This window comes from Natrinema pallidum DSM 3751 (assembly GCF_000337615.1).
Lineage (GTDB): Archaea > Halobacteriota > Halobacteria > Halobacteriales > Natrialbaceae > Natrinema > Natrinema pallidum.
Window position 1 is genome coordinate 1 of the sequence record NZ_AOII01000074.1, and the last position, 56,776, is coordinate 56,776.

The 56,776-nt window shown below is 63.3% G+C and carries 53 protein-coding genes (1 of these 53 cut by a window edge); 30 read left to right on the plus strand and 23 right to left on the minus strand.

All coding sequences use genetic code 11. The features are described 5' to 3' along the window. Window positions 1-293: 293 nt before the first annotated feature. From C487_RS12155 to C487_RS12195, 9 genes are all read left to right on the plus strand, one after another. A complete protein-coding gene (locus C487_RS12155; protein WP_006186069.1) occupies window positions 294-1,424 on the plus strand; it encodes a FecCD family ABC transporter permease in 1,131 nt (376 codons plus the stop codon). Window positions 1,425-1,682: 258 nt separating this feature from the next. Further along, window positions 1,683-2,873: an ABC transporter substrate-binding protein gene (locus tag C487_RS12160; RefSeq protein ID WP_049908122.1), complete on the plus strand. Its 1,191-nt coding sequence runs from the start codon at window positions 1,683-1,685 to the stop codon at window positions 2,871-2,873. Then, window positions 2,870-4,036: an ABC transporter substrate-binding protein gene (locus C487_RS12165; protein ID WP_006186071.1), complete on the plus strand. Its 1,167-nt coding sequence runs from the start codon at window positions 2,870-2,872 to the stop codon at window positions 4,034-4,036. Before C487_RS12160 ends, C487_RS12165 begins: the two co-directional genes overlap by 4 nt. Window positions 4,037-4,221: 185 nt before the next feature. Next, on the plus strand, window positions 4,222-5,355 hold the full coding sequence (locus C487_RS12170; RefSeq protein WP_006186072.1) for an ABC transporter substrate-binding protein: 1,134 nt from the start codon (window positions 4,222-4,224) through the stop codon (window positions 5,353-5,355). Continuing rightward, on the plus strand, window positions 5,352-6,260 hold the full coding sequence (locus tag C487_RS12175) for an FAD-dependent oxidoreductase (RefSeq protein ID WP_006186073.1): 909 nt from the start codon (window positions 5,352-5,354) through the stop codon (window positions 6,258-6,260). The genes C487_RS12170 and C487_RS12175 overlap by 4 nt, the downstream gene beginning before the upstream one ends. A 73-nt stretch (window positions 6,261-6,333) precedes the next feature. After that, the gene (locus C487_RS12180) at window positions 6,334-6,798 is read left to right on the plus strand and encodes a Rieske (2Fe-2S) protein (RefSeq protein ID WP_006186074.1); all 465 of its coding nucleotides are present in this window, start codon (window positions 6,334-6,336) and stop codon (window positions 6,796-6,798) included. 78 nt (window positions 6,799-6,876) lie between these two features. Beyond that, window positions 6,877-7,278, plus strand: coding sequence for a RidA family protein (locus C487_RS12185; RefSeq protein ID WP_006186075.1), 402 nt, complete (start codon window positions 6,877-6,879; stop codon window positions 7,276-7,278). Window positions 7,279-7,340: 62 nt separating this feature from the next. After that, window positions 7,341-8,114 (plus strand): diphthine synthase, encoded by a 774-nt coding sequence (gene dph5, locus C487_RS12190; protein WP_006186076.1) that lies wholly within the window; start codon window positions 7,341-7,343, stop codon window positions 8,112-8,114. A gap of 79 nt (window positions 8,115-8,193) precedes the next feature. Continuing rightward, window positions 8,194-9,018, plus strand: a complete 825-nt coding sequence (locus C487_RS12195) for a hypothetical protein (RefSeq protein ID WP_006186077.1) — start codon at window positions 8,194-8,196, stop codon at window positions 9,016-9,018. Between the two features lie 42 nt (window positions 9,019-9,060). Here C487_RS12195 and C487_RS12200 read toward each other — a convergent pair whose 3' ends face one another. The 3 genes from C487_RS12200 to leuB form a co-directional block, all read right to left on the minus strand. After that, a complete protein-coding gene (locus C487_RS12200) occupies window positions 9,061-10,146 on the minus strand; it encodes an alpha/beta fold hydrolase (RefSeq protein ID WP_006186078.1) in 1,086 nt (361 codons plus the stop codon). An 83-nt stretch (window positions 10,147-10,229) separates the two neighbouring features. After that, window positions 10,230-11,486 (minus strand): MFS transporter, encoded by a 1,257-nt coding sequence (locus C487_RS12205; protein WP_049908123.1) that lies wholly within the window; start codon window positions 11,484-11,486, stop codon window positions 10,230-10,232. 50 nt (window positions 11,487-11,536) lie between these two features. Then, on the minus strand, window positions 11,537-12,517 hold the full coding sequence (leuB, locus tag C487_RS12210; protein WP_006186082.1) for a 3-isopropylmalate dehydrogenase: 981 nt from the start codon (window positions 12,515-12,517) through the stop codon (window positions 11,537-11,539). A gap of 478 nt (window positions 12,518-12,995) precedes the next feature. Here leuB and C487_RS12215 point away from each other — a divergent pair, with 478 nt between their 5' ends. After that, a complete protein-coding gene (locus tag C487_RS12215; RefSeq protein WP_152422509.1) occupies window positions 12,996-13,763 on the plus strand; it encodes a hypothetical protein in 768 nt (255 codons plus the stop codon). Window positions 13,764-13,900: 137 nt separating this feature from the next. On the opposite strand, the gene leuD is transcribed toward C487_RS12215, so the two are convergent. The 7 genes from leuD to C487_RS12250 form a co-directional block, all read right to left on the minus strand. Beyond that, window positions 13,901-14,536, minus strand: coding sequence for a 3-isopropylmalate dehydratase small subunit (gene leuD / locus C487_RS12220; RefSeq protein WP_006186084.1), 636 nt, complete (start codon window positions 14,534-14,536; stop codon window positions 13,901-13,903). Beyond that, window positions 14,533-15,954 carry a 3-isopropylmalate dehydratase large subunit gene (leuC, locus tag C487_RS12225; RefSeq protein ID WP_006186085.1) on the minus strand — a complete coding sequence of 474 codons (1,422 nt, stop codon included), beginning with the start codon at window positions 15,952-15,954 and terminating at the stop codon, window positions 14,533-14,535. Before leuC ends, leuD begins: the two co-directional genes overlap by 4 nt. Further along, entirely contained in the window at window positions 15,951-16,235 is a 285-nt protein-coding gene (locus C487_RS12230; RefSeq protein WP_006186086.1) for a hypothetical protein, read from the minus strand. The genes leuC and C487_RS12230 overlap by 4 nt, the downstream gene beginning before the upstream one ends. Before the next feature lie 19 nt (window positions 16,236-16,254). Further along, on the minus strand, window positions 16,255-17,310 hold the full coding sequence (gene ilvC / locus C487_RS12235; RefSeq protein WP_006186087.1) for a ketol-acid reductoisomerase: 1,056 nt from the start codon (window positions 17,308-17,310) through the stop codon (window positions 16,255-16,257). Next, window positions 17,303-17,965 (minus strand): acetolactate synthase small subunit, encoded by a 663-nt coding sequence (gene ilvN, locus C487_RS12240; protein ID WP_006186088.1) that lies wholly within the window; start codon window positions 17,963-17,965, stop codon window positions 17,303-17,305. Before ilvN ends, ilvC begins: the two co-directional genes overlap by 8 nt. After that, window positions 17,962-19,770: a biosynthetic-type acetolactate synthase large subunit gene (ilvB, locus tag C487_RS12245; RefSeq protein ID WP_006186089.1), complete on the minus strand. Its 1,809-nt coding sequence runs from the start codon at window positions 19,768-19,770 to the stop codon at window positions 17,962-17,964. Before ilvB ends, ilvN begins: the two co-directional genes overlap by 4 nt. A 326-nt stretch (window positions 19,771-20,096) precedes the next feature. Beyond that, window positions 20,097-21,302, minus strand: coding sequence for a LeuA family protein (locus C487_RS12250; RefSeq protein WP_241431088.1), 1,206 nt, complete (start codon window positions 21,300-21,302; stop codon window positions 20,097-20,099). Between the two features lie 517 nt (window positions 21,303-21,819). Between C487_RS12250 and C487_RS12255 the strand changes: the two genes are divergently transcribed. Then, window positions 21,820-22,275: a ferritin-like domain-containing protein gene (locus C487_RS12255; RefSeq protein ID WP_006186091.1), complete on the plus strand. Its 456-nt coding sequence runs from the start codon at window positions 21,820-21,822 to the stop codon at window positions 22,273-22,275. 101 nt (window positions 22,276-22,376) lie between these two features. Beyond that, window positions 22,377-22,667 carry a DUF5779 family protein gene (locus C487_RS12260; protein ID WP_006186092.1) on the plus strand — a complete coding sequence of 97 codons (291 nt, stop codon included), beginning with the start codon at window positions 22,377-22,379 and terminating at the stop codon, window positions 22,665-22,667. Here the strand turns inward: C487_RS12260 and C487_RS12265 are convergent. Both C487_RS12265 and C487_RS12270 read right to left on the minus strand, forming a co-directional pair. Beyond that, entirely contained in the window at window positions 22,664-23,119 is a 456-nt protein-coding gene (locus tag C487_RS12265) for a hypothetical protein (protein ID WP_006186093.1), read from the minus strand. The two genes, C487_RS12260 and C487_RS12265, sit on opposite strands and share 4 nt — an antisense overlap. A gap of 93 nt (window positions 23,120-23,212) precedes the next feature. Next, window positions 23,213-23,899: a VOC family protein gene (locus C487_RS12270; protein ID WP_049908124.1), complete on the minus strand. Its 687-nt coding sequence runs from the start codon at window positions 23,897-23,899 to the stop codon at window positions 23,213-23,215. 156 nt (window positions 23,900-24,055) lie between these two features. Here C487_RS12270 and C487_RS12275 point away from each other — a divergent pair, with 156 nt between their 5' ends. After that, a complete protein-coding gene (locus C487_RS12275; RefSeq protein WP_006186095.1) occupies window positions 24,056-24,739 on the plus strand; it encodes a hypothetical protein in 684 nt (227 codons plus the stop codon). A gap of 77 nt (window positions 24,740-24,816) precedes the next feature. After that, the gene (locus tag C487_RS12280) at window positions 24,817-25,239 is read left to right on the plus strand and encodes an MPN domain-containing protein (protein WP_006186096.1); all 423 of its coding nucleotides are present in this window, start codon (window positions 24,817-24,819) and stop codon (window positions 25,237-25,239) included. 125 nt (window positions 25,240-25,364) lie between these two features. Here the strand turns inward: C487_RS12280 and C487_RS12285 are convergent, their stop codons facing one another. Further along, the gene (locus tag C487_RS12285; protein WP_006186097.1) at window positions 25,365-25,574 is read right to left on the minus strand and encodes a ribbon-helix-helix domain-containing protein; all 210 of its coding nucleotides are present in this window, start codon (window positions 25,572-25,574) and stop codon (window positions 25,365-25,367) included. A 155-nt stretch (window positions 25,575-25,729) separates the two neighbouring features. Between C487_RS12285 and C487_RS12290 the strand changes: the two genes are divergently transcribed. Then, window positions 25,730-26,059, plus strand: a complete 330-nt coding sequence (locus tag C487_RS12290) for a DUF5789 family protein (RefSeq protein ID WP_006186098.1) — start codon at window positions 25,730-25,732, stop codon at window positions 26,057-26,059. Window positions 26,060-26,129: 70 nt separating this feature from the next. Here C487_RS12290 and aglJ read toward each other — a convergent pair whose 3' ends face one another. From aglJ to aglF, 3 genes are all read right to left on the minus strand, one after another. Then, window positions 26,130-27,137, minus strand: a complete 1,008-nt coding sequence (aglJ, locus tag C487_RS12295) for an S-layer glycoprotein N-glycosyltransferase AglJ (RefSeq protein WP_006186099.1) — start codon at window positions 27,135-27,137, stop codon at window positions 26,130-26,132. A 105-nt stretch (window positions 27,138-27,242) separates the two neighbouring features. Further along, window positions 27,243-28,532 (minus strand): UDP-glucose 6-dehydrogenase AglM, encoded by a 1,290-nt coding sequence (gene aglM / locus C487_RS12300; protein WP_006186100.1) that lies wholly within the window; start codon window positions 28,530-28,532, stop codon window positions 27,243-27,245. A gap of 98 nt (window positions 28,533-28,630) precedes the next feature. Continuing rightward, window positions 28,631-29,365, minus strand: a complete 735-nt coding sequence (gene aglF / locus C487_RS12305) for a UTP--glucose-1-phosphate uridylyltransferase AglF (protein WP_006186101.1) — start codon at window positions 29,363-29,365, stop codon at window positions 28,631-28,633. Between the two features lie 263 nt (window positions 29,366-29,628). Here aglF and C487_RS12310 point away from each other — a divergent pair, with 263 nt between their 5' ends. The 7 genes from C487_RS12310 to C487_RS12335 all read left to right on the plus strand — a co-directional run bounded on the left by C487_RS12310 (window position 29,629) and on the right by C487_RS12335 (window position 36,643). Beyond that, the gene (locus C487_RS12310) at window positions 29,629-31,056 is read left to right on the plus strand and encodes an oligosaccharide flippase family protein (RefSeq protein ID WP_049908125.1); all 1,428 of its coding nucleotides are present in this window, start codon (window positions 29,629-29,631) and stop codon (window positions 31,054-31,056) included. Between the two features lie 74 nt (window positions 31,057-31,130). After that, complete coding sequence (locus C487_RS12315) at window positions 31,131-32,078, plus strand: alkaline phosphatase family protein (RefSeq protein WP_241431084.1); 948 nt, start codon at window positions 31,131-31,133, stop codon at window positions 32,076-32,078. A 116-nt stretch (window positions 32,079-32,194) separates the two neighbouring features. Then, window positions 32,195-32,764 (plus strand): hypothetical protein, encoded by a 570-nt coding sequence (locus C487_RS12320; RefSeq protein ID WP_241431085.1) that lies wholly within the window; start codon window positions 32,195-32,197, stop codon window positions 32,762-32,764. A gap of 245 nt (window positions 32,765-33,009) precedes the next feature. Next, on the plus strand, window positions 33,010-33,417 hold the full coding sequence (locus tag C487_RS12325; RefSeq protein ID WP_241431086.1) for a hypothetical protein: 408 nt from the start codon (window positions 33,010-33,012) through the stop codon (window positions 33,415-33,417). Window positions 33,418-33,674: 257 nt separating this feature from the next. After that, window positions 33,675-34,805: a hypothetical protein gene (locus tag C487_RS19630; protein ID WP_006186104.1), complete on the plus strand. Its 1,131-nt coding sequence runs from the start codon at window positions 33,675-33,677 to the stop codon at window positions 34,803-34,805. A gap of 45 nt (window positions 34,806-34,850) precedes the next feature. After that, complete coding sequence (locus C487_RS19635; RefSeq protein WP_006186105.1) at window positions 34,851-35,759, plus strand: glycosyltransferase; 909 nt, start codon at window positions 34,851-34,853, stop codon at window positions 35,757-35,759. Further along, window positions 35,759-36,643 carry a glycosyltransferase gene (locus tag C487_RS12335; RefSeq protein WP_006186106.1) on the plus strand — a complete coding sequence of 295 codons (885 nt, stop codon included), beginning with the start codon at window positions 35,759-35,761 and terminating at the stop codon, window positions 36,641-36,643. Before C487_RS19635 ends, C487_RS12335 begins: the two co-directional genes overlap by 1 nt. A gap of 75 nt (window positions 36,644-36,718) precedes the next feature. On the opposite strand, the gene aglG is transcribed toward C487_RS12335, so the two are convergent. Then, a complete protein-coding gene (gene aglG / locus C487_RS12340) occupies window positions 36,719-37,678 on the minus strand; it encodes a glucosyl-dolichyl phosphate glucuronosyltransferase (protein WP_049908131.1) in 960 nt (319 codons plus the stop codon). Between the two features lie 166 nt (window positions 37,679-37,844). Between aglG and C487_RS12345 the strand changes: the two genes are divergently transcribed. Continuing rightward, on the plus strand, window positions 37,845-40,757 hold the full coding sequence (locus C487_RS12345) for an oligosaccharyl transferase, archaeosortase A system-associated (RefSeq protein WP_006186108.1): 2,913 nt from the start codon (window positions 37,845-37,847) through the stop codon (window positions 40,755-40,757). A 576-nt stretch (window positions 40,758-41,333) separates the two neighbouring features. Next, window positions 41,334-41,468, plus strand: a complete 135-nt coding sequence (locus C487_RS21715; RefSeq protein WP_006186110.1) for a DUF7503 family protein — start codon at window positions 41,334-41,336, stop codon at window positions 41,466-41,468. A gap of 71 nt (window positions 41,469-41,539) precedes the next feature. Here C487_RS21715 and C487_RS12355 read toward each other — a convergent pair whose 3' ends face one another. The 5 genes from C487_RS12355 to glpA form a co-directional block, all read right to left on the minus strand. Further along, on the minus strand, window positions 41,540-43,615 hold the full coding sequence (locus tag C487_RS12355; RefSeq protein ID WP_006186111.1) for a hypothetical protein: 2,076 nt from the start codon (window positions 43,613-43,615) through the stop codon (window positions 41,540-41,542). 88 nt (window positions 43,616-43,703) lie between these two features. Beyond that, entirely contained in the window at window positions 43,704-44,870 is a 1,167-nt protein-coding gene (locus C487_RS12360; RefSeq protein WP_006186112.1) for a Cdc6/Cdc18 family protein, read from the minus strand. Further along, window positions 44,870-46,201, minus strand: coding sequence for an anaerobic glycerol-3-phosphate dehydrogenase subunit C (locus C487_RS12365; RefSeq protein WP_006186113.1), 1,332 nt, complete (start codon window positions 46,199-46,201; stop codon window positions 44,870-44,872). Before C487_RS12365 ends, C487_RS12360 begins: the two co-directional genes overlap by 1 nt. Before the next feature lie 84 nt (window positions 46,202-46,285). Next, window positions 46,286-47,590, minus strand: coding sequence for a glycerol-3-phosphate dehydrogenase subunit GlpB (glpB, locus tag C487_RS12370; protein ID WP_006186114.1), 1,305 nt, complete (start codon window positions 47,588-47,590; stop codon window positions 46,286-46,288). After that, a complete protein-coding gene (gene glpA, locus C487_RS12375; protein ID WP_006186115.1) occupies window positions 47,591-49,300 on the minus strand; it encodes an anaerobic glycerol-3-phosphate dehydrogenase subunit GlpA in 1,710 nt (569 codons plus the stop codon). A 304-nt stretch (window positions 49,301-49,604) separates the two neighbouring features. Here glpA and glpK point away from each other — a divergent pair, with 304 nt between their 5' ends. Next, window positions 49,605-51,146 (plus strand): glycerol kinase GlpK, encoded by a 1,542-nt coding sequence (glpK, locus tag C487_RS12380; RefSeq protein WP_006186116.1) that lies wholly within the window; start codon window positions 49,605-49,607, stop codon window positions 51,144-51,146. A 2-nt stretch (window positions 51,147-51,148) separates the two neighbouring features. Then, a complete protein-coding gene (locus C487_RS12385) occupies window positions 51,149-52,225 on the plus strand; it encodes a hypothetical protein (protein WP_006186118.1) in 1,077 nt (358 codons plus the stop codon). 845 nt (window positions 52,226-53,070) lie between these two features. Here the strand turns inward: C487_RS12385 and C487_RS12390 are convergent. Further along, entirely contained in the window at window positions 53,071-53,532 is a 462-nt protein-coding gene (locus C487_RS12390; protein WP_006186119.1) for a pyridoxamine 5'-phosphate oxidase family protein, read from the minus strand. Between the two features lie 207 nt (window positions 53,533-53,739). Here C487_RS12390 and C487_RS12395 point away from each other — a divergent pair, with 207 nt between their 5' ends. The 4 genes from C487_RS12395 to C487_RS12410 all read left to right on the plus strand — a co-directional run. Further along, on the plus strand, window positions 53,740-54,405 hold the full coding sequence (locus C487_RS12395) for an AIM24 family protein (protein ID WP_049908132.1): 666 nt from the start codon (window positions 53,740-53,742) through the stop codon (window positions 54,403-54,405). 69 nt (window positions 54,406-54,474) lie between these two features. After that, window positions 54,475-55,860: a sodium/calcium exchanger membrane region gene (locus C487_RS12400; RefSeq protein WP_006186121.1), complete on the plus strand. Its 1,386-nt coding sequence runs from the start codon at window positions 54,475-54,477 to the stop codon at window positions 55,858-55,860. 49 nt (window positions 55,861-55,909) lie between these two features. After that, a complete protein-coding gene (locus tag C487_RS12405) occupies window positions 55,910-56,641 on the plus strand; it encodes a hypothetical protein (RefSeq protein WP_006186122.1) in 732 nt (243 codons plus the stop codon). A gap of 68 nt (window positions 56,642-56,709) precedes the next feature. Then, window positions 56,710-56,776 carry the beginning of a DUF2391 family protein gene (locus tag C487_RS12410; RefSeq protein WP_006186123.1) on the plus strand. 440 nt of this gene lie beyond the right edge of the window, so only the first 67 of its 507 coding nucleotides appear in the window; it begins with the start codon at window positions 56,710-56,712; its stop codon lies beyond the right edge, outside the window.

Here is a 56,776-nt window from a genome sequence, read left to right on the forward strand (position 1 = left end):
TCCTCCTGCGATTTCTGGGGGTAAACACATACAATTCCCCGATTTTGAACCTACTGTCCTCCTGCGATTTCTGGGGGTAAACACATACGGTTGGCCTAAAGCAATACGATGAACGAAATCGGGGACATCGACACACCGACTGGTCGACACCACCGACAATACGACACGCCGATCGTCCGCAGCGTGTCGCTCTCGAGATGTTTGGCGTCCCCCGGAGACCATGGGGCGATAAACGGAAGACGGGACCGGGTTTCGCACACGATCCCAGTCGAACCGCTCGATGAGGGTCCGCGATGAGCGGGGAACGCTCACGAATCGAGACGGATCGGACCGCGACATCGACGCGAAACGAGACACGGGTCGGTTGGCTCTTCGATCCGGCACTCCTCACGGTGGTACTCGGTAGCCTCGCTATCGTCGTCGCTGGCGGACTGATCCAGGTGAGCTTCGGTGCGTACTCGATGACGTTCCTCGAGGCGTGGCGTGCGGTATTCAACCCGAATGTCGTGTTCAATCCGCAGGCTTGGGACGCCTTCTTGCTGGGAGAGGCGATGCCAGAGATGAGTCAGGAAAGCCTCATCGTCTGGAACATTCGGCTTCCCCGGGTCTTGGTTGGGGCCCTCGTCGGAATGAACCTCGGCGTTTCCGGGGCAATTTTCCAGGCCGTAACTCGGAACGAACTCGCGAGCCCGTTCATTCTCGGTGTCTCTTCCGGTGCGGGATTGATGATCTTGCTAACGCTTGTCGTATTCGGGAGTCTGACGGCGTTTCTTCCGTTGATCGCCGCTCTGGGAGGTGCCGGTGCCTTTCTCATCGTCTACGTGATCGCCTGGAAGAACGGAACGTCCCCGGTTCGGCTGGTCCTCGCAGGGGTGATCGTCGGGACGGTCTTCGGCTCGCTTCAGACGGCGCTGTTTTTCTTCGCGGACGATATCGGCATCGTCCAGTCGGCCATCGCGTGGACCACGGGTTCGCTCACTGGGTCGGACTGGGAACAGGTCCGACTCGTGCTTCCGTGGACGGTCGTGGTCGTCTTGCTCTCCATCGCGGGGTCGCGCCAGATGAACGTCCTCCTCCTCGGCGAACGGACGGCGAAATCGCTGGGGATGTCGATCGAGAAGGTCCGGTTCGCGCTGTCCGGCGTCGCGGTCCTCGCGGCGGCGGCGAGCATCGCGGTCGCCGGCATCGTCGGATTCGTCGGTCTTATCGTCCCGCACATGGTCCGAAACCTCGTCGGGAGCGACTCGAAGAAGCTGATCGTCGGCTGTCTGTTCGTCGGGCCGGCGCTGATGGTCGGTGCCGACGTGGGCGCGCGACTCGCGCTGAGTCCGACCCAGGTCCCCGTCGGCATCGTCACCGGCCTCCTCGGTGGTCCGTACTTCCTCTATCTGATGCGAAAACAGGAAAACATGGGTGAAATCTGACGGTGAACGGATGTCGGGCGAGCAGCACCAACGGATCGCCTGGCCGAGGCTTCCCTTCGAACCCCGCCGGCCGGACGACGCTGGTACGTGCCCAAAACGTGCGAACTGTCCGGAAAGTCGACACGGTCGTTTCGCTGGCAGACGGACGGGTCATCGAGCGAAACACCACGCTGCTCGCGGCGTAGCCGATTGCGAACCACTGGTTTAGGACATCCTAAAACAGAGAGCTTATTAGTTTTTAGGTGAGCCTAAACCCTAATGGGAGACGAAACGAGACGCGGGCCACCGACGCGCAGAGATACACTAAAATACGGCATGACGCTCACAGCCGGTGTCACCCTCTCGGGATGTTCGGACCTAGCCGGTCAGGGCAAGGGGGACGGGACCGCGGGACCGTCCAGCAGCGGTTCGTATTCGGTCACGATGGCTCCGATGGGAGCCGTCGAGTTCGACTCGCCGCCAGTGAGCATATTCACGCGACTGACCCATCTGGCGGGAATGGCGTTCGCCCTCGGACGTGGGGACGACGTGAACGCGATGCACGCGCCCGAGTACTACGATCAGTTGTGGGCCCAATTCACTGACCGACTACCCGGTGTGACGGTGGATTGGAGCGGGTTGTACTCGTCCTGGGACCCGGACAAGGAGACTCTCTACCAGCTCGACAGCGATGTTCACCTCGCCGACCCGGCGAGCGTGGACGCCCTCGATAGCTGGGACACCGAGGACATCGCTGAGGTACGAGACCGCATTTCACCGTGGTTCGGTAACAAATTCAGCGATAGACGTGACCAGCCGCCAGCCGACTGGGTCGACCGCTACCAGTATTACACCCTCTGGGAGATGTTCGAGAAGGTCGCAACAGTATTCCGGGAGGAGTCGCGGTACGAGGCGCTCTCGACGATCCACACGAACCTGCTGGAGACGATCGAAGAAAACCTTCCCCCGGAACGCGACCGGCCGACCGCGGTGCTGGCTGGGTTCAGCGATATCGAGAGTCCGTACGTTTACACTGTTGATACGCCCGGCTTCCTGACCGCACATGTCCGTCCGCTCGCGCCGACCGATGGCTTCGGTGACGAGGTTTCCTCCGGTGACGCAGTCGACATGGAGATGCTACTCGAGGCGGATCCGGACGTCATCTTCGTACTGGGCGGGATGCACCCAGAAACGGAGATGCCCAGGATTCGAGCAGGGTTACGGACCCACGCTGTCGGACAGCAACTCTCCGCGGTCGACGCCGGTCGAGTCTACGCCCAGGGGGCGCGGTATCAAGGGCCGATCCTGAACCTGTTCCAACTCGAGATGACGGCCAAACAGCTCTATCCAGAGCACTTCGGCGAGTGGCCGGCCTATACTGAGGGGCCGTATCCAGAGATTCCCGCGGACGAACAGTTGTTCGATCGACAAGCGGTTGCCGATATCATCACTGGAGGCAGCAACGCATGACCGACGAAAACGAGAGCACGACCGCGGCACCGACGCGCAGAGACGCACTACAATACGGCGGGGCGCTCGTGACCGGCGTTTCCCTTGCGGGCTGTTCGGACCTCGTTGGCCAGAGCGAACAGCCTGACCCATCCACGAACGGCTTACACTCGGTGACGATGGAACCGATGGGCGAGGTGACGTTCGAATCCGTCCCGACGAAATGGGTTCCGTACGGCGGGGATTACGCCGATATGGGCGTTGCGCTGGGGCAGGCGGACGGAATGACCGGGATCGGTCAGGCCGGTGAGTACGATACAGATATCTATGACGAACTCCCGGGTGTGAGCGTCGATCGCGAGCGGATCGGGACGAACGACTTGGTCGAGGCGGGGATGGACAAAGAACTGTTCTACGAGATGGACAACGATGTCCACGTCATCGACACTGGAATGCTACGCAACTGGTTCGACTGGGAGCAATCCGATATCGACGAAGTCAGCGAAGCCGTCGGCCCGTTCGTCGGGAACATGATTTTCAGACAGTCCGACAGTTGGCACGAATACCGATACTACACGCTGTACCAGGCGTTCGAAAAGATGGCGACACTGTTCCAGGAAAGAGAGCGGTTCGAGGCTCTCAAACGACTCCACGACGAGTTTATCGCCGACGTTCAGTCGCGACTTCCGCCCGCGGACGAGCGCCCGACCGTTCTTCTGACGTACGAAGGAACGGACGAACCCGAAACGTTCTCGCCCTACCGACTCGATGATACGGGAACGAGCAAAAAGCAGTGGAACGACCTCGGCGTTACGGACGCGCTCACCGGGACCGGCATCGAGAATCTTAGCACCGAGAACCGCAGCGAGCTCGATTACGAGATCCTTCTCGAGATCGATCCCGATGTCCTCCTCGTTCGCGGGCACGAACAAAAGTCGGCGTCGGCGTTCCGCGAAACGGTCCTCGAGTACATGCGAGACCACCCCATCGCTACTGAACTGACAGCCGTCAGGAACGGCCGTGTCTATCGGGGCGGGTATCTCCGTCAGGGACCGATCCACAATCTCTTCCTGACCGAACGCGGGGCGAAACAACTCTACCCGGACACGTTCGGCGACATCACCAGTGGGAACGACCTGTTCGACCGCCAGGCGGTCGCGGATATCATCACGGGGGCACAGTGAATGCGCGCTCGAGAGTGGGCGATTACAGGGGCCGTCTGCGAGCCGAAAGAGTCGTCTCGAGCCCGCACGCGTTCGGAATCGCGGGTCCTCTCGGACGGAAAGAGCGGCAACCGTTCCGCCTCCGTGGGGCCACACGGGGGTTCGAGTACCAGCGGGACGGACATCGGTAATGGAGAGAGCGATCTATGAGAGAGACCGACGATACGACTGCGGGGCCGACGCGCAGAGATGCACTGGAATACGGCGGCACCGTCCTCGGCGGCGGACTGCTTGCCGGCTGTACGGGCGATCCGGGAACGGAGTCACCCGCGGACACGGACGGATCGTATTCGGTGACGATGGAGCCCGTCGGTACCGTCGAGTTCGACGCGGTTCCCGAAACGTGGGTCCCCTACACGGGTGATTACGCGGACATGGGCGTCGCACTCGGCCAGGGCGATGGACTGGCAGCCGTCGGCGTCCACGCTCGGTTCGCATCACACGTCTACGAAGAGCTACCGGGCGTCTCCGTCGACGAGAACGACCTCATCGAACTCTATCGGGACGGCACTGGCAAGGAAATCTTCTACGAACTCGGGGCCGACGTCCACCTCATCGACCCGAACTTCATGGTAAACCGCCTCCAGTGGAGTCAAACCGACATTGACGAGATCCGAGAGACAGTCGCGCCGTTCGTCGGTAACACGATCTTCTCTCGCGCCTACGACTGGCACGACTACACGGCGTACACGATGTACGAGGCGTTCGAAACGGTCGCAGACGTGTTCCAAGAGCAGGCACGGTACGAGGCCTTCAAGCAGTATCACGACGACGTGCTCGCGGCCGTTCGAGCACGGATTCCGGATGAAACGCCGAACATCGCGGTTCTCTACCCGGCCGAGGTGCCGCCGGAATCGTTCTACCCGTACCTGATCGGCTCCGGGACGCAGTCCAAACACTGGAACGACCTGAACGTCGGAGACAGTCTCGCTCGGAACGGCATCACGGACGCGCAGGCTGGCGGGGGCATCATCGACTACGAAACGCTGTTGGAGATCGATCCGGACGCCATCGCGATCAGGATGCAAGGCGAAATTACGCAGGCGTACTTCGACGACGAGATCGTCTCACACCTCCGGAACCACGACGTCGCGAGCGAGTTGCGGGCGGTCCAAAACGACCGCGTCATTTACGGCGGCCTGACCTACCAGGGGCCGATCATCCACCTCTTCCAGCTCGAGCGAGCGGCTCGTGACCTCTACCCCGAGGAGTTCGGGAACGAACGGCTGTTCGACCGCCAACGGGTCGCGGATATCGTCACCGGAGCGTTCGAACGATGAGGTCGTCGGAGACGGGCCACCGCGAGGAGGCGTTCGATCACGATGTCGTCGTGGTCGGCGGCGGTCCCGCGGGCTGTGCAGCCGGCGTCTTCACCGCCCGATACGGCCTGGACACGGTCGTCTTCGACCGCGGGCGGTCCTCGATTCGGCGCTGCGCCTACCTCGAGAACTATCTCGGCTTCCCGGCGGGGATCGACATCGAGACGCTGTCCGGACTGATACACGACCACGCCGAGCAAGCGGGATGTGAGATCGTCGCCGACCTCGTCGAGTCACTCGAGCGCGCCGAGGATCAGCAGGGGTTCCGCGTTCGCACGCAGGACGGGGACCGGGTCACCGCTCGGCGGGTGATCGCGGCGACGCGCTACGACGGCGAGTACATGCGCGGGCTCGACGACGAGACGGCGATGTTCGAGACGTTCGAGTACGACGGCGAGGAACGCGAGCACTTCGACAAGAGCTACGCCGAGCGCGACGGGACCACGCCGGTCGACGGGCTCTTCGTCGCATCACCGTACGGAGAGACCGGCTACCAGGCGAGTATGGCCGCCGGTCGCGGCACGCGCGTGGGCATCACCGTCGTCGAGGCCGTTCGACGAGAGCGGGGCTACCCCGACCCGATAGCGAACCACTACGATTGGATGCGTCGAGCGGCGGAACTCGACGACGAGCGGAGCGACCGCGAGCAGTTGGGCGAGCGCTTCGACGAGCGATTGCCCGACGATCACGACCTCGAGGCGGCGCGACTCGCCGAACTCCGTGATCGGGAGGTCGATCGCAGGCTCGCGACGCATCTCTCGGCGGACGAGATCGAGCGCCGGACTGAACGCGGGCAGAAACGACTGCTCGAGCACATCGACGACGACCTGATCCGGCAGGCGGCACGGGAAATCGAGGGCGAGTGAGCGACCGAAGCCGGGTCGTCGTGGTGTGTCGCCGGGACCGTTTTCTGTTGGACGCCCGTACTGTTCGCTCGAGATGAACGACCGGACGCGACTCACGACCGTCGAGACGGTCTACGAGAACCGATCGTGGCTGTTTACGGTTCGGGATCAGTACGGCGAACCCGACGAAGCGATCCTCGTCCCCTGCGAGGGCAGCGACGGGCGCGGCTCCACGAGTAGTCAATCAGGGGCTGATGACGGTGTCAAAGCGTGGATCAACCGCTGTACGCACGAGGCGCAGCGGTTCGATACGGGTCGCGGGGTCGCAATGCGCGACGGCCAGCTCATCTGTCCGAAACACGGCTCGATGTTTGACTCCTGCTCGGGCTACTGCGACAACGGCGAGGCGGCCGACACGACGCTGCCGTCGATCGAGATCACTGTCGACGACGGGATCGTCTATCTGACCGACGGCGACGTGAGCTTCGCTCATGAGGGTGGCATCGACGGCGGAGACGATGACGACGATCCCGCGTCGACATCGCATATCGGGTTCTGATCGGATCGATACCAACGGCTCGAGCGGTACCGTCGGCGTCAAACAGGGCTTTTCACTCACCGCGGGCTGGTTCGACGTATGGACAAACGAACTGTCTCGAGCGGTACCGAGTGGGAACCACAGGTCGGATACTCCCGTGCCGTCCGCGCCGGCTCGCAGGTCCACGTCTCAGGGACGACGGCGACCGACAAGGACGGAGCCGTCGTCGCACCCGGCGATCCGTACGCCCAGACCGTCCGAGCGCTCGAGATCGTCGAGGATGCGCTCGAAGAGGCGGGCGCGACGCTCGAGGACGTGGTCCGCACGCGGCTCTTCGTGACGGACATCGACGACTGGGAAGCGATCGGCGAGGCCCACGGCGAGTTCTTCGCCGACGGTCGTCCCGCCTGCAGCATGGTCGAGGTCCAGCGGTTGATCGAGCCGGAGCACGTGGTCGAGATCGAGGCGGTAGCAGTCGTCGACGAGCAACGAGACGGGTAGGTCGGCACCGGTTCGGCCGTCGTCTCGAAAGGGTATTCCGGGCGCTGGCAGTACGACCGCCTATGCTCACCTTCATCGGTCTCGGACTCTACGACGAGCGCTCGATCACCGTCGAGGGCCGAGAGGCGCTTCAGGCGGCCGACCGCGTCTACGCCGAGTTCTACACGAGTAAACTGATCGGGACGACGATCGACGACCTCGAGTCCCATCACGACATCGAGATCGAGGTCCGGGACCGCGCTGGGGTCGAACAACACCCGGACGACATGCTCGAGGCGGCCGAGGGAGAGGACATCGCGTTCCTCACCGCGGGCGACACGATGATCTCGACGACTCACGTCGACCTCCGCCTGCGGGCTCACGACCGCGGCATCGAGACCCGCGTGATCCACGGCGTCACCGCCCAGACGGCCACCAGCGCGCTGACTGGCCTGCAGAACTACCGCTTTGGAAAAGCGACGACGCTGCCCTTCCCCTACGCCCACGGGGCCGAGGGTCTCCCCGCGAGCGTGACGGAGACGATCGACGACAACCGGGCCGACGGCCTGCACACGGTCGTCTATCTGGATATCAAGACGGAACGGGAGGAGTACATGACCGCCGACACGGGTGCAACACTGCTCGCCGAGGAGTATCCCGACCTCGTGGGCGTCGTCGTCGCCCGTGCTGGCAGCCCCGATCCGCTCGTCGAGGCCGGGACGATGTCCGAGCTGGCGGCTCGGGAGTTCGGCGAGCCGCTGCATTTACTCGTCGTGCCAGGCGAGTGTCACCTGCTCGAGGCCGACGCACTGGTCGAACTGGCGGGGGCCGACCGGGACGCCCTCGAGATCGCCTGAAACCGACTCCGTCCGGACGGCGGTGGTTCGATCGGGATCGGAGGCGGTTATTTACCATCGGAGTGAAAAACGATGACCGATGAATAGTCGGGACGACGGGGAGCCCGATCCCAACGGATCGACGATGGCGGGGGATGACCTCGACCGAGAGACGCTCGAGTTGGCCCGCGAGGAACTGCGAATCACGTTCGACTATCAGGTCGAGCGCATCCAAGAGATCGACGAGAAGGCGATCGAGATCCTGAAGGCGAACCTCCTGTTGATCGGGCTGGTCGTCACGGGCGGTTCGATCGTGGTCCAGACACAACTCGACGTCGATCCCTTCATCAACCCCTTTACGATCGCCAGCGCGCTCCTCCTGCTGGCGTCGACGGGACTCGCCGGCGTGACGTACACCGCCTCGAACCTCCGGGGCGGCATCGACGGCGATGCGGTCGACGTCGCGCTCGCGACGGCTCGAGCCGATCCCGCGGCCGACGCGGATCGGTTCGAAGTGCGACTGCTCCGCAGCTACGGGCGCTGGATCGAGTACAACGCCCGGGTGACGGCCGTCAACGACATGTTCGCGACGATCACCGTCCTCATGGTGATCGCCGCGTTCGTCTACGTCGTCGCCGGCATCGCGGTCGGCGCGGTCGGACCGTCCCCGATCGTCTCGGGGATCGCCTTCCTCGTACTCACGGCCGTCCTCCTGTGGCTCGGTGCGTTCGCGTACTACATGGACCATCTCGGCGCGAGCGACAGCCGCTGGGAGGGGACGTTCGACGGCGTCAGAATCTCGAAAGGGGTGACCCGAAAAGGCGGCCTGTCGACGCTGCGATCGATGCGCAGTGAGGGAGCGACCGACGAAGCGGAAGCGGAAACGGAACGGGACGCGACTGCGGCGCGAAACGCCCGACCGTAGCGCCGGACGGCACGTCCGAACGCGGGCGGGTCCATGTCCCCCTCAGCCGTGTAGGACGGCCTCGAGCCGATCCATGAAGTCGCCGGGGACCTCGAGCTGCGGCGTGTGCCCCGTGTTGCCGAAGACGACCTCCTCGAACTCGCCGCCGCGATCCGCGTAGGTCTCGAGGACGGCGCGGGTCTGGTCGACCATGGGCTGGGGCGGGAAGACGTCCTCGCCGGGCCAGTCCGGGAGCTCCCCCATTCGGCCGAGCGTCCCGAGATCGAACAGGGAGGCGTTCGAGACGATTTGGTCGGAATCGCCGCGGATCCACAGCACGGACGGTTTCTCGTCGGGATCGATCTCGGTAATCGCCTCGAGATCGCAGTATTTGGGCGAGATGGCATTGTTCACGCCGATCTCGCCCGGTGCGATGCCGGGCCAGTTGTCGCTTGGCTCCCACGAGCCCGGATAGTGCCCGTCACCGGTCGCCGTGTCGAGCATCCCCGTCAGATACGATTCCTCCCGGTCGTCGTCGAACTCGTGGGTCGGATCGACGTAGTAGGTTCGTAGTACTTTCCGCGGCACGGTCCGCCCCTCCTCGCTCCGGTCGCGGTTCGCCAGCCCCGCGACGAATCCGTCGTTCGCGAGTCCACCGCCGGAGCCGGCGTAATCGTCGAAACACGGTGTTCCCTCGGTCCCCTTCGTCCCGCCGAAACCGTACGGCGAGAGCGGATTGACGAGTACGAGTTCGGCGACGTCATCGGGGTGGTCGATCGCGTACCGCATGGCGGCCCCGCCGCCGTTGGACCAGCCGACGAGGACGAGGGGGCTCTCGAGGCCGAGTTCGACGACCAGCGCACGAACGTCGGCCTCGAAGTCGCCGAGCCCGTTCGTCGCGTCGATCGGTTTCGGCTCCGAATTACCGAACCCTCGTAGATCGGGCGCGATCGCGCGGTGACGCCCCGGGAGCGCCGCCAGTACGTCCTCGAAGAACCGCGAGGACGAGACGTTGCCGTGGAGAAAGACGATCGTCCGGCCGCCGTCGGTGGCTCGATCGGTCCCACCCGACGCAAGGAAATGAGTGTCAAGGCGGCCGGTGTCGACGGTTCGCGAGTCGACCCCGGCGAGGGTGTCGTCTCGAGGCATGGCCGCCGGTACTACGGCTCCCCTGATAACTCCCGGGCCGAGACTCGATCGCTGAGCCGTTCGATCGACCCGACTGCGCCGGCTCAATCGTCCGCGGTGACGCCGTCTCGAGGCCGCCGAGGGGAGCGGCGACGGAGCGTCCCGCCGATAACGGCGGCGATCACGGCGCAGGCGGCGACGACGACGAACAGCGCCGTCGGCGTCGACCGCGTCAGAATCAGACCCGCGAGCGACGACCCGAGCGCACCGACCCCAAAGATCGCGGTGTACGTGTAGCCGAAGGAGAGACCCCTCGCATCGGCCGGCGTGTACGTCGAGATCGCTTCCTGGTTGATCGGTGCGATCATGAACGTGAGGAATCCGAGGACGCCCACGACGACCAACAGCGGGGCCAGCCCCGCCTTCGTCGACGGCACGAACGCGAGCGCGACGGCGGCCAGGGCGACGTAGCCGCCCACGAGGACGGTCTCGAGTCGCGCGCGGTCGACGAGTTTGCCACCGACGTACTGGCCGAACCCGCCGACGAGCAAGAGCCCCGAGTAGACGTACTGGCTGGGTTCGAACGAGCGGCCGACGAACGTGATCGGGTCGAGCAGCGGCAGGGTCGCCAGGATGTCCGGCAGGAAGGTAAACGTCGCCCGGTAGGAGACGCCGTAGAGGATACCGATCGCGAAGACGAGGCCGAAGCCGACGGTAAACAGCCGCCGCGAACCCGCGAGGAAGGCCGCGAGGCCGTGCGGCCCCTCGCCAGCCGTGGCATCGTCCGCGCCGCGAGCCGAGGTACCGGCGGTCTCGTCGAACTCCAGTCGCGCCCCGACGACCGCCGCGAGGAGGACCGGCACCAGGAGCAGGGCAGCGACGGTCCGCCAGCCGACGAACGCCAGCAGAACCGCCGCGAGCAACGGCCCGGTCGCGACGCCGACGTTGCCCGCAACGCCGTGGTACGCGAATGCGGTGCCCCGTTCTTTCGTTCCGCGGCTGAGCAGCGCCAGGCCCGCCGGATGATAGAGGCTCGCCGCCGCGCCCCACACCAGCAATCCGACCGTCAGAACGCCGATAGTCGGGGCGGCGGCAACGAGCCCGAAGGCACCGCCCATCCCGAGCAGACAGGCGAGGATGAGCCGCTTGGAACGAACCCGATCTGCCAGCAGCCCCGTCGGGAGCGCGCCGACGCCGATCAGAGCGTAGCTCGCGCCGACTATGACGCCGAGAAACGCCGGCGTCGTCGAGAACGCCTCGAGCCAGCTGACGACGAAGATCGGGATCACCAGCTCGTAGGTGTGGAAGACGGCGTGGCCGAGCATGGCAAAGGCGGTTACCGCCCTGTCGTTCCGATCCATACTCGCTTCGGCGGTGGCGGGCCACTAAAAAACGGCGAGCGAGCCGTCGCTTACAGCCGGTCGATGATCGCTGCAGTCACGTCCGCGGTCGAGGCGTCGCCGCCCAGATCCGGCGTCCGCGGTCCGTTCTCGAGCGTCGCCTCGACGGCCTCGTGGACGGCCGCGCTCTTCTCGTCGTAGCCGAGGTACTCGAGCAGCATGGCGGCGGAAACGATCGTCGCGGCAGGGTTCGCGATCCCCTGTCCGGCGATGTCGGGGGCGGTGCCGTGGACGGGTTCGAACAGAGCGCGATCGGGGCCGACGTTGGCACTGGGCAGGAGGCCGAGGCCGCCGACGAGGCCGGCCGCGAGGTCCGAAAGGACATCACCCGCGAGGTTCGGGCAGACGACCACGTCGAACTGGTCGGGATCGAGACAGACCCGTGTTGCGAAGGCGTCCATCAGGACCTGATCGGTCTCGACGCCGTGCTCATCGGCGACCGAGACGACGGTATCGCGGAAGAGGCCGTCCGTTTCGCGCATGACGTTCGCCTTGTGAACGATCGAGAAGCCGTCGTGGTCGTCGCCGTCGACGTACTCGCAGGCGAACTCGGCGAGCCGTTCCGAGGCCGACTCCGTGACGACGCGGGTGAGCGTCGAGACGTCCTGCGTCAGGCGGTCCTCGTGGCCCGCGTAGACGCCCTCGGTGTTCTCTCGGAGGAAGACCAGGTCCGTCTCGGGACGCACCGCGTCGATACCGGGATAGGCCTTTGCGGGGCGGATGTTGACGAACGAGTCGACCGCCGTGCGGAGCGGCAGGATGACGTCCGCCGCGGTGTCACCGGCCGCGCCGAACAGCGTCGCGTCCGCCGACGCCGCGAGGTCGTAGGTCTCCTGGGGCAGCGCCTCGCCGGTCTCCTCCCGTACCGCGTCGCCCGCGTCGGCCTCGACGAACTCGAAGTCGATCTCGAGGGCCTCGAGTACGTCGACCGCGGCGGGTGTCACTTCCCGTCCGATCCCGTCGCCCGGAATGACGGCGATTTCGTGAGTCATACTCACTCATCGATGGGGAGCCGAAAAGAGGGTATCGATACCGACGGCGAGACGTGTACGTCGCTCGCGTCCGCAGTCTCGTTCACAGCAAATCACGTAACGAATCGAGCCCGATCGAATGCGAACTCTATGGTGAGACCCCCGTCACGGATGGTTTCGATCACTCTTGACTATTTCTGCCGGTTGGGGTATAGTAAGTCGTCACATCTGTTTGTACAAGTAATGTATTATATTTTTATTTATATATTAGAAAAACATAAGTGACCGAGACCATGATGTAGTGTCGAAAATGATTAATACCTCACAGAAAGGGCGACGGCGATTCCTTAAATCGGCCTCACTTGGAGCTGCTGCGATTCTTGGTGGTTCCACCGCAATCAGCACCGTTACCGCATACTCCGATCAATCATGGCCACTCCGAGATCGTGAGTCCACATGGGAGGACGGATACGACGAACGATATCGGAGTATCTCGAATTTGAATCTCGACTACTACATCAGCTGGAGTTCCGACGGGCATTTCGAGCACAATCCGGTTATAACGACCGCACATGAAGCAAACCGCCAGACAGGCAGGGATTCACGCGGAGATCCAGTCTATACAACGGAAGGCTGGATCACAGAGTCCGAATTGAACGTGAAAACGATTTCTGATGGCTGGTTGCTTTCGGATCGGGAAAATGAGTATCTCGAGTGTTGTCCTGGGGTCGCAAGCGACGCAAACGAGAGCCCGAATGAATTTTTCACGTGGGGCGTCGACTTCCTGGTAGGCAACACTCCCGGTGTCGGAACCCTCAAAGATCTATTCGACGGCGGAAGCGCGCTCGTTCAGACGTTATACGATCAAAAGGATCCCGGATACACGACGACGTACAAGTGGGACTACGATAACGACAACTCCGGAAATCTCCGTGACGGCGAGTCGTACCCCTATACGGATTCACAGACGTTCAAACCACTCGAGAAGGTAAACCACGACGGACACAATAATCGGTCCGCCGAAGCTGTCTTCCGAACGACATGGAGACATAAGGGGGGTGGTGGTGCTCCGGACGCACCTGTCGCCGGTTTCGAGATCGAAGTCCCCACCCCGGATACTCGGTTTGATGAGATGAGTTCGTCGGAAAAGGACGACTGGGGAGTTAAGACGGCGGACGACTCGAGGTTTCCGCTATCCGGTACGACTGACGACGACCTCGTTGCCACTGATCCACCAGCAGAAATCACATTCCTGAGTAACTCATAAGTCGCGCTTTCGGCGATCTCCTGTCGGCGCAGGTGTGTCATCGCGACTGCACGCCGCCGATCGCGGGGGACACGACAGCCGAACGAAACGGCTGATGGCGGTTACCGGCGACCACGGCGTCGGAAAACACCCCGCTCCTACTCGGCGTCGGGGATCGCCGCGTCGTCGACGTAGGGCAGTTCGCGAGCCGTCTCACGAACGGCCGCCGCGTTGGACTTCATCAGCGCCGTCGTGTCCCAGACGCCCTCGACGAGGGCCTTCCGCTGGGCGTCGTCGACGGTGACGGCGATCGTCTCGTCCCCGTAGGTCACTTCCTCGGCCTCGATGTCGATCTCGAGTTCGCCGTCGGGGTTCGCGTCGACCCAGTCCTGGAGGTCCGCGATGGTCTCGCTGTCGGCCGTGACGGTCGGAATCCCGAGGGCCAGACAGTTGCCCGCGAAGATTTCGGCGAAGCTCTCGCCGATGATCGCGTCGATCCCCCAGCGCAGCAGCGCCTGCGGGGCGTGCTCGCGCGAGGAACCACAGCCGAAGTTGCTGTTGACGACCAGCACCGAGGAGTCCTGATAGCGGGCCTCGTTGAACGGGTGGTCCTTCCGGTTATCGTCGTCGTCGAATCGCAGATCGAAGAACGCGAACTCGCCCAGCCCGTCGAAGGTGACGACCTTCATGAACCGGGCGGGAATGATCTGGTCGGTGTCGATGTCGTTGCCCCGAATCGGGACACCCGAACCGGACACGTGGTTGACTTCCGGAATCTCGACGTCATCCGTCATGCGAGGTTCACCTCCTTCAGATCGCGCACGTCAGAGACTTCGCCGGTAATCGCTGCGGCCGCGACCATTCTGGGGCTCATCAGCACGGTCCGCCCATCCTTCGATCCCTGCCGGCCGACGAAGTTCCGGTTCGAGGAGGAGGCGCAAGCCTCGTCGCCCTCGAGTTGGTCCTCGTTCATGCCCAGACACATCGAACAGCCGGCGTTGCGCCACTCGAAGCCGGCCTCCTCGAAGGTGTCCTTGAGGCCTTCCTCCTCGGCGGCCTCCTGGACGCGCTGGCTGCCGGGGACGACCATCGCGCGGACGTCGTCGGCGACCTCGCGGCCCTCGACGATCCGGGCCGCGCGTCGCAGGTCCGGCAGGCGGGCGTTCGTACAGGAACCGAGGAAGGCCACGTCGATGTCGTAGCCTTCCATCGTGTCGCCGGGTTCGACGCGCATGTGCTCTTGGGCGCGTCGAGCGGTGTCTTGCTTCTCCGCTGGCAGCGACTCCGGTTCCGGAATCGGATCGGAGATGCCGATCCCCTGCCCGGGCGTGGTTCCCCAGGTGACGACCGGCTCGAGTTCGTTCGCGTCGATATGGACGACGTCGTCGTACTCGGCGTCCGCGTCGGAGCGAATGGACTCCCAGTATGGCTTGAGTTCCTCGAACCGCTCGGGGTTTTCCTGGAAGTAATCGGTCCGTTTCAGCCACTCGTAGGTGGTCTCGTCGGGGTTGACGTAGCCCGCGCGAGCGCCGCCCTCGATAGACATGTTACAGATCGACATCCGCCCTTCCATGCCCAGGCTCTCGATGGCCTCGCCGGCGTACTCGTAGACGTAGCCGACGCCGCCCTCGGTGCCCAAGCGACGGATGATCTCGAGGATGATGTCCTTGGCTTCGACACCCTCACCGAGTTCGCCGTCGACCTGGATCTTGCGGACCTTCTGTTTCTCCATGGCGACGGTCCCCGTTGCGAGGACGTCGCGGATCTGGGAGGTCCCGATGCCGAACGCGAGCGCGCCGAAGGCACCGTGGGTCGAGGTGTGGCTGTCACCGCAGACGATCGTCTTGCCGGGCTGGGTCAGTCCCTGCTCCGGGCCGATGACGTGGACGATCCCCTGATCGCCCGTCGTCGGGTCGGAAAAGTCGATGCCCGCGTCGCGGACGTTGTCCTCGAGTTCGGCCATCATCTCCTCGGCCGCGTCCTCCTCGTAGGGGCGGGACTGGTCCGCCGTCGGCACGATGTGGTCGACCGTCGCGTGGGTCAGGTCCGGAAACGCGACCTCGAGGTCGCGCTCGCGGAGCATGCCGAAGGCCTGCGGGCTCGTGACCTCGTGGATGAGGTGGAGGCCGACGAACAGTTGGTCCTGACCGGTCGGGAGGGTAGTGACCTTGTGGCGATCCCAGACCTTGTCGTACAGCGTCTCCGCGCTCATTCCTCGTCCTCTACGGTGTCGCCGTGCTCGACGCCGCGCTCGAAGACGCGGTTCGCGTCGTCGGCACTGTTCGGCGGCGTGTGGTCGACGTCGCGCATTTTCGTTCGTTGCTCCGCCCGTTCGTCCTCCTCGTCAGTCTCGGTCGGGGTCGATTCGGGCTCGCCACCGTCCGCTGCGACGGTCGGTCCGCGGCTGAACAGCTGGCCGGCCGTCCGCCCAGTGTAGGGGTTCGTGTGGCTGACAGTAGCCATCGTCTCTGTCGTGTCGTCTGTTTCGTTCATGGTCGTTCGGGGATCGTTGTTAGTCGTCCGCCTGCACCGGGACGGACTCGTCGTCGGTTTCGGTCGGTTCGTCCTCGGCCCACGCGAACAGATCGCGCAGGCGCTCGCCCACCGCCTCGATCTCGTGGTTCTTCTCCGACTCCCGAAGCTGGTTGTAGCTCGGGCGGCCGGCCTGGTTCTCGAGGATCCACTCGCGGGTGAACTCGCCGTTTTGAATCTCCTCGAGGGTCTCCTCCATGTTCTCACGAACGTTCTCGTCGACGATCCGGTCGCCGCGGGAGAGGCCGCCGTACTCAGCGGTGTCGGAGACGGAATCCCACATCTCGGCGTGGCCACCCTCGTACATCAGATCGACGATCAGTTTGAGTTCGTTGAGACACTCGAAGTAGGCGATCTCCGGCGAGTAACCGGCGTCGACCAGCGTCTCGTAGCCGTGTTTGACCAGCGAGGTGACGCCGCCACAGAGGACGGCCTGCTCGCCGAAGAGGTCGGATTCGACTTCCTCCCGGAACGTCGTCTCGATGACGCCCGCTCGCGTACAGCCGATGCCTTTCGCGTACGCCAGCGCGCGCTCATCGGCGTCGCCGGTCGTGTCCTGATAGACCGCGAGCAGACCGGGCGTCCCCTCGTCGTTCTCGTAGTTGCGCCGGACGAGGTGGCCCGGGCTCTTGGGCGCGACCATCGTCACGTCGACGTCTTCCGGCGGCTCGATCTGGTTGTAGTGGATGTTCAGCCCGTGGGCGAACTGGAGCGTGTCACCCGCCTCGAGGTTCGGCGCGATGGCGTTCTCGTACACGTCCGCCTGCACAGTGTCGGGCACCAGCACGGAGACGTAGGACGCCTGAGAGACCGCCTCGGCAGGCGTCTCGACCGGCAGCCCGTCCGCTTCGGCGGCCGATCGCGAGGACGAGCCCTCGCGCAGCCCGACGACCACGTCGACCCCGCTCTCGTGGAGGTTCAGCGCGTGGGCGTGGCCCTGGCTACCGTAGCCGAGCACGGCCACGGTGTCGTCGTCGAGAGTCGATACGGCTGCGTCATCGTCGTAGTACATGTCGGTGGTGAATTCGTCAGTCATCGTCTGCTGTCTGGTATGTCTCGTTGTGGGTCGCCTCGTCGGCGGGCTGTGCTGTCGTTTCGGGGGCCGCGGTCCGGTCCGTGCCGCGTGCCAGCGCCGTCGTCCCCGTTCGGGAAATCTCTCGAATCCCGAACTGGCTGAACGTCTCGACCGCGGCCTCGATCTTCTGTCGCGAGCCCGTGATCTCGAAGGTGGCAGTCTCGGGACTCGAGTCGACGGCCGTCGCGTCGTACATGTCCGCGACGGCGCTGACCGCCGCGGGGTCCGCGGCGGCGACTTTCACGAGCGCCAGTTCGCGCCGCATCGCGTCGGGCTCGAGTTCGCGCACGGCGATGACCGGCACGAGCTTGCGCAGTTGTTTCTCGACCTGATCGATTCCCGGGTCGGGCTCCTCGACGACGATCGTGATTCGCGCGCGATCCTCGTCTTCGGTCGGGCCGACGGTCAGGCTCTCGATGTTGAACTGCCGCCTCGAGAACAGTCCCGAGACGTCCGAGAGCACGCCGGGCTCGTGTTCGACCAGCGCGGAGATGACGGTGCGTCGGGGCTCGTGGGTCGCTTCGACCTCGGGGTCGATACGAATGCCCTGTTTGTTGCGCCGTCCCGCGGGGGTTGGCCGTTCCTCCGGCGGCGGCCCCTCGAGTCCGCGCTTCATAGCTGCTCCTCCGCCAGTGCGAACTGGCCGTTGTCGCCGCCGCTCGGAACCATCGGGTAGACGTTCGCGTCGGGATCGATGTGGACGTCGATCACTGAGGGGCCGTCGTAGGCGATCGCGGCGTCGATCGTGTCGGCGACGTCGTCGTAGTCGTCGATCCGGAACCCTTCAGCGCCGAACGCCTCGGCGAGTTTATCGAACTCGGGCATCCAGCCGTAGTCCGACGCGGAGTGGCGGCCGTCGAAGAAGGCGTCCTGCCACTGTCGAACCATGCCGATGTACTCGTTGTTGAGCACGGCGACGGTGATGTCGAGGTCCTCGCGGACGGCGACGGACAGACCCTGCAGCGTCATCAGGAACGAGCCGTCGCCGTCGATGCAGACGACCTCCTGATCGTCGTCGGCCGCGAGTCGCGCGCCGATCGCCGAGGGGAGTCCGTACCCCATCGCGCCCAGCCCGTGACTCGAGACCCAGGTTCGTGGCTCGGTGTAGGTCCAGTACTGGCAGGCCCACATCTGGTGTTGGCCGACGCCGGTGGTGACGATCGCGCGGTCGCCCGTGGCCTCGTCTAAGGCCTCGACGACGAACTCCGGCTGGACCGGCTTGTCCTCCGGCGCGTCGTAGGCCATCGAGTAGTCGGATTGCCACTGTTGGCACTGGGCGCGCCACTTCGTGGCTTCGGGCGACTCGTCGACGGCTGCGGCCAACTGCTCGACGACCGTTTCGGCGTCGCCGACCAGCGGATAGTCGGCGTAGATGTTCTTCGAGATTTCGGCGGGGTCGATGTCGACGTGGATGACCTCCGCGTCGGGCGCGAAGGTCTCGATGCCGCCGGTCAGGCGGTCGTCGAACCGGGTGCCGATCCCGAGCAGCGTGTCACAGTGGGTGATCGCCATGTTGGCGTAGCCGGTGCCGTGCATGCCCGCCATCTCGAGGGAGAGTTCGTGATCCTCCGGGAACGCGCCGATGCCGGGCATCGTGGTGATGACCGGGATCTCGTGTTCGATGGCGAACTCGCGGCAGGCATCGGTGGCTTCACCTTTGATGACGCCGCCGCCGAGCAGCATGACCGGACGGGACGCGTTTTCGATGCGTTCGGCCGCCGCGGCGACGAGGTCCGACTCCGCCCGCTCCTGGACCTGATAGGTATCCGGAACGGTCGGGGCGTCGGGCTCGCGGTCGGTCTCGCCGTTCGTGACGTCTTTCGGCAGGTCGACCAAGGTCGGTCCCGGGCGTCCCTCGCGGGCGAGGGCGAACGCCTCGCTGACGTCGCTGCCGACGCGGTCCGAATCGCTCGCGAAGGTGTTGTCCTTCGTGACCGGGGTCGTGACGCCGGTAGTATCGGTCTCCTGAAAGGCGTCGTTGCCGACGAATTCCGTCGGGACCTGGCCCGTCAGCGCGAGCATCGGGTCCGAGTCCATGTCGGCGTCGGCGATGCCGGTCACGAGGTTGGTCGCGCCGGGTCCAGACGTCGCGAGACAGACGCCCGGCTCGCCCGAGACGATGCCGTAGGCGTCGGCCGCGTGGGCCGCGCCCTGTTCGTGGGCCATCGTCACGTGGTAGATGTCCGAATCGTACAGCGCGTCGTAGACGGGCATGATCGCCCCGCCCTGCACGCCGAAGGCGTACTCGACGCCCGCGTTCTCCAACGCGCGGACGACGGCCTCGGCACCCGAGGTGACGGGGTCGGTCGTCGTCTCGGCGTCGTCGGTCTCGGCGACCGCGTCGGGCGCGGCGCTGTCGGTGATCGGGTCGTCGTCCTGTTCCTCTTCCGCTGGCGGCACCTTTGCTGCGCGTTCGCTCATCGGTTGCCTCCCGCCGTTGGCCGGCGATCGGGTGGTGTACGGTAGTGTGTCATCTGGGGGATTGCTGGTCGCTCGGAGAACGATGCGGCGAATTCGGGTCTGAAGCGACGAAGTACTAGATGAGGGGCTATAGTGCCCCTACAATACGAATCGGGGCGAACGCGCTGCTGTCGACCGCGTGGGCGGACGCCGACAGGGAAGCGCGGACCGTCATTACTGTCTACGTAGCTTCCTCGAGGGATATAACCCTTACGAGTCTCCCGGCACCGATCGCTCGAACGCGAGAGCCAGGGCTCGTGGACGGTGGCAAACGGGGGGGACATCGCTCAGACGCGCACCTCCTCCTGGGACTGACGGTCGATGCCAGCCTCCTCGGCGAAGCGCTCGAGGTCGTCGACGGTGACGCGGCGCTTCTCGGCCCCGTAATCCTTGACGCGACGAGTGACCGCTCGGACCTGGTCGTCGGTGGGCTCGAAGCCGCGCTCGACGAGTCGTTCGCGGACCGAGTGGGTCCCCGTGTGTTTCCCCATGACCAGTCGGCGCTCGGCACCGACCATCTCGGGGGTCATGACGCCGGGTTCGAACGTATCGGAGTTTTCGATGACGCCAGCGGCGTGGATGCCGCTCTCGTGGGAGAAGGCGTTATCGCCGACGACCGGCTTGTTGCCGGGCGTATCCATGCCGCTTTTCTCCTCGACGATCTCCGAGAGTTCGGCGATGCGCGTCGTGTCGATCCCGGTATCACACTGGTAGAGCGACTCGACGGCCATCACGTACTCCTCGTAGGCGGCGTTGCCGGCCCGCTCGCCGATCGAGTTGACCGAGACCTGCGCCTGCGCCGCGCCCGCTTCGATGCCGGCCAGGGCGTTTGCGGTGGCCAGCCCGAAGTCGTCGTGGGCGTGAACGTCGACCCGCGCGTCGGTGTGGGCACAGATCTTTTCGATCATGGCCCGGAACCGTCCCGGCGTGGCGACGCCGCAGGTGTCGGGAACGTTGATCCAGTCGGTACCCGCCTCGGTGACCGCTTCGATCACCTCGAGCAGGTACTCCTCGTCGGTTCGAGTCGCATCCATCGGCGAGAACATACAGGTTGCGCCCGCCTCGGTGATGCGTTCGACCGACTCGACTGCGCGCTGTACGACTTCCTCCCGGGTGGCGTGCATCGAATCCTCGATCTGGACGTCGCTGGTGCTGACGAACGTGTGTACCATCTCGACGCCGGAATCGAGTGCCGCTTCGATGTCACCGTCGACGACGCGGGCTAACCCGCAGGTCGTCGAACTCGTTGCCGAAGCGATATCACGAACGGCTTCGAACTCCGCGTCGGAGTTGACGGGAAACCCGGCCTCGATGACGTGGGTCCCCATCTCGTCCAGAACGGACGCGATCTGCCGTTTATCGTCGTATGAGAACGAAGTGCCGGGCGACTGTTCGCCGTCCCGGAGGGTCGTATCGAAGACACGTGCTGACTCTATTTCGTCAGTTGAATCTAACGTGCCCTGGAAGAACTCGACCCCCCTGATTGGTATCAGAGGATGGGCTGTCTTGTGAAGACATTGTGTCTCAACCCGAGGTGCGACGATGTATATAAAACTACCGCTGCGACCAACGATGCTCGGCGGGCGGATAACGCATAATCAACCGTGATGGTTTCAAAACCGCACGACTGCGTCGGCCTATTATCTGACCGTATCTCCTAGTACTGTTTAGATGGACTCCGCCGTTCGGCTCGATTCCCACGGATTCACCGCGAATTATACTCCGCTCCGCCGCGACCGGCACCCGAAAGCGCTGGCGCGCGGCCGTCGATAGACGTTCGGTCATCCTCACCCCCACCCCAGCTTGATGAATGGACCTCTCCGTGAGTTGTAGGCCATATAACTGGTCATTCGTCCAGCCACTGGTATCGATCCGATCCGCACCGGAACGAACGGTAGTGGTCCCGTCACCTCGAGTGACGACAGAACCCGTAAACGCCCTCCGTCGGCGGGGCGGACGAACCGGCCCGCGTGTGAGTGTTTTATAACTGGTCGTGGTAGGACGGCGTCCATGACGACCGACGAGATCACCGACCTGCTGACGGGGGCGTACATCGACGAGTTCGAGACCGTGATGAACTACCAGACCAACGCGATCGTCCTCGACGGCATCCACGCCGAGGAGGTCAAGACGAGCTTAGAGGAGGACATTCGGGAGGAACTCGACCACGCACGGCTGCTCGGCGACCGGCTGAAACAACTCGACGAGTCGCCGCCCGGTTCGGAATCGTTCGCAGCCGACCAACACAGCCTCCAGCCGCCCGCGGATACGACCGACGTGCAGTCGGTCATCGAGGGCGTCCTTGCGGCCGAGGAGTCCGCCATCGAGACCTACCGGTCGCTGATCGAGGCCGCGACCGAGGCGAACGACCCCGTCACGGAGGACGTGGCGGTGACGATCCTGGCCGACGAGGAGGCCCACCGCACCGAGTTCCGCGGCTTCCAGAAGGAGTTCCCCATGGACTGATCGGTCCGCACTTGATAGCCACCCCGACCGAGCGACGCGAGTGAGCCAGCACAAACGGGTGGAGGCGAACGTTTTTCTCGCCCCGGTTCGACCCACCCCGTATGAGCGATTTCGACCTCGATCTTCGGGCCGTCGAGGAACACATCGACGACGAACTCGATCTCGAGGGCAGCCTCGTCCTCGGCGTCCTCGACGGGGAGACGCCGGCCGACGAATGGCTCGAGACGATTTCGAACGGCAACGTTCTCATCCTGAACGTCGACGGCGATGTCAACGAGTTGGCTGCCGGGTTCGCACGGGACATCAAGGAATCGGGCGGCGAACTCGTCCACTTCCGTGGCTTTCTGATCGTCACGCCGCCGGGCGTCGACGTGAGTACGGAGCGGCTCTAATCGCGATCCGACCGGTCGCCGGTCCGAGACAGTTCCGAGTCGGCTCGCATCGGGTCCCGCCGACCCCCGTCGGAGCCGTCGGTCGATCGACCGGCGACGAACCCGCCCGAAACGGCGGCGGTAACGATTCCGAACCCGACGAGAACGGTAAGCGCGACCTCCTGAGTCGGACCGAGCGTTTCGGGCGCGGCCGGAGTGAGGCCGATCCGTAGCCACTCGCTGCGATAGCCGATTCGGCCGACCATCCCGGTACTTGCCAGGTACACCAGGGTCATCCACGGGATCGCGGCGAGCGCGCCGACCGTCCCACCCGCGACCGCTCCCGCGTTCGGGCCATCCGTCCGACTGGCAGCGATCCAGCCACCAAGGGCGGCTCCGATCCCGGTGGGCGCAGTGAGCACGGCGACGAGACTGCCGGACACGACAGCCACGCCGCGAGCGGGCACCGACATGGTTGCCACGAGGGGGTGAGACTGTAAAGTCCTCACTCGGGAGTTTCAGAGCGTGAAGTCGCACCGGGACCCGGTCGCGCCGTTGCCGGCCGCTCACGCCGACGTGAACGTCAGGAAATGACCGTCGGGATCGCGCACGACGACCGCGTCGTCGCTCGCTCGCTCGAGCGAGCGAACGCGATCGGCCACCGAGTCGAGTGCCGCTTCGGGAGCGGCGGTTTCGAATCCGAGATCGACGTGGACGCCGCCGCGGGCATCGGCGATCCCGAGGTGCGGTTCCCAGAGTTCCAGCGCCATCGGCCCGCGCAATCGCACGCGCTTGCGGTCGTCGCCCGCGTCGACCGCCTCGAAGCCCAGGTCCTCGTAGAACTCCCGCGCACGCTCGAGGCGCTCGACCTCGAGAACGACTTCGAAGATCCCGTCGATGCCCGGGCCAGTCACGTCCCGCTGGCCGAGTTCGACGCAGTTCCCGTCGGGATCGTACAGGTACAGCGACCGTGCGGAGCCGAACTGGGCCTCCTCGAGATCGTACGCCGCGGCCAGCCGAGCCCACCAGTCGTCGTACTCGCCGTCGGGAATCGAGAACGCGTAGTGAGTGTGCAACCCGCCCCGCGGGAGCGCATCGGGGCGACGACACACGAGGTCGGTTTCTCCCGCCGCGAAGACGAGTTCGTCCGGTCGCTGCTCGCGGATGGCCAGTCCAAGCCGCTCCGCGTAGAACTCCCGTGCCGACTCGAGGTCCTTCGCCTCGAGCGCCAGCCAGTCCAGCCCGGATAACATGGGCGGCTGTACGCGGTGGGCGTGCATAGAAGCGTCGCCCGACGCGACTGCACCGAGCCGCGAGCGATCATCGAGGCACCGCTCCGAGTCGACAACGGCGACTGCATGACGTACCGTTTACCCACGTTTATGCACTGAGCGACCGTACCCGTCGACATGAGCTTTCGTGCCGACGAGCGTGCGACCGACTTTCGCGAGATCGACCGCTTCGACGGCGGCGTCGGCTGGATCGCCCATCCCGACGAACGGATGCAACGGGCCAGCCACGCGCTCGCGGTGGACGGCGAGGTCTGGCTCGTCGACCCCGTCGACGCCGAGGGGATCGACGAACTCGTCGCCGAGTTCGGCGACGTAGCCGGCGTCGTGGTCGGACTCGACCGGCACAAACGCGACGCCGCCGCGATCGCGAACCGCCACAACGTCCCCGTCTATCTCCCCGACTTCTTCGAGGGCGTCACCGACGAGATCGACGCCGCCGTCGCCCGGTTCGACGACGAACTCTCCGATACCGGTATCCGTGCGATCCCGGTGATCGACAGCCGCTTCTGGCAGGAGGTCGCCCTCTATAACCCCGCCGACGGGACGTTCGTCGTTCCCGAATCCGTCGGAGCGGTCGACTACTTCCTGACCGGCGACGAGCAACTCGGCGTCCATCCGATGTTGCGACTGACCCCCCCTCGGAGGGCCCTCCGCGGCGTCGCACCCGAACGCGTGCTCGTCGGCCACGGTGCCGGCGTCATGGACGACGCTGCGCGCGTTCTCGAGGCGGCGCTCTCCCGATCCCGCAAGCGAGCGCCCCAGTTGTACGCGAAAACGGCGTGGGAGATGCTTCCGATCTGAGGTCCCGGTGTCGGTCGCTCGTCCCGAGCCGCCGCCAATGGGCATACATCTAACTACCGGCCACTCATAGCACACCCGTGGTCTACGTAACCCGCGGGCTCGTCGATATCCTGCTGGCGCTCGCCAGCGACGCCGATCCCGACGACGTGACGACCGGCGTCTCGGTGATCCCCGCGAGCGAACTCGACGGTGCAGACGGGCTGCCACCCGACACGCCGGTCTTCACCGATTTCTTCCTCCCCGACCCCGGCAACCCGGTCAACGCCGTTTTCGGGGTCGATCTCTCGACGCCCGCCCGGCAGGCACAGGGACGGTTCGTCTCGCACCCCGTCGGCGAACTCGAGGTGACGCGGCGGGACGATCTCGCGGAGGTCATCTTCGTGGCCGTGCCACCCTGGGACGTCGACGACCGGTCGTTCGGCGCGTTCGACCGCAGCGGCGAGCGCCAGCCCCTCGAGATCATCGACGCCTCGCCGCCGGGACAGTCGCTGACCGACTGAAACGACGCCGCGTCCTCGAGCTATCGTAGCAGCTGAAACGATTGACATACTGATCGCAACACCGTCCTGCGATCAGGTGTGCAGTGACGTTCAGTTGCTACTATCTGACCCCGTCACGAGAGCGCCTACTCGAGATAGCCCAGTCCGCGGAGTTGCTCGGTGATCTCTTCGAACTCCGCTTCGGTGAGTTCGCCTTCTTTCTGGTGCTGGATGACGATGCTGCGCAACAGGAACCGGACGAGATCGCTCGTGCTCTGAAAGCTCGTCCCCTCGATGGTCTCCTCGACCCGATCCGCGAGGTCCTTCGGGATCGACACTGTGGTGTACTCGGTCATATCCCATACTCCGGCGCGGTGCCCAAAGGAGTGTCGACAGGGTGGCGACGACGCTCGACAGTCGGACGGGTCGGTGCCGACTACGGCGACCGCCGTCCCTCGCCGGTCGCGTCCAAGCCATTTTTATAGTCGGCTCCGTAGCGAGACGTACAGGCATGGGAGTTCGGCCACCATCGAGCGGAGACAACGAGGAACCCGACAGTATCGAGTTCGGCATCGCTGCCGTCGACGCTCATCTCAGGGATGCCGACCTGTCCTTTCCGGCCACGAAAGACGACATCGAGGCCGAACTCGGCCACGAGCGCATCCCCTACGACGTACACGGGAACGACGTGCCGTTGAGCGAGATGCTCGCCGAAGTACCGACGGCGGAGTTCGACTCCCGGCAGGAACTGTTGAACCAACTCCACAAACCGTTCGAGGCGTACCGCCGGAACAACTCGGGCGGCGTCGTCGCGCAGGTCCGCTCCCTGCTCCCGTTCTGAGGACGAGTTCGCGCGCCCGCTCGGTCGGGACGCCGTCGTCACGTTTCTGCGTTTCCGAGCGCCCGCGCACTCACTCGTCGCGCTCGTTGCGAGCGATTCGCTCGAGGCGTCGGCGTTGTTCGCGATGTAAGGTCACGAGCATGTCCGAGAGGACGCCGAACATGAGCAGTTGGACGCCCAGCAGAATCGCGGCGGCCGAGACGAGCGCCATGATCTCGTGGCCCTGCTGGTAGCGGAGCCACTCCCAGAGGACGTAGACCGCGATGAAGCCGCCGGAGACGATCCCGGCCATCCCGAGGCTCCCGAAGTAGAACAGGGGGTTGTTGGTCTTCGCCAGCGAGTACAGCGCCAGGAGGATCGTCCCGCCGTCTTTGACCGGGTGCAGGTTGGTCTCCGACTCGTCCGGGCGGGCGCTGTAACTGATCGGCACGACCGTCGTCTCGACGCCGTGTTTGACACACTCGACGGCGAGTTCGGTTTCGATCGTGAACCCGTCCGAATCGAGCGAGAGTCGCCTGAACGAGTCGACGGTAAACGCCCGATAGCCCGAGAGAATATCCTCGTAGTTAGCCCCGTGGACGAACCCGAACGCGCGATTTATCAGCCGATTCCCGACGCCGTTTAGCGCCCGCATCGCGTCGTCGTCCATATCGGCGAATCGGTTCCCGATAACGTGTTCGTAGCCCCGTGCGAGTGGCTCGAGCATCGTGTCGGCGTCGGCCGGATCGTACGTGCCGTCGCCGTCGAGCATCACCACGTACGGGACGGTGATGTACTCGAGGGCCTCGCGGACGGCCTGGCCCTTTCCGTCGCCGGACTGGACCACCACCTCCGCACCGTGCTCGCGGGCGATCTCACGGGTGCCGTCGCTCGAGTCGCCGTCGACGACGACGACGTTCGTGTACCCCTGATCGTAGAAGCCCTCGATCACGTCCGCGATCGTGGCGGCCTCGTTGAGCGTCGGAATGAGAACGCAGACCTCCTCGGGTGAGATCTCGGTCGCCACCTCCGTGGCGGCAACCGTCTCGCCGCCGTTCGAGCTGACGCTCACGCCCGTGTCGACCGCGTCGTCTTCCATCGGGGAGTAATTCCCCTATCGAACTGCAAAAGGTTACTGATTGCCCACTGTCGGGTTTTTAGGGGCAGTACGAGCCGAATTCGCGGGGGGTGGCCCCGAAGCGGGTTACCACGTCAGCCCTTCATACACGTCGAGAGCGTCCTCGTCGACATCGATCCGACGCCCGTCGACGACGACCGTGCGGGCCATTCCGTCGAACGAGAGGTCGTCGAACTCCGGCCAATCGGTCGCGATGACGGCACCGTCTACGCCCGCGAGTGCACGCTCGGCCGTGTCGGCGTACTCGATGTCGGGGTAGTCGGGCCGAACGTTCTCGATCGCCACGGGGTCGTACGCGACGACGTCCGCACCGCGCTCGGTCAACTCCGCGATCACGTCGAGCGCACGGGACTTGCGGACGTCGTCGGTACCGGGCTTGAACGACAGCCCCAGCACCGCGATTCGAGCCCCCGACAGGGAGACGTGGTCCGCGAGCAACCCGACGAGCCGTCGCGGTTGCTCGTCGTTGACCGCGACGACCGCATCGAGAAGTTCGGGGTCATACCCCTGCTCGCGAGCGCCGGCCCGCAGGGCGTTGACGTCCTTGGGGAAACAGGAGCCGCCCCAGCCCAGTCCCGACCGCATGAATCGCTCCGAGATCCGCTCGTCGAGCCCGACCGCTTCGAGCACCTCGTAGGCGTCCGCGCCGTACTCCCTGGCGATGTTTCCCAGTTCGTTGACCAGCGAGACCTTCGACGCGAGGAAGGCGTTGTTCGCGTACTTGATGAGTTCGGCCTCGCGGATATCGGTCTCGACGAGGTCCGTCTCGGTTCGCTCGAGGATCGGCGCGTAGAGCTCTCGCAGCGTCGCGGCGGCCTCGTCGTCGGCCGTGCCGAAGACGACCTTGTCCGGCTCGAGGAAGTCCCGAACCGCCGTTCCCATCCGGAGGAACTCGGGATTCATCGCGAGCGTGATCCCGTCGCCGATCTCGGTTCCGGACTCCCGCTCGAGGACGGGCCCGACGATGTCTTCGGTCGTCCCGGGGAGAACCGTGCTCTTGACGACGACGAGGTGATCGTCGTCCGTCGCGGCGAGTGCGCGACCGAGCGACTCCGCGCCGGCCTCCATGATCGCGAGGTCGAGACTGCCGTCGGCCGTCTGCGGCGTGGGCAGACAGAGGAACGTGACCTCCGTCTCGCGAACCGCGTCGTACTCCGTCGTCGCGCGGAGCGTCGTTCCCGCGTGTTCCGCGATCCGTTCCGCGAGTCCCGACTCGTGGATCGGGGCCTCGCCGGCGTTTATCGTCTCGACGATCCCCTCGTCGATCTCGACGTTGACGACGTCGTGACCGAGATCCGCGAGACAGGCGGCGACGGTGGTACCGACGTAGCCGCTCCCGATGATGGAGACGTTCATGTGGCGTGAGAGGACGGGCGGTGATTAGTCGCTTTTGGGTCGTCCCGAGTCGGTGCTCGACGCGAGGACGAACCCGTCGCTCGAGCGGGAGACGGGGCTTACTGCCCGATCGGTTCGGCTTCCTGCTCCGTGATCCGTTCGTCGGCACGGTCCCGGTCGTCGGGGTAGCCGACATCGATACGCCAGCCGTCCATCCGGATGGCGTCGATGGTCCGGCCGGACTGGATGAGCAAGTCGATCGCGTCCGGCAGTTCGTACTCCCCGCGGTCCGAGGGTTGGACGAGATGACACGCGTGGAAGATCTCGGGCGTGAACGTGTAGAAGCCCGTCATGACGAGGTTCGACGGCGGGTCCTCCGGTTTCTCCATTACCTCGACGATCTCCCCGTACTCGTTGGTGTCGAGCACGCCGTATCTCGAGGCCTCCTCGTAGGGGACCTCCTCGACCAGGAACGCGGCGTCGGCTCGTTCTTCCCGCTGGCGGTTGATCACGTCGCCGAGGTTCGCCCGGAAGACGTTGTCACCGAGCATCAGCATGAAGTCGTCGTCGACGTGCGGTTCGGCCTGGAGGATGGCGTGGGCGAGGCCGTTCTGTTCGCGCTGGTGAGCGTACGTGATCGGAACGCCTTCGTACTCGTCGCCGTAGCGCTCGATGATCTTCTCTTTCATGTAACCCACGACGAGGACGAACTCAGTTGCGCCGACCTCGATGAGGTTGTCCATGACGTCCTCGATGAGCGGCTTGCCGTCGACTTCGACGAGGACCTTCGGCTTGTCCTCGGTGAGCGGCCGGAGGCGGGTTCCCTTCCCGGCGGCTAACACGACTGCTTGCATGTGCCAACCGATTACACTTGAACAGTATATGTCTTCGGGGATTACTGATACTCGCCCATCGATCGCGCTGGTATCTCGGTCCCATCCGAGCGATCGAAACGCGTACGAACACAGGACCGCTCGAGGGCGAACGGTCGGCCGATGAAGTCTCTATCGACCGAAATCGGAAAGTCCTCAATAGATCGCCGATAGCGGTCGAAAACATGGTATTGATAGGTCGACAGTCGTAACTCGGAGCTACTGCAGCCCGTAAGTGACACGCAATGAGATACGGCCACACTTCGATAGTGAATTTTCTGTCACGGCTGGTGATGTCGTTCTCGGGTTTCGTTGCCACGATCGTTCTCACGCGTACTCTCGGACAGGATCGGTATGGAACGTACGTTGTCGTTCTGTCGGTCCTAGCATGGGTTGCGATGGTTGGCAAGCTCGGGCTACCGCAGGCGATCCGAAAGCGAGTAAGTGAACCGAACGATGGCAACTACGTCGTTTCCGGCGCGCTCGCTCAATTAGGTCTGTACGCCATCGTGGTAGCTTGTCTCTTGGTTGCGCGTCCATACCTGAACGAGTTCATGGGACTCGAGGCAACGTGGGTTCTGATTGCGATATTAGCCACTCAGTTGGGGCTGATCTTCGTCCAGTCAGTCCTTGACGGGCAACACCTCGTTCACGTCTCCAGCGTCCTGTCACCGGTTGAGTGGACGAGCCGTAGCATCGTTCAGGTTGTGCTCGTCCTCTCCGGACTCGGAATCGTCGGCGCGTTTGCCGGCTACATCATCGGGGCAATCGTTGCGATCGGCATCGGACTGTACTTCGTGACTGTTCCTTCGACGATGCCGTCTCGACGGGACTTCGATCGGCTCAAGTCGTACGCACAGTTTTCGTGGTTGGGTTCGATCAAGGGGCGGACGTTCATGTCCATGGACACACTCATTCTCGCGGTATTCGTTTCGAACGGTCTCATCGCCATCTACGAGATTGCATGGAACCTTGCGTCGCTATTTGCTATCTTCGGCGCGTCGATCTCGCAGACGCTCTTTCCGGAAATGAGCAAGATTTCCGCAGAATCCGACTCCAACGCGGAGGTCGCCGGACTGTTGCGAGTTAGTCTTGCATACTCTGGGTTGTTCATCATTCCGGGGCTGGTGGGAAGCGCGCTCGTCGGCGATATCGTGTTGACGATCTACGGATCGGGGTTCGAAGCCGGTTACTACGTTCTCCTCGTGCTCACGTTCGCACGCCTCCTGTACGGATACATGGACCAGTTCCTGAATACCATCGACGCCATCAACAGACCGGATCTCACATTATATATCAACGGCATCTTCGTCGGGGTCAATGCCATACTGAACGTCACCCTTACTTGGCAGTTCGGCTGGTACGGGGCGGCGACGGCGACCACCGTCTCCGCGGGACTAGGACTCGTTCTCGGATACCGGTTCGCCAGCCAGGTTATCGATGTCACCGTTCCGCTTAACGAAATTGCCAAACAGTGTTTCGCTGCCAGTGTCATGGCTGCCGTCGTGCTCGTCGGTCGCGTTCTTGTCGGTGAGACTCTGCTGATCGTTATCGGCCTCGTCGGCATCGGTGCCGCAGTCTATTTCTCGGTTCTCTACGGGCTCTCTCGAGAGTTCCGAACGACTGTACACGAGAATCTCCCGTTCGAACTGCCGGTTTTCCCATCGGAGTAGACCGGTTATTTCATGCAGGCCGGTCATCCTACGGAGCATATATGCAGACGAATGTTCGGGCTTGGTTCGCGGAGATGTGGAATCACGTCCGCGAAAACCCCGCCCGTGCTCCTCTTTACGCCGTTTACACGTGGTATTTGATGCTGTGGTTTGGGATAACTTCCCGTCTGCCCCTCGGTACGAACGTCTACGACCGGCAGTGGGATGTCCTGATCGTGCTCGATGCGTGTCGAGTCGACACGCTTCGGGAAGTCGCAGACGAGTACGAGTTCATCAACGACATCGACGAGATGTGGTCTATCGGAAGTCATTCCGCCGAGTGGCTCGCACAGACGTTCACCGAGGGCCGTCGAACGGACGTAGAACGGACCCAGTACATAACCGGGAATCCACACGCTAGCCGTGTACTCGAGCAGGGAATGACGCCGCCGATGAACAATACGCCCGTAATCGATTTCTCGAAGTGGAACTCCGTGGATGCCGATGCCTTCGAAGCCCTCGACATGGTCTGGGAAGACCAGTTAGACGAAACGTATCGCGTCACCCTTCCAGACGTAATGACAGACCATGCGATCGCAGCCGGCCGGACCGACGACCCCGAGCGGCTGATACTCCACTACATGCAACCCCACCTCCCGTATATCGGGCAAGCATATCGAGAGGGACGAGACCCGACCGACGTAGAGATCGACGGCTACGAGACACTCGAATCCGGAGAGTGTGAGAGGGAAACCGTCTCCGAGCTGTACAAAGAGACGCTCCGTCTGGTACTTGACGAAGTGGCGGTCCTTTTAGAGAACATGGACGCCGAACGCGTCGCTATCACAGCAGATCATGGGGAAGCGTTCGGTGAAATGCACGCCTACGGTCATCCTGAAGGCTTTCCACATCCCATCGTGAAGAAAGTTCCATGGGTGGAAACGTCTGCACGGGATCTCGGAACACGAGAAACTGAGTTAGAGGAGGGCCGCAGTGTCAACGTGGATATCGAGGACCACCTCCGCGATCTGGGATATCGATGATCGCCAACCAGTCGATAGCAAACGGACGGTGACCCCCATCACGTTCGGTCCCGGAGAACCGTGTAGAAGACGGATACTCACACGAATGAACGGTATATGATCGACGCTGTTGTGCTGTGCAACTGGTGTCCGGAATCGGCATCATTTTGATCGTCTGTCCAAACACACCTCAACAAGAAATGGCAGGTTCGCCAACGGAATGGCTCGCGGAACATCGCGACCAACTTTCGTCGGACCCTATACGCGGTCTGATGCATGCAGCGTTTACCACGTATCTCGGTCTCTGGTATACGGGAACGTCGCGGTGGCCGATTGGAACGCATATCTACGACGAGGACTGGGATTTGTTGGTGATTCTCGATGCGTGTCGCGTAGACGTACTCGAGACGGTCGCGTCCGAGTACGACTTCGTCGAGACGTTTGATTCGCGGTGGTCAGTTGGCAGCCATTCCCACGAGTGGCTCGCACAGACGTTCTCCGAGGACTATAGCGATGAAATCGAAAACACGGCGTATGTAAGCGGGAACGGTCATACTCACGAAACGTTTGTCAGCGGCAACTACCCACCGGACGAAACCGTTCCCGTCTGCTGGCCGGACTGGCGAACCGTCGATATCGATGATTTCGGCCAACTTGATATGTTGTGGGGTATGTGTTTACCCCCAGAAATCGCAGGAGGACAGTAGGTTCAAAATCGGGGAATTCAATTAGAAATCCGTAAAATTCGACCGCCGNGAGAGATATATAAATCAAATAGAGGGTGCTGTTTTCAGCCGTCTCAGTGGCTCAGCCAGGAACTCTATGGGGGTAAACACATGCGTTGTGGGAAACCGCACATCAAGACGAATTCGGCGTTCCGCCGCGTGCGATTACCGATCGCACGGTCGAAGTTGCCCGCGAGTCCGACTACGACAGACTGATCGCCCACTACATGCAACCACATATCCCCTATATTGCGGACGCAATTGAGGAGGACCGGTCGTTGACCGATGTAGAAGCGGGTGGCTGGAAACTGCTTGAATCGGACGATGTGACGCGCGATGAGGTGTGGGAACTCTACGAAGAGACACTTCGATTCGTACTCGACGACGTGGAAGTACTCCTCGAGAACATCGATGCCGAGAACGTGGTCATTACGGCTGACCACGGGAACGCGTTCGGAGAATACTCAATTTACGGCCATCCAGAGGGCATGATACTCCCAACGATCAAGAAAGTTCCGTGGATATCGTCAACAGCGACTGACGAGGAAACGTTTTCGCCGAGCGGAATGCACGCAGAGAGCCAACGCGAGAAAACGAATATTGAAGACCACCTTCGCGATCTCGGCTACGTGTGAGACCGGGCCCCGATACTCGATTGACCTTCTGCGAGTGGCTTGAACAATTCGTCCACTGGCATACCAGCGCTCGCATCAAGTACTCACTGGAGAGACGCCGCTTGGGGAGATACGAAACGAGAGGAGCCGGTGACCGTCACTTCACACCTGCCCTCAGGACGGCACCGCGATCAGCGTGTAAATCGTTTCAGTGGCTACGATAGACGTGCTGACTCCGGCAAATTTATGCGTCAGACACAAGTTCGTCAGATCACGAGATGTCCGAGTTTGGAACACATTCTGAAGACGAGTTACCCACGCTTCATGCGATCTTAGAACGAAGTGCACGGTCGGCACTTGACTTCCAACAACAGGATGGCTCTTTTCCTGCGGGTCGAAATTATACGTATGATGAACCGGAAACCCCGGTACGGACCACAGCCCACTGGATACTCACCCTTTCGAAGGTTTATGATATTACCGGCGATGACGAATTCAAACGAGCGGCTAATGCTGCCGTAGACTTCCTCCTCGGAAGCGAGGCCAGACCTCATGACTATACGTTTCATTGCCGAAATGCATCTGGAAAAGATAAGTGCAATGGACTGGTCGGTCAGTCAACGCCGATTGAAGCACTGATTCAGGCCGGGGACCTACTCAATCGACAGGACGCGATCGAAACTGCGGAGGAAGTGTTTTTGCTTCATCCGTTTGACGATCGACTCGGCTTATGGGAACGGGTCGAAATCAACGGAGATATACTTTCCTCCGACAGAACCCTAAATCATCAACTTCTGTTTGCAGCCCGGAGTGCTAAACTCGCAACCCGGTCTACTCTCGTTGCTGAGCGAATCACTAGATTTCTTACTCGACTCGAGACAAACATGCGGTTACACCCAGATGGCCTGATCAAACACTATGTCCGCCCATCTCCGACCGATACGATCAAAACGGTCGTTCAACGACCACGACACTATGAAATGGTGCTCAACGAACTCGTTTTCCACTACTACTCACGCTCGGACGAACGAAGAAGAAAGGAGAGGGGCTACCACACAGTAAATCTGTCCGCATTATCTCAGTTGAAACAGTCATTCGAGTCCCATTCGCTTTGGCGAACGGGGACCATTGATCGAAGTCTGGCGTTTTTAGTAGAGAACAAAGCGAATATCATTTCGAAGGAAAATACGAAGCATGGATCGATACTACCTGGAATCGAAACGGCAAAGATAGTAGACTCGTTTACAGATAGCGATACAACTCAAATAGCTCAACTGGTTAGTAGAGATCTGTGTAGATATTTAAATTGGGACTCGTATCTATTACAGTCTGCCGAACTGGACAAACACAATCAGATGGCGTTAATATCCGAGCTGACAAAACTGCCTAATATCCGTATAGAATGTTGAGATTATGCGTGAGACGGACCGATGATGGGAGACATAGGTGGTAAAATGGATGATGAGCGTGAACTGCCGGAAGTATCGGTTGTTGTCCCAGTCTACAATGATCCAGAGGGACTACAGCGGACGCTCACTTCACTCATCGCTCAACGGTATGATCGATATGAAATCCTTCCTGTCGATAATAATTCGACGGATGAAACTAGTGATGTGATTGCATCGTTCGCATCGGAACATCCGGACCTTATTCACCCGTGTGAGGAAGTGACGTTTCAGTCGTCATATGCTGCGAGGAACTCCGGAATCGAGTCCGGATCAGGGAGTGTTTTCCTCTTTCTTGATGCAGATATGTGGGTAGAAGAAACATGGGTCGAGAACATGGTTCTTGCTCTCCGATCCCATGACTGTGACTACGTCGGATGTAACGTCAAAGTGAGTACGGACAGCGACCACACAGTACCAGTACGGTATGAAAAAAGCCTGTCATTCCCAGTCGAATCTTACCTCAGGCACAAGCAGTTTGCACCAACCTGTGCGCTTGCAGTCCAGCAGGAGGTTTTCGAAACTGTTGGCCTATTTGATCATCGCTTAGTCTCTGGTGGGGACAAAGAGTTCGGCCAGCGGGTCTACCAAGCTGGGTTCGATCAGGGCTATGCTGCCGAGGTCACCGCCTATCATCCGGCTCGAGACTCGTTTGAAGCCTTGTTTTCGAAAGCCAAACGACTCGGTCGAGGACGAGCACAGATGCGGTATTATCATCCGAATGCCGGCAACTACCCGCATCCGTTGCATCCGATCAACTATCTCCCGCCGAGTCCGTGGCGTCTTCGACAGCGCTACTCGGGTGGCGAATCAGTTTTGTCATTGATCGAACTGTATGTACTCGAGTATCTTCTCAAACTCATACAGACAAGCCGGTTCGTTCACGAGACTACAGCGATCAAACGTCGGAGTGACTGATGGTTTCGATAATACTCCCTGTCTATAATGACCCCGCTGGTGTCCGGACGACGGTCGAGTCCGTACGTCCACAGGTCACTGGTACGGAGTCGGAGCTTCATATCGTCGATAACGGATCGACTGACGAAACGCTATCCACGATCAGGGACTATACCGACGGAACCAGCGTCTATCATCACGTCGAAAATGACATTCAATCCTCGTATGCCGCTCGCAACACTGGCATCCGAAACACTGACAGCGATATCCTCGCCTTCGTCGACGCGGATATGACTGTCTCTGAGGGCTGGCTCGAGTCGGCACTCTCTACCTTTCAAACTCGAGAAAGTGACTATATGGGCTGTACTGTCGAACTGATGCTTCCGGATGAACCGACGCTTGCAGCCCGGTATGACCACCACACCGGTTTTCCCATCCAGCAATACCTCGAGCACCAGCAGTTCGCCCCGACGTGTTGCCTGTTTGTCCGTCGTGACGTTATCGAGGACATTGGTCTCTTCGACCACCGCCTCGTCTCCGGCGGTGACAAGGAGTTCGGAAACCGGGTTCACGAAGCGGGGTATGACATGCACTTTGCCGAAGACGTCGTGATGTACCATCCAACGCGAAAAACGATCCCCGAACTCGTCACAAAAGATCGCCGCGTCGGTCGCGGGCTCTGCCAACTCCAGCGATATCATCCCAATCGATACGGTACGCCGGGCATTCCCCCGCGACCGAGCGGCATCAAGACACCTGACTCGGATTTGGAGACGCGTGAACGGTTCGCGTTCCGTGTGCTCTCTACTTTCCTTACCGGCGTCCGCGGACTGGGCTACTACCAAGAGTACGTCACCGGCAACCGGCGCGACGAACCCGGTGCTATCCCGCGGCTCGAACAATAACAGTCCTCGAATAATCTGTGCTCGGGCTCACCGGTAGACCTCGCTCGTGAGCGTATCACGAGCTCCGCCTTGTCGTCAGGCTTCGGCCGCCACGTCACGATCGACTGCCAGTTCCGCTCGGTCGACGGCAGCCAACCCGTACAGATAACCGACCCCGACAGCAGTGGTAAAGATGAAAATCGTCACGAGCTGTTTGACTTTTGCAGCCGATGGCTCACGAACGAGATCCGACAGCCGGTTCGGAACGAACTCGAGCATGAGTTGTCCCAAGTATTCGTTTTTGTCTCCCGACGCCTCGGGTAACAACAGGTCCATGATCCGTTTCGAATACCCCTGCCAGAACGAGCGGAACACGAGCCACCGGAAGTCGCCGCGGTAGTCGAACAGCTTGTGGTGAACAACCGCGTCGGTGTTGTAGATCACGCCTTTCCCGTATTGATTCGCCATTCGGATGCACACTGGCGCTTCGTGGGCCTGGATATGGCGGTCTCCCTTGCGACCCGTGTTCTCGTCGTAGCCGCCGACGTTCAGGAACACGTCTCGCCGGAATGAGATGTTCGAGCCGTACGTGTTCCGCAGTTCTTCCATGTGCTCGCCCATGCCGCGCTCGTCACACCCGACGAGCCAGTAGAACTCCGCGGGAAAGAAATCGGGCTTTTCGGTCACCCAGTCGGCGGCGACGTGGCCGCCGACCGCGATCGCGTCCGTCTCGTCGTAGCCGCGAGCCAACTCCGCCACCCAGTCGTCCTCGGCGACGGCGTCGTCGTCGATGAACGCGACGACGTCCCCGGTCGCGATCTTCGCGCCTCGCGTTCGACTGTAGGAAATCCCGTGGTTCTCGTCGTTACAGTGCAGGACAACGTCATCGAGGTCGCCGTAGTCGTCCCGAACGCGCTCGAAAACCGCCTCGTTCCCGTCGACGACTAGGACGATCTCGAGCGGCTCGTAGGTTTGAGCGAGAACGCTGTCGACACACGCCGAAAAGACATCGTAGCGGTCCATCGCGTAGGTACAGACGACGACGGAAACCTTCATTGCCGTCGGATTTCGGTGAGTCGCGAATAAGCTTTTTCGTTCGAACGGGGTCGCCGTGACGGCCACGCTCGGGTGAGACGCGCGATCGAGACGGCTCGAGACCGGAGCTCCAACGGCCGCGTGTATATAATAAGACTTATTCTTGGGTTCGGTCTGGTGCAAGCTAATGAGTACCGACACCGAACGCGTCGAGGACGGGACCGAAACGACCCTCCTCGAGTCGTTCCGAGACTGGTATCACTTCCCCGTTCTGGGGGTCGTGATGCTGTTTATGGTCTGGTTGCGAACCCAGTCGTACGGCCGGTTCGTCACCGAGGACGGAACGCCCGCGCTAGCGGGCATCGACTCGTGGTATCACTGGCGGACGATCAATTGGACGGCCGAGAACTATCCGCACACGATGCCGTACGAGGCCTGGACCGGGTTCCCGACCGGCACCTACGTCGGCCAGTTCGGGACGCTGTTCGACCAACTCATTGTCACCGTGGCGATGATCGTCGGACTCGGAGATCCGTCGGCTGAAACGCTGTATACGGTCTCACTGCTTTCGATTCCGGTCATGGCCGCGCTCGTCGCGATTCCGGTCTTCTACGCCGGGCGCCGACTCGGTGGGACGATCGGCGGGATCGTCTCCGTGCTGATCCTTGCCCTTTCGCGGGGGCAGTTCCTGAGTCGGTCGACGGTCGGACAACTCGACCACCACGTCGCCGAGGTCCTGTTCATGGGACTCGCGATCCTCGCGATGATGGTCGCGGTCACCGTCGCCGAACGCGAAAAACCGATCTACGAACTCGTCGCCGATCGAGACTGGACCACGCTCCGAACGCCCGCCATCTACAGCGGGCTGGCGGGACTCGCGCTCACGCTCTACATCTGGATCTGGCCGTCCGCGGTCCTACTGATCGGGATCCTCGCGGTGTTCTTTACCGTCCAGCTCTCCCTCGATTACCTGCGCGGGGTCTCGCCGGATCACGTCGCCTTCGTCGGTGCGGTGAGTCTCGGCGTGACCGCCGTGTTGACCGCACTGCTCATCGAAGCACCGGGGAGTACCGGCTCGACGAGTTTCGGTCTCCTCCAGCCCTTGACCGCCGTCCTCGTGGCAGCCGGCTGTGTCTTCATGGCCTGGCTCGCCCGACAGTGGAACGATCGGAACCTCGAGCGACGGTACTATCCCGTCGCGGTCGGTGGGCTCATCGCCGCGACGTTTCTGGTGATGTGGCTCGCCCTTCCCGACCTGTTCGATGCGATTATCGGTAACGCGACGCGGCGGATGGTTCCCTTCGGCGAGGCGACTACCGACACCACCATTCAGGAAGCGTCCCCGCCGGAGAACTTCCTGCCACACACCTTCGCCGAGTTCGGGAGCGCGTTCGTCACGATGGTTGCCGGACTGGCGTTTCTCCTGCTTCGTCCCCTTCTGGGCCGCAAGTTCCGCGCCGAACACACGCTCGTCGTCGTCTGGTCGGTGTTCCTGATCAGCATGGCGGCGACCCAGATCCGCTTCTCGTACTACCTCCTGCTCGCGGTCGCGATCGTCAACGCCGCGTTCGTCGCTGAACTCATCCGGCTCTTCAGTCTGGACCTGACGGGCGGTCTCGAGTCGCTGCGATCGGTCGAGACCTATCAGGTCATCACTATCGCACTGGTCGTCTTGCTCCTGTTTGCCCCGTTGTTGCCGCCGCTGGCAACCGCAACGGCCTGGGGGCAGGCGGAACAGACCGGGCCGCAGTCGAGTTCGATGAAGTGGGAGGGATCGAACGAGTGGCTACAGGAGAACACGCCCGCGGTCGGCAACTACGGCGGTGCGGACAACGCGAGTCAGATCGATTACTACGGCACGTACACCCCTGAAGACGGGGACTACGACTATCCCGAGGGGTCGTACGGGGTCATGTCCTGGTGGGACTACGGCCACCTGGTGACGACCCAGGCCGAACGGATTCCCCACTCGAACCCGTTCCAGCAGAACGCGAAATCGTCGTCAGCGTATCTGACTGCCCAGTCGGAGGAACGAGCGGAACTGATCCTCGACGGGATCGCCGCCGGCGGCTCCGTCGCGGATAAGTCGTCCGCGGAGCTCGAGGCGATCACCGAGGGCAACGAGACCGACGAGGAGATTCGGTACGTCATGATCGACGACGAGATGGCCGGCGGGAAGTTCGGGGCGATCACGCAGTGGTCGGGTCCGGATTACGGCACGTACGTCGAGAACCAACCGTTCCAGGTCGGTAACGAAACGGTAGAGGCACCGAGCGTAAACGACAACTACGACAACACGACGATGGCGTCGCTGTACCTCCAAGACGCCGCGCGGATGGAACACTACCGACTCGTTCACGAGAGCGACGAGTATTCCGTCGTCGGTGGGATGCGGGGACGCGGCGGTCTGTTGCCCCGGAACTCGGTCTCGCTCAGAGGCTCCGGCTGGAGTAACCAGACCCAATCGCTCCAGACGCAACTCGCCGCAGCCCGCAGTAACGATCAGGTGTATCAGGGCCTCGGAACCCCGATGTGGGACGCCCACGTCGTCTCGTCGGTGAAGACCTTCGAGCGCGTCGAGGGTGCAACCATCACGGGGAGCATCGACGGCGCGAGCGGAATCGACCCCGAGAACGCGACGGTCAGAGCCGGAGTCGAACTCCAGACCGACACCGGCCGAACGTTCACGTACACGCAGCAGGCCGACCCCGCTGCGGACGGGCGCTTCGAACTGACCGTTCCGTACGCGACCGACGACGCACTCGGCGTCGACGACGGCTACACCAACAGCAGCGTCGAAGCCACCGGCAACTACACCATCGGCGCGGTGGTATCGGGCGACGACGGCATGACGCGGTATACCGGCGAGGCGACCGTCTCCGAAACCGCCGTCATCGACGGCGACACGGTCGACGTCAGTCTCGAGGAAGTCGAGACCGCGGAACAGCCCGATGGCAACGAGAGCAACGAAACGTCCGGCAACGAAACCGCCGACGACGGGACCGCGGACTCGAGCGACGCCGGAGCGGCGGACGACGGAACGGCCGAGAACGGAACGGCAGAATCGATCTCCGCGGTTGCGGTCGAGCCAGCCCACTAAGCCGTCGCGAACGGCGCTCGTCGCGACCCGGCGGTCGGTGGGCAACGCACGCGGACGTTCACGAACGCTCGCTCGGTCTCGAGCGATTCAAGCCCTGTTCGTCGCGTCGATCGGTAGCGGCTCCGCAGTGGAGAGACGACGATCTCGTGTATTCTCGAGTCGCCGCTCGGTCGAGTGGCGACATCGTTCCGAGATGGAGGTGGACATCGTCGAGTCACGAATCGAACGCCGTCCGTGCGTGTCGACGTGAGGCGGACCGGCGCGACGGGTCCGATAGTGATCGGTGCCGCCGTCCGGCGCTGCGCCGACGAGTTCTCGGTGTGAAATCGTTTCGGTAGCGACCACAGCCACTTCGGTGGCGCTTTTTGGACCACAGGGAGTGGTGTGTTCGGAGAGCGGTACCGACTCGCTCGCCGGGAGACCGTAACGTCGGACCCGATGAGCCATCCCCCGTAGTCGAGGCCCGGCGTGTGACCGGAGTCACCGTCCTGTATCGGATCTCACTTCTGCTATAATAATTCATATAGGTAAGTATTAGATAAATTTATTTCCAACGGCCACAACTGTTGGAATGCAATGTCCGCGAAAAACAGCATGAAGGACTATCTCGCACAGAACCCACGAATGATCGGCGCGCTGTTCACCATGTTCGTCCTGCTCAGCCAGGCCGGAACGGTGGTCGCAGGAAGTTCGTCCCAAATCGGGCCGTAATCAGTCGATTCATCAAAAAGCGTTCGCCGAACGACGCGATACCGACCCGTTTCCTGTTCTTCTGCGATTGATCACTCGAAGATCGGTGACCCGATGCCGTCGTTCCACTGTAGGTCGCTGTCGACCCGAATCGGAACCTCGTTCCAAATAAGATACTCCCTGACAGCGTCCCGATCTGCCCGCGAGAACGACGTTCGACCGGGACTCAAGTGACGGTCCGCGACGGTCGGGAGCGTCGATTCCGTCGCCGTTCCCAGTTTGAACTCCTTGGTCGAATACGATTGGACGGCGAAGTCGAACGGTTCGTCCCCGTCGCGTTCGAGGTCCACGATCATGGGCGCACCGCCGTCGGACTGTGCGATATCCGCCGATCCGTCCCCGACGATCAGGTACTGCTTCCCGAGCGACGAGTGGGTCCGCGCGATTTCGAGCGCGGCCCGGAGCGGGAACCCTCGATTGAGCAACCGAGCCATGGTCTCTCCGGCCTCGACGGCCCGGTCGTTGACGATATCCGCGTACGTACTGACGCCGCCGAACGCACCCCGACGGGTGAGCGCGAGCCCCTGTTCGTACGACCGACAGGCGTTCAGGAAGAAGACGCCGAGATCGACCGACTCGAGGGATCGCACGTCGAGTTCACCGTCGGGGCAGCGAAGTCCGTCCTCGGTCGCGTGCCCGATGTAATGGAAGAAGTCGTAGCTGCCATCGGTGAGCAGGTCCGCGAGACGGTCCGTATCGACGCCGAATTCCGAGTGGATCTCGAACGGCAGGGTCTCGCGGTTCCCGTAGACGTCCCCGAGCGCATCGTGTTCGCCGAGCATCCGCGCATCGTTACAGACGAGCAGGATTTCGGTCGACTCGTTTCTGGCGTCGCGTGCGAGCTGATTGCGGTACGCCTCGAGGGTTGCCTTCGAGGCCTGCTGGGGAATGTCGTCGCCGAACCAGGCGTGCTCGACCGATTCGTCCGTGATGTCGGGGACGACGAACGACCGGTCGGGTCGTGACGTCCGTGACGAGTCGCGGGTTCGACTCACGGAACGGACGAGTCCCGCCGCGTTGCCGGGGTCGGGGACCGTTTTGGGCGGCTTTCCACCCACGTCGCGAACGACGCCGAGTTCGTTGACGATGAACGGTAACAGTTCGATGGTGTCCGGCTCCGCCGGGACGTGTGCGGTCAGCGGCCAGCGTGGCATGTGCGACGCCAGTTGGTCGTAGGGAATGTCGAGATACCGGTCGAGTCGCTCCGGGAGGTCCGCCGCGTACATCTCGGCGAGATCGTACGGCAGTTCATCCTCGAGCAGCCGCCGTTCGTGGAGTTCGTACCGGTAGAACCCTTCAGTTCGCGTCAGGCAGTCGAGGAAGAAGAAGCGTTTCAGCAGTCTGGCAACCGCGTCTTCGAACGGGTGCTCGGCCGTCAATGGGTGTTCGAACCGCGGCGTCTCGAGTGTCGGCTCCCGGCCCGGTCGAATCGTTGCCCCGAGGAAGAATCCCAGCGGGGCCGCCTGATAGAGGGCACTGCGTTCGGGTGGCACCGTGAGAATCATGTCGTCGTCCGGTCGATCGACGGTGTCCGGGATCCGGAGTCGATCCCCGAGTTCGATCAGCGGCGGATGGCCACGCAGCGTTGGCCACGTCCGCTCGGGCGATGTCGTCTTCAAAGCGGACGGCAGCGCCGACACGGCCGCCATCATCGATTCGATGTCCGGCGGCGTCGTGATCGTCGCTGCCGGCCGATCGTGCGGCGACCGGGCACCGACTTCGACTTCGGTCGCCTCGTCGAACGTGATCCGGATCGACGTGAGCCCGATATCGATGGTGCCGGCGGCATCGATCCGGCAGTACAGTCTGATCGGGCCGCTCAGCCCGACGAACTGGGTCCGTTCCTCGAGCCGAACCGTCTCTCCGGCGTCGAGGCTCGTTTCGGTTTGCCCGGTGCTGTTGTGAACGGTAACGGAGTACGATTGGTCGAAGACGAGCGCATCCGTTTCGATAGCACACTTCTTGTCGATCGGGAAACGGAACCGATCGGGTTCGAGTACGGCCGGGGAGACGGGCGAGGGCGTCCCGATGCGAAGGCGGCGTTGTTCAATCGAGTCGTATACCTCGAGCCCGGTCTCGTCCGCCGTCTCAGTGAACTCGATCGTCATACCCGGTTATCACTATCGTTATCGGGGGCCGACAAAATAGATTGCCCATCCGCCGAGACTCCGCCTCGCGCTCGCTGATGGGGGTCGCTCACAGCGATTCCAGCCCGATCGGGCTCAATGCTCGGAACGCGATCGTCGGAAACCGGACCGCGACCGTGCTCGGCCGGCGACCGCTACCGTTGTTGGCCGTCGAGAGCGGGAGCCGTTCGATGACGCCACGGTCGGCGAGTTCGTAGAGGAACCGCTTGACCGTCCCGGTGGTCAGCGACGACCGATCCGCGATCGCGGTCGCGATCTCGCGAATCGACCGCTCGCCCGGTCCGATATCGACCAGTTCTATCAGCACTCGCTGGCGGGTCTTGGAAAGCGCGAGCGCTCGGCTCACGTGGACGCCGTCGTCGGGCACGTCGGCCCACGCTCGCTCGAGATGGGCCGGCTCGATCCGGTCCGCATCGGTTTCGCTCGCGAGGACGGCCGCCCCGAACAGGGCCGCGAGCGCGTCGTGTGCGTTCCCGTCGGCCCAACCGGCGAGTTCCCGAACGGCATCGTGATCGAGCACGCCGGCGGCCAGCCCCGTCGAGGCACGGTCGGTCACGATGTCGACGAGTTCGTGGTCGCGGTAGGTGGGAACGGTGACCGTGGGGCCTCGATGGTCGTCGGGCGCTCGCTGTCCGACCGCGACGGTGGCGGTACAGTCCTCGACCGGTGCCAGCAGTTCGTGGACGCGCTCGGCGCTGAGCGTCTCCGGTTCGTCGTGGTGGTCGATCGCGACGATTGCGCGACGATCGGTGCGGGCGAGCCTGTCGGACAGACGCTCGCGCAAGTCGTCGGTCCCGACGCCGCTCTCGGGGACCCGCTCGTTCGAGATTCCCGACAGGACGGCCCGATAGAACGCGAACGGGCTCTCGACGTGGCGGCCGTCGACGGTGACGAACCACGTAACCGGCTCGGTGCTCCCGCCCCGCGTCGTCGTGGCAATCGTCCGGTCCGAGCCGCCGAACTGCTGGTTCAACGCGTCGAACAGCGCCGTCACGATCGCGGAGGTGCCCGCTCCCGACGGCCCGACTACCGCGACTGGCGGCGGGAGTTCGCCGTCGAAGACCGCCTCGAGCGCGTCGAGGAGTTGCTCTAGGACGGGGCCGCGACCGACCGGCTCCGGCCGGTGGACGACCGGGCTGAGTTGGTCGCGGTCGACGACGACGCGCGAGCCCCGTCGCGCCGACCGCCGACGAGCGATACGCTCCTGTAAATCCATTACTGTGCGGCCGCCTCCGTCCGGTCCCCGACGAGCGCCGCCTCGAGCACTTCGAGGGTGTGTGAGATCTCGTAGCCGGTTCCGTGTTCCATCTGCATCGAACAGGTCGGACACTCCGTGAGTCCCGTGTTCGCCTCCGACTCTTCCATGTGGTCGAACATTTCCTCCCCGATTTTCATGGAGGTTTCGTAATTCTCCGCCTTCCAGCCATACGTGCCGGAAATACCCGAACAGGAGTCGCCGACGTCGTGGGCTGCGACGCCGTCGATAGGGGCCAACACTTCCGTCGTCTGGCCGTCGAGCCCCTGATTGCGGGCGTGACACGGCGCGTGGTAGGCGAAGTCGTCGAACTCGTCGACCGAGGTTCCCTCGAGTTCGCCTTCGAGGTCCTCGTGAACCCGGAGATACTCGACGGCGTCCCAGGTGTTTTCCGCGACCGCCTCGGTCCCCTCGAAGTCGAACAGTTCGGGATACTCCTGGCGCAGCGACATCGAACAGGAGCTACAGGAGGCGACGATATCCGCGCCGTCCTCGAGCGCCGCGGCGAGTTCCCGCACGTTCGTCTCGGCCGACCGGCGTGCGTCCTCGAGCATCCCGTTGGCGAACATCGGCGTCCCCGAGCAGTGCTGGTCGGGGACCATGATCTCGTAGCCGAAGTGTTCGTAGACGCGGACCAGCGCCTTGGCTACCTCGGGGGTGTTGTAGTTCGAATAGCAGCCGTGGAAGTACGCGATCCGCTTGTCGGGATTGTCGACGTTTGCACCGCCGCGCTTCGTCCACCACTCGCGGAACGTTTCGGTCGCGAACTCGGGGAACTCCCGCTCGCCGGTAATGCCGAGGAGTTTCTCGCCGAGCCACTGGGTCGCCGACAGTCCCATCACGAAGTTCGTCGTCCGCGGGAACATCGATCCCAGCGGGGCGAGCCGGCGGTAGTTCGCGAGGATGCGATTGCGGACGTACTCCCGCGAGAACTTGTTCATCTGTTCCTCGACATACTCCCCTCGAGCGGTGTTGTGCATCTGCGACAGGGGGACGTCGGAGGGACAGGCGCTGTCACAGCGCATGCAGTTCGAGCACTTCATCACGGAGTCGTCGATATCCTGGTCGTCCTGACGTTTGAGTCGCCACTGCTCGGGTCCCTGGAACTTCGGGCCGGGGAACTCGTCGTCGACCTCTGCGACCGGACAGTTGGTGTCGCAGGTCGAACACTTGTAGCAGTTGTCCGCGCCCGGCCGGAGGTCCATCTCCTCGGCTTCAGGGAAGACCTGAATCGGTTCGAACTCGTCGTCGCCCGGTACGCCGTCGTCGGTCGGTTGTTCTGCGTCACTCATGGAATCACGTCGATCGCTCCGTCGCCGTCGCTCGTGTGGGTCGTTCGATGGTCGATGCCACTCCGCGTGCGGGCCGGTCGGCGGTCATCGACATCCCTCCGCGGCGCGTCGGCCGGCGACGTAGCCCGTCGCGAGCGAGACGCCGCTGCCGGATTTCTCGGCCGCGAAGTCGTACCCGCCCAGCACCGCACCGGCCGCGCGCAGGTTCGAAAACTCCGGGTCGTCGCCGGCGTCGAGCGGCCTGAGGTCGCGGTCGACCGGCAGGCCGAACCGCGCGTACGGCTGGTCGCCGAAGACATCGTCGACGAACCAGTCGTAGCGGTCCGCCGGCTGGGGGACGTGACAGTCGAAGAGCGGCTCGAACACCCCGTCGCGCTCCGACTGCACCCCCTTCCCGACCAGCCCCCCCGTCGCGAGGACGTACTGGGTCGCACGATGGGGGACCTCGGCCCCGTTGCGATCGACGACGACGCGGTCGATCCGTTCCGGGTCGGTCGCGTTCGTCCTCTCGCCGTCGGTCTCGTAGTCGACGACCGGTACGCCGGTCGTTACCCGGACGCCCGCCGCCTCGAGCGCCTCGTAGAGCAGGTCTTCGAGGCGGATGCCGGGCAGGCTCGGCGGCCCCATCGGGACCTCGAAGACGTCGACGCCGAGCCGGTCGCCGAGGTCGGCCCTGACCGCGTCGGCGCGGTCGTCACCGAGCACGGCGGGGAAGCCGACGCGGGCCTCCCCCTCGAGATGCGTGCGGACGGTTTCGGCGAGCGCCTCGCGAGCGGTGGTCTCGCCGGCCGGCGTCTCGACGGTTTCGTCGTGATCGAGGAGGTGTGCGTACCGCGTGACCTTCGCGTCGTCCCGGACGATACCGGGAAACCGAACCGTGACGCCACGGGCGGTAAAGGGCGCGCCGGCCGCCTCGAGATGAGATGCCGCGAGCGGGGCCTCGAAGTCGGGCAGCGTCTCGAAGCCGACGAGCAGTGCGTCGCGGTCGTCGCTCGCCAGGCCGGCCGCCGTCGAGGTCGGATACCGCGCGGTCGGCTTGACGGTGCCGCCGTGGGTCGGGACGAGCGCGTTCGCGTCCGTGTGCGCGCCGGCATAGGCGTCGCCGACGATCCCGTCGAAGAACGCGAGCGCCTCGCGGACCGCCTCGCTGCCGACGCGTTCGTAGGGATGGCCCGTGGGGAGGTCGTCGAGGGCCTCGAAGGGGTCCACGAGCGGGCCGTCACCGGCCGGCGTGTAGCCCAGGATGTCGATCAGTCCGCTGGCGTTGCGAAGCGTGCTCTGTCTGTACGAGACGAGTCGCACCTGTACGTCCCGCTCCGCGGCGGCGAGCGCGGCGGTCGTTCCGGCGAGTCCGCCGCCGACGACGAGGACGTCGTCCTCGATCGCCATTCAATCGGCCCCCTGGGTCCCGTCGACCCGATCGCTCGCCGTCCGGCCGCCGTCGAACGCCGCGAAGTCGACGTCTCCCGTCGCGCTTGCGGGATCGTGATCGCGGTTCATCGTCGTCGCGTGGAGCGCGTAGTTGAGCATCGCTTGCGAGAGCTGTTCGCCCCACAGCGCGTGACGCTCGCCCTTCCAGCGCTCCTGAAAGAGTTCGTCGAGCGCCTCGCGAACCGTCTCCTCGTCGTACGTCGGATGGAGTTCGTTCGCCATGTTCTGGCAGCAGAAGCCGCCCTGGCAGTTGCCCATCGAGGCCCGCGTCCGGATGCGAACCGCGTTCAGGTCCGATCCAGACTGCGAGATCGCGTCCCGAATCTCCGCTCGGGTCACGCCCTCACACTGGCAGATCACCGGGTTCGGTTCGTCCGTCTCGAGCACCTCGCTTGCCCGGCTCCCCAACCGTTGCGTGCTCCGGCGGGCCACCGGGGAGCGCAGCCCGAAGTCGTCCATCCCCGCCTCGAGCGTCTCGATGTTCTCGCTGCCCGGCAGGGGCTCGTCCGCGGTCGAACACGAGGCGGTCACCCCGAGTTTGTCACAGACGTGGTCGGCGATCTCCTCGGCCATCGCCCGGTAGGTGGTGAACTTGCCGCCGACGATGCTGGACATCCCCGCCACGCCGTCGCGGTCGGCGTGATCGAGCAGGAAGAAGTCCCGCGTGATGTCGGTCGGGTCCTGCGTGCCGGTTCCCGGCGGCTCGTAGAGCGGGCGGACGCCCCAGAACGAGCGGATGGTACGGGCCTCCTCGAGGATCGGCACCAGTTCCGAGAGCGTGTCGATCATCTGGTCGACCTCCCACTGCTCCTCGGGGTAGTCGTCGGGGTCGGAGACTTCTTCGTCGGTCGTCCCGAGGATCGCCGTCGTCTCGTGGGGGACGATGATGTCGGCGTCGCCCTTCGGCCGGCAGCGGTTGATGACGGTGTCGACCTGCCGGACATTCATGATCGTCATGACGCCCTTCGAAGGGCGGACCTCGATCTCGAGGTCGGCCATCGCGCCGATCTGTCCGGCCCACGCGCCGGTCGCGTTGACCACGTAGTCCGCGGTGATCTCCTCGGTGGTGCCAGGTGAAGCGTGCGTGCGCTTTCCGGGACCGGACTCGTGTCGCACCTCGACGCCGTAGATGTCGTCGCCGTCGCGCAGGAGGTCGACCACCTCGGCATGGGTCTCGACCCGCGCGCCGTGGTTCTCGGCGTCGATGGCGTTCGCGACGCAGAGCCGGAACGGGTCGACCGCGCCGTCGGGGACCTCGATCGCGCGCGCCACGTCGTCCGCGAGGTACGGTTCGACCTCGCGGGCTTCCCTCCCGGAGAGCACGCGGGCGGGAATTCCACACTCCCGGCAGCCCTCGAGTTTCTCCTGAAAGTATTCGTCCGAGTCCTCGGGTCGCTGGACGAACAGCCCGCCGGTTTCCTCGACGCAGTGGCCGGCGATACCCCGAAGGATTTCGTTTTCCTCGATACATTCCGTCGCGCTGGCCTGGTCGGAGACGGCGTACCGCCCGCCGCTGTGCAACAGGCCGTGCATCCGACCGGTCGTTCCGTCCGTGAGGTTCCCCCGCTCGACGAGCGTGACTTCGAGGCCGCGCATCGCCAGGTCGCGGGCGATGCCACAGCCGGTCGAGCCACCGCCGAGAACGAGGACCTCGGTATCCCGTGGCATTCTGTCACTACCCTCTACGGACACCTCCATCTTTATTTTATCGGCGATCGGATAACGGCCATAACAATTGATGAGTTTCGAACGGCGCGCGTTTCGATCGGGGGGTTGAACGCCCGACTGCGCTGCGGCCGATGTCGTAAATTCGTCGAAAACGGCTATTTCAGATAGTCTGGAAGACGATTGCCACTCCCCCTTATGAAACATAACTTATGGATTTGAAAACATTTATAATGATCGTAGGAGTTGTTTACCAGTAGCACGCTTCCACCAGTAAATCGGCCCGTGGGAGTATGGGTGACCACCTATGACAGCTAATACCTATGTCGGTGCGGTTGACCAGGGAACGACCGGCACGCGCTTCATCGTGTTCGATCACGAGGGGCAAGTCGTCGCGAACGCGTACGAGAAACACGAACAGATCTATCCGGAACCCGGCTGGGTCGAGCACGACCCGACCGAAATCTGGGAGAACACCAAAGACGTCATTCGACGGGCGCTCGGACAGGCGGGCGTTAGCCCCGACCAACTCGAGGCCATCGGGGTGACCAATCAGCGGGAGACGACGTTGCTGTGGGACGCCGACTCCGGTCGGCCGGTCCACAACGCCATCGTCTGGCAGGACCGTCGAACGACCGACCGCGTCGAACAACTCGAGGCGGACGGCTTCGTCGAGACCATCCGCGAGAAGACCGGGCTCGAGGCCGACGCCTACTTCTCGGCGACGAAAGCCGAGTGGCTGCTCGACAACGCCGACCCGATCAAACTCGAGCGCTCCCGGCCGGAGGACATCCGCGACCGCGCGGAGAAAGGCGAGGTTCTCTTCGGGACCATCGACACGTGGCTGATCTACAACCTCACCGGTGAGCACATCACCGAAGTCACGAACGCCTCGCGGACGATGCTGTACAACATCCATGATCTCGAGTGGGACGACGACCTCCTCGCGGAGTTCGACGTTCCCGAGGAGATGCTTCCGGAGGTCCGCCCCTCGAGCGACGACGAGACCTACGGCTCGACCGATCCGGATGGGTTCCTCGAAGCCGAGGTCCCGGTCGCGGGCGCGCTCGGCGATCAACAGGCGGCCCTGTTCGGCCAGACCTGTTTCGACGCCGGCGACGCGAAGAATACCTACGGCACCGGCTCGTTCTTCCTGATGAACACCGGCGACGAGGCCGTCGAGTCCGATCACGGCCTGCTGACGACGATCGGCTTCCAGCGCTCGGGAGAAGACGTCCAGTACGCACTCGAGGGATCGATCTTCATCACCGGCGCGGCGATCGAGTGGCTCGAGGACATGTCGCTGATCGATAACCCCGCCCAGACGGCGGAGCTCGCCCGTAGCGTCGACTCGACGGACGGCGTCTACGTCGTCCCCGCCTTCACCGGACTGGGCGCACCCCACTGGGACCAGCGCGCACGCGGCACCATCGTCGGGATGACCCGCGGTACCCGGAAGGAACACGTCGTTCGCGCGACTCTCGAGTCGATCGCCTACCAGACCCGGGACGTGGCCGAGGCCATGGAAGCCGACTCGGGTATCGAGATGACTTCGCTGAAGGTCGACGGCGGCGCGGTCAAGAACAACTTCCTCTGTCAACTGCAGTCCGACATCATCGGCTCGGAGATCGTCCGCCCGGTCGTCGACGAGACGACGGCGCTCGGCTCCGCGTACGCGGCCGGCCTCGCCGTCGGGTACTGGAGCGATCCCGACGAGTTGCGGAGCAACTGGCAGGTCGACGCGGAGTTCGAACCGAAGATGGATCCGGCGGTCGCGGACCAGCGGTACGATCGGTGGTCGGACGCCGTCGAACGATCGCGTGACTGGGCGCGGGACGGGGAGGAGTAACCATGATAGAGGTGCTACTGCAGGTTCCCGTCATCGGCATGGAGTTCGAGCAGTTCGCCGTGCTGTTCATCGCCGCCCTCGCCGGCGGCGCGTTCGGCGCGGCCCTCGGCGCGCTGCCCTCGTTCGTCTTCACGGGGTTCGTGGTCTTCCTCGGCGAAGGGATCGCCATTCTGCAACGAGAGATCGGTAGTAGCCTCGATGTCGCCGGAGCAGGGGATATCGCCACCGGTGTTACCGGGACGATCGGCTTCGGCGCGGTCACCGGTCCGCACATCGCCTTCGCCGGCGGCGTCGCCGCGACGGCCTACGCCGGCCGGAAGTATCCCGAGATGGAACCCGACGACTGGGACTACCACTTCGGGAAGGACATCCTGTACGCGTTCGGCACCAAACCCGATATCCTCGCGGTCGGTGCGATCTTCGGCGTCGTCGGGATGTTCGTCACCCAGGTGATGGACGGCCTGGGATTCCCGACGGATAACATCGCGCTCTCGGTCGTCGCCACGGCGTTCCTCGCCCGCATCGTGTTCGGCTACCCGATCGTCGGCAAGGCCGGCGGCTCGAGCCTGCTTGACATGTCGCCGTTCGAGCGCGAAGAAATGCGCGTGGCGGCCGACGGCGGTACCGAGACCGATCGATTGGCGACCGAACCCTGGCTGCCACACCAGTACAAGTGGTCCGGCGTGACCGCGATCGGTCTCGTCGGCGGTATCCTCGGCGGCTTCATCTGGCTCAAGACGGGGAGCATCTTCATGGGCTATGCGATTTCCGCGATGAGCCTGCTGTTCCTCAACCTCGGGGTGGAGAAGATTCCGGTCACCCATCACATCACGCTGCTGGGCGCTGTCGGTGCGGTGATCGCGATGCCGGCCATCGGCAGCGAGCCGGCCGCCCTGCTCGTCGCCGGTGCGTTCGGCGCGATCAGCGGTCTCATCGGCGAACTGAGTCAGCGCGTGTTCTACTCCCACTCCGGGACGCACGTCGACCCGCCGGCGATGGCCATCGCGGCGTTCATGTTCGTGCTCGGACTCCTGTATCTGGCCGGGCTGTTGCCCAACGCGGGCTACCTCGGCCTGTGATGTCGGTTTCGTCCCACAGCTAACATCGTGGGATTTCGCCTCGCCACCGCTGTAACGGGGACACTTGTAGCCGCTGCAAGCCACGACGTACCTGATCGCACAGCCGTCGTGTGAGCAGTGTCTCGATCGGTCCGGTTGTTCCGATAGCGGCCGTGCTCACCGGGGCGGTGTTTTCGCACCCTGAATACGCTGAGATGACTTTACGGAGTTCGTCCCCACTGCGGTAAGCACGGGGATAGTCGATGGATGAAGCGACCCAGGAGGAAGTCAACGAGGCGATTCGACGACTCGAAGCAGACGCGGATTCCGACGAGATCGTCATCGCGGATGGATAGCTGTGTCGCCAGGGGATAGCGCCGCAAACTCACAGCGCCCCGTACGCCACCGGCGCAGTTCTCCGGTTGACACACCACACTCGAGAGGGGATAACGGGGACGACGCAGATCGATGAAACGCCGTTGAACGCGTAACCGACTTCTGCAACGGTATCAACACGAAAGCCGTGTGAGCCCCGCGACGGTCCGAAGTGAGACACGAGTCAGTCGGCTCTCCGTTTTTGACCGGCTTCTGACATCGTTCTGAACGCTCGAGCAGGTAGCGGTGGTACGAGATCTGGTATGATTATACACCTGTTTTTTACTCACCTTCAACGCAGTGGGTACGGTCGCGTCCGTACAGCGGTACGGAAACATCGCTCGTCGGATCAGGGTATGGTGATCGGTATCTGCCACCGGGACGATATCCCGCTACAGTCAAATCGAGCACCGCTGGTCGGTTCCAGCGTCGGTCTCGAGTCATCGACCGGACCGATCCCGTCGGACGGTGGGGCGGCAGTCCGAGCAGCCTCACTCGGTCGTCGCGTCCGAGTCGTCCCCCATCCGATCGCTGTAGTCCCAACTGTAGATCGCTCGTGGCTCAATCCGGATCGCGACCTCCTCGCGGTCCTCGGCGAGCAACCACTCGGCGAGCGGGGAGTCCGTGTCCCCGAGGTAGCGCTCGACGAGGTCCCGCAGGACCGGCTTCCCGTCGGGTTCGATTTCGGCGGTCCCGGTCCCCCTGATCCCGCGGTAGGGGATGTCGTTCGTCGAGACATCGAGCCCGATCTCCGGGTCGTTCCGGAGGAATCGAACCACGTCCGCGTTCGCCTGCGTCGCACATTCGAGTACGCCGTCGCGATAGCGAACCCACAGGGTGACGAGCCACAGCGATCCGTCCGGCCGCCGAGTGCCGAGCCGAATCGGGATCGTCGTCTCCCGGAGGAAAGTCTCGACGTCGGCTTCGGTCCAGGCGCCGCGGAAGTCGGTCATATCGGGGACGTTCGGAACGCAGTCTAAAAAAGCTCGACCCAACGGCTGCCCCGTCGCTGGATCGGCGCTCTCTGTCCGTCCTCCGGAACCGAACGGCCAGCCGACGACGTGAACGGAAACCCGAAACACATCGGCAGCAAATCGAATATGAGTAGCTATTTTCCGTCCCCGTCCGACGAGGTCGGTAGAGCAGCCGCTCGAGCGATCATGAATATCGACGACTTCGTCAGTACCAACGAGCCGACGGACGACGGCGAACAGTTCCAACTCGAGAACGACAAGCTACTCGATGTCGCGCTCGACGGATCGGTGATCGCGAAGGCCGGTTCGATGATCGCCCACGACGGCGACATCTCCTTCGAGGGGCAGTCCTCCGCCGAAGGCGGCATCACCGGCTTCCTCAAGGAGGCGACGACGGGAGAGGGAACACCCGTGATGGAAGCCACCGGGACCGGTCACCTCTATCTCGCGGATCAGGGGAAAAAGATCCAACTCCTCGAGCTCGAGGCTGGCCAGTCGGTTTCGGTCAACGGGAACGACGTGCTCGCGTTCGAGTCGAGCGTGACCTACGAGATCCGGACCGTCGAGAGCATCGCCGGCTTCTCGGCCGGCGGCATGACCAACGTCTTCCTCGAGGGGCCGGGAACCATCGCGATTACGACCCACGGCGAGCCGCTGGTCCTGCGCCCACCGGTCAGAACCGACCCCAGTGCGACCGTCGCCTGGAGCGGGACGACACCCGACAGCCACGTCGACAGCGTGCTCTCGAATCTGATCGGACAGTCGTCCGACGAGACCTATCAGCTCGAGTTTACGGGCTCGGATGGGTTCGTCGTCGTTCAGCCGTACGAGGAGACCACTCCACAGCAGTAGCAGGCAGCATCGACATCGCACCGTACCACGTATGCCCGCTCGACCAGTACGCGTTCCTAGACGATTTCCATGAGACGACGAGCGCTCGGCGCGATATCGGCCGCAGTCGCACTGACGGTCCCCTGGCTCGCCATCGTGGGAGCGACCGACGGTCTCCCCTGGCTCGCGGCGGCGGCGGGACTCGAGTATCAAGCACCGGCTGCACTCCGGACGGTGTCGACGCTCTGGACGGTTCTCCTGACCGGGCTCACAGTCCTCGGCGCTTCGTTTCTACTTGCATGGGCCGCTGAGACCGCCGAGAAAGACGTTCCGCAAGCGTTCGCGATCGCGGTACTTGCCGTGTTAGCGGTCGCACCCGAGTATGCGGTCGACGCGCTCTACGCCTGGAACGCGGGCGTGTTCGCGGGCACCGAACGCGGGGTCGAGGCCGGCAACCTGGCCGTCGCCAACATGACCGGTGCGAACCGGATTCTTATCGGCATCGGCTGGGCCGGCGTCGCGCTCTTTACCGTCTTCCGTCGGGGGTCGTCGACCGATCCCTCCGTCGAGAACCGACCGGGCTTCCTCTCGGACGTCGTGATCCTGGACCGGGAGATCGGTCTCGAGATCGTGTTCCTGTTGCTCGCGACGCTCTGGGCGTTCCTCGTCCCGCTCAACGGCGGGATCGACGTCCTCGACATGCTGTTTCTGGTCGGGCTCTACGTCTGTTACATCGCGGTGATCCTCCGGGACGAGGTCGAACCCGAGACGGACCACGTCGGCGTCCCGGCGTCCCTCCAGCGCTTTTCGAAGCCGGGCCGGATCGCCACCGTCCTCGTGCTCTTTGCCTACTCCGGCGCGATGATCTTCACCGCCGTCGAACCCTTCGCTCACGGGCTCGAACACCTCGGCGAGAGCGCCGGCATTCCCTCCTTTTTCATGATCCAGTGGATCGCGCCGCTGGCCTCCGAAGCGCCGGAGCTCATCGTCGTCATCTACCTGGTGAACAAGGCGCGCTCGACCGCCGGCTTCAACGCCCTGATCTCCTCGAAGCTCAACCAGTGGACGCTGCTGATCGGGACGTTGGTCATCGTCCACTCGCTCGCGCTGGGAGAGTACGGCGTGCTCGCGTTCGATTTCAAGCAGTCGGCGGAGATCTGGCTGACCGCCGCCCAGTCCTTCTTCGCCATCGCCCTCCTGATCAGGTTCGAAATCTCCGTCGGGGAGGCGGGTACGCTGCTCGGCCTATTCCTCTCGCAGGTCTTCCTCGAGTTCGCCATCATCCGTGACCTCGTCGCATTGCCGATCTCGAGCACCGACCTCCTGCTCGTCTACACCGGGATTTACGTCGTCCTCGGAACGGCGCTGTTCGTCAGTCGTCGCCGGGCGTTCGGCCGGCTCCTCCGGCGAACCGCGGGGACGATCGGTGACGCGATGTCGGCCGGTGGCGAACACTCCCACGGCGCTGACGACTGAATCGGCCGGCCACAGGCCTACGTTCGTGACCGTGGTACCATCGGTATCGATGCTCTTGACCGATCTCCTTCGGCCCGATACGGTGGCCATCCACGTCTCCGTGATCGTCCTCGCAGCGGTCCCCCTCGTTGCCGGCCGGCTCGGGGTCGGTGGCCGAGTTCCACGGAGCCGATGGCTGTCGCTGGCCGGCGGCGTCTCGATCGCGTACGTGTTCGTCCACCTCCTGCCCGATATCGGAGCGGCCGCGGCGACGCTCGCGGAACGGGGAGATCCGGCCGTCTTCGCCGACCACCACGGCTACCTGATCGCCCTGTTCGGCTTCGTCAGCTACTACGGGCTCGAGCAGTTCGTCGGGCGGGCGACCGACAGTGACGGTGAACCGACCGGACTCGGCGTGTTCTGGGTTCACATCGGCTCCTTCGCCGCGTACAATGCGATCATCGGCTACCTCCTGTGGGATCGCGAACTCGGCAGCGTACTCCTGTTTACCGTCGCGATGGCGCTTCACTTCCTCGTCACCGACGACGGCCTCCGAACTGACCACGGCGCGGCGTACCACCACCGCGGTCGATGGGTCCTTTCGGCGGCCGTACTCGTCGGGTTCGGCGGAGGCTACGTTCTCGAGGACACCGAACTCCTCATCGCGGTGTTCGTGCCGTTCCTCTCCGGGGGGATCATCCTCAACGTGATCAAGGAAGAGCTGCCGTCCGACCGCGAGAGCCGGTTCTGGGCGTTCGCTGTGGGCGCAGCGGGATACGCCGCGCTGTTGCTCCTCGTGTGAGCATCGCTCGCCCGACTCGAAGATCGATCGAACGGGAGCGTTTTGTTGTTTCGTTACAATCGTTCGCTATGAAACTTCGACGGCCGCGCCGGCCGCGTGATTTCCGGCTCGCGGACTCGGCCCAGCAGATCGTCG

What these genes read in the sequence shown, in the direction of transcription:
- C487_RS12155 (WP_006186069.1), top strand. Translation starts at nt 294, where the DNA reads ATGAGCGGGGAACGCTCACGAATCGAGACGGATCGGACCGCGACATCG.
- C487_RS12160 (WP_049908122.1), top strand. Translation starts at nt 1,683, where the DNA reads ATGGGAGACGAAACGAGACGCGGGCCACCGACGCGCAGAGATACACTA.
- C487_RS12165 (WP_006186071.1), top strand. Translation starts at nt 2,870, where the DNA reads ATGACCGACGAAAACGAGAGCACGACCGCGGCACCGACGCGCAGAGAC.
- C487_RS12170 (WP_006186072.1), top strand. Translation starts at nt 4,222, where the DNA reads ATGAGAGAGACCGACGATACGACTGCGGGGCCGACGCGCAGAGATGCA.
- C487_RS12175 (WP_006186073.1), top strand. Translation starts at nt 5,352, where the DNA reads ATGAGGTCGTCGGAGACGGGCCACCGCGAGGAGGCGTTCGATCACGAT.
- C487_RS12180 (WP_006186074.1), top strand. Translation starts at nt 6,334, where the DNA reads ATGAACGACCGGACGCGACTCACGACCGTCGAGACGGTCTACGAGAAC.
- C487_RS12185 (WP_006186075.1), top strand. Translation starts at nt 6,877, where the DNA reads ATGGACAAACGAACTGTCTCGAGCGGTACCGAGTGGGAACCACAGGTC.
- dph5 (WP_006186076.1), top strand. Translation starts at nt 7,341, where the DNA reads ATGCTCACCTTCATCGGTCTCGGACTCTACGACGAGCGCTCGATCACC.
- C487_RS12195 (WP_006186077.1), top strand. Translation starts at nt 8,194, where the DNA reads ATGAATAGTCGGGACGACGGGGAGCCCGATCCCAACGGATCGACGATG.
- C487_RS12200 (WP_006186078.1), bottom strand. Translation starts at nt 10,146, where the DNA reads ATGCCTCGAGACGACACCCTCGCCGGGGTCGACTCGCGAACCGTCGAC.
- C487_RS12205 (WP_049908123.1), bottom strand. Translation starts at nt 11,486, where the DNA reads ATGGATCGGAACGACAGGGCGGTAACCGCCTTTGCCATGCTCGGCCAC.
- leuB (WP_006186082.1), bottom strand. Translation starts at nt 12,517, where the DNA reads ATGACTCACGAAATCGCCGTCATTCCGGGCGACGGGATCGGACGGGAA.
- leuD (WP_006186084.1), bottom strand. Translation starts at nt 14,536, where the DNA reads ATGACGGATGACGTCGAGATTCCGGAAGTCAACCACGTGTCCGGTTCG.
- leuC (WP_006186085.1), bottom strand. Translation starts at nt 15,954, where the DNA reads ATGAGCGCGGAGACGCTGTACGACAAGGTCTGGGATCGCCACAAGGTC.
- C487_RS12230 (WP_006186086.1), bottom strand. Translation starts at nt 16,235, where the DNA reads ATGAACGAAACAGACGACACGACAGAGACGATGGCTACTGTCAGCCAC.
- ilvC (WP_006186087.1), bottom strand. Translation starts at nt 17,310, where the DNA reads ATGACTGACGAATTCACCACCGACATGTACTACGACGATGACGCAGCC.
- ilvN (WP_006186088.1), bottom strand. Translation starts at nt 17,965, where the DNA reads ATGAAGCGCGGACTCGAGGGGCCGCCGCCGGAGGAACGGCCAACCCCC.
- ilvB (WP_006186089.1), bottom strand. Translation starts at nt 19,770, where the DNA reads ATGAGCGAACGCGCAGCAAAGGTGCCGCCAGCGGAAGAGGAACAGGAC.
- C487_RS12255 (WP_006186091.1), top strand. Translation starts at nt 21,820, where the DNA reads ATGACGACCGACGAGATCACCGACCTGCTGACGGGGGCGTACATCGAC.
- C487_RS12260 (WP_006186092.1), top strand. Translation starts at nt 22,377, where the DNA reads ATGAGCGATTTCGACCTCGATCTTCGGGCCGTCGAGGAACACATCGAC.
- C487_RS12265 (WP_006186093.1), bottom strand. Translation starts at nt 23,119, where the DNA reads ATGTCGGTGCCCGCTCGCGGCGTGGCTGTCGTGTCCGGCAGTCTCGTC.
- C487_RS12270 (WP_049908124.1), bottom strand. Translation starts at nt 23,899, where the DNA reads ATGTTATCCGGGCTGGACTGGCTGGCGCTCGAGGCGAAGGACCTCGAG.
- C487_RS12275 (WP_006186095.1), top strand. Translation starts at nt 24,056, where the DNA reads ATGAGCTTTCGTGCCGACGAGCGTGCGACCGACTTTCGCGAGATCGAC.
- C487_RS12285 (WP_006186097.1), bottom strand. Translation starts at nt 25,574, where the DNA reads ATGACCGAGTACACCACAGTGTCGATCCCGAAGGACCTCGCGGATCGG.
- C487_RS12290 (WP_006186098.1), top strand. Translation starts at nt 25,730, where the DNA reads ATGGGAGTTCGGCCACCATCGAGCGGAGACAACGAGGAACCCGACAGT.
- aglJ (WP_006186099.1), bottom strand. Translation starts at nt 27,137, where the DNA reads ATGGAAGACGACGCGGTCGACACGGGCGTGAGCGTCAGCTCGAACGGC.
- aglM (WP_006186100.1), bottom strand. Translation starts at nt 28,532, where the DNA reads ATGAACGTCTCCATCATCGGGAGCGGCTACGTCGGTACCACCGTCGCC.
- aglF (WP_006186101.1), bottom strand. Translation starts at nt 29,365, where the DNA reads ATGCAAGCAGTCGTGTTAGCCGCCGGGAAGGGAACCCGCCTCCGGCCG.
- C487_RS12310 (WP_049908125.1), top strand. Translation starts at nt 29,629, where the DNA reads ATGAGATACGGCCACACTTCGATAGTGAATTTTCTGTCACGGCTGGTG.
- C487_RS12315 (WP_241431084.1), top strand. Translation starts at nt 31,131, where the DNA reads ATGTGGAATCACGTCCGCGAAAACCCCGCCCGTGCTCCTCTTTACGCC.
- C487_RS12325 (WP_241431086.1), top strand. Translation starts at nt 33,010, where the DNA reads ATGCAACCACATATCCCCTATATTGCGGACGCAATTGAGGAGGACCGG.
- C487_RS19630 (WP_006186104.1), top strand. Translation starts at nt 33,675, where the DNA reads ATGTCCGAGTTTGGAACACATTCTGAAGACGAGTTACCCACGCTTCAT.
- C487_RS19635 (WP_006186105.1), top strand. Translation starts at nt 34,851, where the DNA reads ATGGATGATGAGCGTGAACTGCCGGAAGTATCGGTTGTTGTCCCAGTC.
- C487_RS12335 (WP_006186106.1), top strand. Translation starts at nt 35,759, where the DNA reads ATGGTTTCGATAATACTCCCTGTCTATAATGACCCCGCTGGTGTCCGG.
- aglG (WP_049908131.1), bottom strand. Translation starts at nt 37,678, where the DNA reads ATGAAGGTTTCCGTCGTCGTCTGTACCTACGCGATGGACCGCTACGAT.
- C487_RS12345 (WP_006186108.1), top strand. Translation starts at nt 37,845, where the DNA reads ATGAGTACCGACACCGAACGCGTCGAGGACGGGACCGAAACGACCCTC.
- C487_RS21715 (WP_006186110.1), top strand. Translation starts at nt 41,334, where the DNA reads ATGTCCGCGAAAAACAGCATGAAGGACTATCTCGCACAGAACCCACGA.
- C487_RS12355 (WP_006186111.1), bottom strand. Translation starts at nt 43,615, where the DNA reads ATGACGATCGAGTTCACTGAGACGGCGGACGAGACCGGGCTCGAGGTA.
- C487_RS12360 (WP_006186112.1), bottom strand. Translation starts at nt 44,870, where the DNA reads ATGGATTTACAGGAGCGTATCGCTCGTCGGCGGTCGGCGCGACGGGGC.
- C487_RS12365 (WP_006186113.1), bottom strand. Translation starts at nt 46,201, where the DNA reads ATGAGTGACGCAGAACAACCGACCGACGACGGCGTACCGGGCGACGAC.
- glpB (WP_006186114.1), bottom strand. Translation starts at nt 47,590, where the DNA reads ATGGCGATCGAGGACGACGTCCTCGTCGTCGGCGGCGGACTCGCCGGA.
- glpA (WP_006186115.1), bottom strand. Translation starts at nt 49,300, where the DNA reads ATGCCACGGGATACCGAGGTCCTCGTTCTCGGCGGTGGCTCGACCGGC.
- glpK (WP_006186116.1), top strand. Translation starts at nt 49,605, where the DNA reads ATGACAGCTAATACCTATGTCGGTGCGGTTGACCAGGGAACGACCGGC.
- C487_RS12385 (WP_006186118.1), top strand. Translation starts at nt 51,149, where the DNA reads ATGATAGAGGTGCTACTGCAGGTTCCCGTCATCGGCATGGAGTTCGAG.
- C487_RS12390 (WP_006186119.1), bottom strand. Translation starts at nt 53,532, where the DNA reads ATGACCGACTTCCGCGGCGCCTGGACCGAAGCCGACGTCGAGACTTTC.
- C487_RS12395 (WP_049908132.1), top strand. Translation starts at nt 53,740, where the DNA reads ATGAATATCGACGACTTCGTCAGTACCAACGAGCCGACGGACGACGGC.
- C487_RS12400 (WP_006186121.1), top strand. Translation starts at nt 54,475, where the DNA reads ATGAGACGACGAGCGCTCGGCGCGATATCGGCCGCAGTCGCACTGACG.
- C487_RS12405 (WP_006186122.1), top strand. Translation starts at nt 55,910, where the DNA reads ATGCTCTTGACCGATCTCCTTCGGCCCGATACGGTGGCCATCCACGTC.